At 57.1% G+C, this 57,671-nt stretch carries 51 protein-coding genes and 1 other annotated feature (1 of these 52 running past the window's edge); of the genes, 6 read left to right on the plus strand and 45 right to left on the minus strand.

The window, feature by feature from the left end; translation table 11 throughout:
* A partial coding sequence (locus tag ACFPPD_RS23320) for a hypothetical protein (protein WP_378083559.1) occupies positions 1-731 on the plus strand: 731 nt, incomplete at its 5' end.
* 333 nt (positions 732-1,064) lie between these two features.
* Here ACFPPD_RS23320 and dnaJ read toward each other — a convergent pair.
* The 5 genes from dnaJ to ACFPPD_RS23345 form a co-directional block, all read right to left on the minus strand.
* The gene (gene dnaJ / locus ACFPPD_RS23325) at positions 1,065-2,186 is read right to left on the minus strand and encodes a molecular chaperone DnaJ (protein WP_209743724.1); all 1,122 of its coding nucleotides are present in this window, start codon (positions 2,184-2,186) and stop codon (positions 1,065-1,067) included.
* Positions 2,187-2,267: 81 nt separating this feature from the next.
* Positions 2,268-4,106 (minus strand): molecular chaperone DnaK, encoded by a 1,839-nt coding sequence (dnaK, locus tag ACFPPD_RS23330; RefSeq protein WP_209743727.1) that lies wholly within the window; start codon positions 4,104-4,106, stop codon positions 2,268-2,270.
* A 29-nt stretch (positions 4,107-4,135) separates the two neighbouring features.
* Positions 4,136-4,729 (minus strand): nucleotide exchange factor GrpE, encoded by a 594-nt coding sequence (gene grpE, locus ACFPPD_RS23335; RefSeq protein ID WP_378083561.1) that lies wholly within the window; start codon positions 4,727-4,729, stop codon positions 4,136-4,138.
* 51 nt (positions 4,730-4,780) lie between these two features.
* Positions 4,781-5,806 (minus strand): heat-inducible transcriptional repressor HrcA, encoded by a 1,026-nt coding sequence (hrcA, locus tag ACFPPD_RS23340; protein WP_209743730.1) that lies wholly within the window; start codon positions 5,804-5,806, stop codon positions 4,781-4,783.
* Between the two features lie 150 nt (positions 5,807-5,956).
* Entirely contained in the window at positions 5,957-6,463 is a 507-nt protein-coding gene (locus ACFPPD_RS23345) for an N-acetyltransferase (RefSeq protein WP_209743733.1), read from the minus strand.
* A gap of 194 nt (positions 6,464-6,657) precedes the next feature.
* Here ACFPPD_RS23345 and ACFPPD_RS23350 point away from each other — a divergent pair, with 194 nt between their 5' ends.
* Positions 6,658-7,200, plus strand: a complete 543-nt coding sequence (locus ACFPPD_RS23350) for a DUF1572 family protein (protein WP_209743736.1) — start codon at positions 6,658-6,660, stop codon at positions 7,198-7,200.
* A 165-nt stretch (positions 7,201-7,365) separates the two neighbouring features.
* Here the strand turns inward: ACFPPD_RS23350 and hemW are convergent, their stop codons facing one another.
* From hemW to gpr, 7 genes are all read right to left on the minus strand, one after another.
* Complete coding sequence (gene hemW / locus ACFPPD_RS23355) at positions 7,366-8,553, minus strand: radical SAM family heme chaperone HemW (protein WP_378083565.1); 1,188 nt, start codon at positions 8,551-8,553, stop codon at positions 7,366-7,368.
* 81 nt (positions 8,554-8,634) lie between these two features.
* Positions 8,635-10,452 carry a translation elongation factor 4 gene (gene lepA / locus ACFPPD_RS23360; protein WP_209743739.1) on the minus strand — a complete coding sequence of 606 codons (1,818 nt, stop codon included), beginning with the start codon at positions 10,450-10,452 and terminating at the stop codon, positions 8,635-8,637.
* Positions 10,453-10,579: 127 nt separating this feature from the next.
* Positions 10,580-12,520 (minus strand): endonuclease MutS2, encoded by a 1,941-nt coding sequence (locus ACFPPD_RS23365; protein WP_209743742.1) that lies wholly within the window; start codon positions 12,518-12,520, stop codon positions 10,580-10,582.
* A 461-nt stretch (positions 12,521-12,981) separates the two neighbouring features.
* Positions 12,982-13,392 carry a hypothetical protein gene (locus ACFPPD_RS23370; RefSeq protein WP_209743745.1) on the minus strand — a complete coding sequence of 137 codons (411 nt, stop codon included), beginning with the start codon at positions 13,390-13,392 and terminating at the stop codon, positions 12,982-12,984.
* 2 nt (positions 13,393-13,394) lie between these two features.
* Positions 13,395-14,663: a stage II sporulation protein P gene (locus ACFPPD_RS23375; protein WP_209743748.1), complete on the minus strand. Its 1,269-nt coding sequence runs from the start codon at positions 14,661-14,663 to the stop codon at positions 13,395-13,397.
* A 165-nt stretch (positions 14,664-14,828) separates the two neighbouring features.
* Positions 14,829-15,353 (minus strand): cysteine hydrolase family protein, encoded by a 525-nt coding sequence (locus tag ACFPPD_RS23380; RefSeq protein WP_209743750.1) that lies wholly within the window; start codon positions 15,351-15,353, stop codon positions 14,829-14,831.
* A gap of 93 nt (positions 15,354-15,446) precedes the next feature.
* Entirely contained in the window at positions 15,447-16,451 is a 1,005-nt protein-coding gene (gene gpr, locus ACFPPD_RS23385; RefSeq protein ID WP_209743753.1) for a GPR endopeptidase, read from the minus strand.
* Between the two features lie 128 nt (positions 16,452-16,579).
* On the opposite strand from gpr, the gene rpsT reads away from it, so the two are divergent.
* Entirely contained in the window at positions 16,580-16,852 is a 273-nt protein-coding gene (gene rpsT / locus ACFPPD_RS23390; protein ID WP_209743756.1) for a 30S ribosomal protein S20, read from the plus strand.
* A 116-nt stretch (positions 16,853-16,968) separates the two neighbouring features.
* On the opposite strand, the gene holA is transcribed toward rpsT, so the two are convergent.
* The 7 genes from holA to ACFPPD_RS23425 form a co-directional block, all read right to left on the minus strand.
* A complete protein-coding gene (gene holA, locus ACFPPD_RS23395; RefSeq protein ID WP_209743759.1) occupies positions 16,969-18,000 on the minus strand; it encodes a DNA polymerase III subunit delta in 1,032 nt (343 codons plus the stop codon).
* A gap of 252 nt (positions 18,001-18,252) precedes the next feature.
* A complete protein-coding gene (locus ACFPPD_RS23400; protein ID WP_417286515.1) occupies positions 18,253-19,230 on the minus strand; it encodes an anti-sigma factor family protein in 978 nt (325 codons plus the stop codon).
* Positions 19,227-19,775, minus strand: coding sequence for an RNA polymerase sigma factor (locus ACFPPD_RS23405; RefSeq protein WP_209743764.1), 549 nt, complete (start codon positions 19,773-19,775; stop codon positions 19,227-19,229). Before ACFPPD_RS23405 ends, ACFPPD_RS23400 begins: the two co-directional genes overlap by 4 nt.
* Before the next feature lie 153 nt (positions 19,776-19,928).
* A complete protein-coding gene (locus ACFPPD_RS23410) occupies positions 19,929-22,469 on the minus strand; it encodes a ComEC/Rec2 family competence protein (RefSeq protein WP_209743767.1) in 2,541 nt (846 codons plus the stop codon).
* Between the two features lie 162 nt (positions 22,470-22,631).
* The gene (locus ACFPPD_RS23415) at positions 22,632-23,150 is read right to left on the minus strand and encodes a deoxycytidylate deaminase (protein ID WP_209743769.1); all 519 of its coding nucleotides are present in this window, start codon (positions 23,148-23,150) and stop codon (positions 22,632-22,634) included.
* Positions 23,151-23,183: 33 nt separating this feature from the next.
* Complete coding sequence (locus ACFPPD_RS23420; protein ID WP_209743772.1) at positions 23,184-24,470, minus strand: homocysteine synthase; 1,287 nt, start codon at positions 24,468-24,470, stop codon at positions 23,184-23,186.
* A gap of 85 nt (positions 24,471-24,555) precedes the next feature.
* Positions 24,556-25,119 carry a ComEA family DNA-binding protein gene (locus ACFPPD_RS23425; protein WP_209743775.1) on the minus strand — a complete coding sequence of 188 codons (564 nt, stop codon included), beginning with the start codon at positions 25,117-25,119 and terminating at the stop codon, positions 24,556-24,558.
* Positions 25,120-25,230: 111 nt separating this feature from the next.
* Here ACFPPD_RS23425 and comER point away from each other — a divergent pair, with 111 nt between their 5' ends.
* On the plus strand, positions 25,231-26,064 hold the full coding sequence (comER, locus tag ACFPPD_RS23430) for a late competence protein ComER (protein ID WP_209743778.1): 834 nt from the start codon (positions 25,231-25,233) through the stop codon (positions 26,062-26,064).
* A 244-nt stretch (positions 26,065-26,308) separates the two neighbouring features.
* Here the strand turns inward: comER and ACFPPD_RS23435 are convergent, their stop codons facing one another.
* From ACFPPD_RS23435 to spoVAC, 17 genes are all read right to left on the minus strand, one after another.
* Positions 26,309-26,983: a hypothetical protein gene (locus ACFPPD_RS23435; protein ID WP_209743781.1), complete on the minus strand. Its 675-nt coding sequence runs from the start codon at positions 26,981-26,983 to the stop codon at positions 26,309-26,311.
* Positions 26,984-27,133: 150 nt separating this feature from the next.
* Entirely contained in the window at positions 27,134-29,575 is a 2,442-nt protein-coding gene (gene leuS, locus ACFPPD_RS23440; RefSeq protein ID WP_209743785.1) for a leucine--tRNA ligase, read from the minus strand.
* An 84-nt stretch (positions 29,576-29,659) separates the two neighbouring features.
* Positions 29,660-29,907: a binding site (T-box leader), on the minus strand.
* 165 nt (positions 29,908-30,072) lie between these two features.
* Complete coding sequence (locus tag ACFPPD_RS23445) at positions 30,073-30,867, minus strand: class I SAM-dependent DNA methyltransferase (RefSeq protein WP_209743787.1); 795 nt, start codon at positions 30,865-30,867, stop codon at positions 30,073-30,075.
* Positions 30,868-30,904: 37 nt separating this feature from the next.
* Positions 30,905-31,831 (minus strand): CvfB family protein, encoded by a 927-nt coding sequence (locus ACFPPD_RS23450; RefSeq protein WP_209743789.1) that lies wholly within the window; start codon positions 31,829-31,831, stop codon positions 30,905-30,907.
* Positions 31,828-32,172, minus strand: coding sequence for a ribosome silencing factor (gene rsfS / locus ACFPPD_RS23455; RefSeq protein WP_209743791.1), 345 nt, complete (start codon positions 32,170-32,172; stop codon positions 31,828-31,830). Before rsfS ends, ACFPPD_RS23450 begins: the two co-directional genes overlap by 4 nt.
* Positions 32,173-32,210: 38 nt before the next feature.
* Complete coding sequence (yqeK, locus tag ACFPPD_RS23460) at positions 32,211-32,780, minus strand: bis(5'-nucleosyl)-tetraphosphatase (symmetrical) YqeK (protein ID WP_209743793.1); 570 nt, start codon at positions 32,778-32,780, stop codon at positions 32,211-32,213.
* Positions 32,770-33,357 (minus strand): nicotinate-nucleotide adenylyltransferase, encoded by a 588-nt coding sequence (locus tag ACFPPD_RS23465; RefSeq protein WP_209743795.1) that lies wholly within the window; start codon positions 33,355-33,357, stop codon positions 32,770-32,772. Before ACFPPD_RS23465 ends, yqeK begins: the two co-directional genes overlap by 11 nt.
* Positions 33,358-33,381: 24 nt before the next feature.
* Positions 33,382-33,675, minus strand: a complete 294-nt coding sequence (gene yhbY, locus ACFPPD_RS23470; protein WP_209743797.1) for a ribosome assembly RNA-binding protein YhbY — start codon at positions 33,673-33,675, stop codon at positions 33,382-33,384.
* A gap of 220 nt (positions 33,676-33,895) precedes the next feature.
* Entirely contained in the window at positions 33,896-34,765 is an 870-nt protein-coding gene (gene aroE, locus ACFPPD_RS23475; RefSeq protein WP_209743799.1) for a shikimate dehydrogenase, read from the minus strand.
* A 38-nt stretch (positions 34,766-34,803) separates the two neighbouring features.
* Positions 34,804-35,928 (minus strand): ribosome biogenesis GTPase YqeH, encoded by a 1,125-nt coding sequence (gene yqeH / locus ACFPPD_RS23480; RefSeq protein ID WP_209743802.1) that lies wholly within the window; start codon positions 35,926-35,928, stop codon positions 34,804-34,806.
* A 1-nt stretch (position 35,929) separates the two neighbouring features.
* Positions 35,930-36,472 carry a YqeG family HAD IIIA-type phosphatase gene (locus ACFPPD_RS23485; protein ID WP_209743805.1) on the minus strand — a complete coding sequence of 181 codons (543 nt, stop codon included), beginning with the start codon at positions 36,470-36,472 and terminating at the stop codon, positions 35,930-35,932.
* Between the two features lie 164 nt (positions 36,473-36,636).
* On the minus strand, positions 36,637-38,856 hold the full coding sequence (locus tag ACFPPD_RS23490) for a transglutaminase TgpA family protein (RefSeq protein ID WP_209743808.1): 2,220 nt from the start codon (positions 38,854-38,856) through the stop codon (positions 36,637-36,639).
* Positions 38,853-40,094: a DUF58 domain-containing protein gene (locus ACFPPD_RS23495; RefSeq protein WP_209743811.1), complete on the minus strand. Its 1,242-nt coding sequence runs from the start codon at positions 40,092-40,094 to the stop codon at positions 38,853-38,855. Before ACFPPD_RS23495 ends, ACFPPD_RS23490 begins: the two co-directional genes overlap by 4 nt.
* A gap of 2 nt (positions 40,095-40,096) precedes the next feature.
* Positions 40,097-41,050: an AAA family ATPase gene (locus tag ACFPPD_RS23500; RefSeq protein WP_209743814.1), complete on the minus strand. Its 954-nt coding sequence runs from the start codon at positions 41,048-41,050 to the stop codon at positions 40,097-40,099.
* 170 nt (positions 41,051-41,220) lie between these two features.
* Positions 41,221-41,571, minus strand: a complete 351-nt coding sequence (gene spoVAE / locus ACFPPD_RS23505; RefSeq protein WP_209744338.1) for a stage V sporulation protein AE — start codon at positions 41,569-41,571, stop codon at positions 41,221-41,223.
* Between the two features lie 22 nt (positions 41,572-41,593).
* A complete protein-coding gene (gene spoVAD, locus ACFPPD_RS23510) occupies positions 41,594-42,613 on the minus strand; it encodes a stage V sporulation protein AD (protein ID WP_209744341.1) in 1,020 nt (339 codons plus the stop codon).
* Complete coding sequence (gene spoVAC, locus ACFPPD_RS23515) at positions 42,600-43,112, minus strand: stage V sporulation protein AC (protein ID WP_209743817.1); 513 nt, start codon at positions 43,110-43,112, stop codon at positions 42,600-42,602. Before spoVAC ends, spoVAD begins: the two co-directional genes overlap by 14 nt.
* Positions 43,113-43,284: 172 nt before the next feature.
* Here spoVAC and sigK point away from each other — a divergent pair, with 172 nt between their 5' ends.
* Positions 43,285-43,986 carry an RNA polymerase sporulation sigma factor SigK gene (gene sigK / locus ACFPPD_RS23520; protein ID WP_209743820.1) on the plus strand — a complete coding sequence of 234 codons (702 nt, stop codon included), beginning with the start codon at positions 43,285-43,287 and terminating at the stop codon, positions 43,984-43,986.
* Between the two features lie 103 nt (positions 43,987-44,089).
* Here sigK and ACFPPD_RS23525 read toward each other — a convergent pair whose 3' ends face one another.
* The 8 genes from ACFPPD_RS23525 to ACFPPD_RS23560 form a co-directional block, all read right to left on the minus strand.
* Positions 44,090-46,144, minus strand: coding sequence for a CBM35 domain-containing protein (locus ACFPPD_RS23525; RefSeq protein WP_209743823.1), 2,055 nt, complete (start codon positions 46,142-46,144; stop codon positions 44,090-44,092).
* A gap of 211 nt (positions 46,145-46,355) precedes the next feature.
* Positions 46,356-48,260: a glycoside hydrolase family 127 protein gene (locus ACFPPD_RS23530; RefSeq protein ID WP_209743826.1), complete on the minus strand. Its 1,905-nt coding sequence runs from the start codon at positions 48,258-48,260 to the stop codon at positions 46,356-46,358.
* Positions 48,261-48,268: 8 nt separating this feature from the next.
* Positions 48,269-49,096, minus strand: a complete 828-nt coding sequence (locus ACFPPD_RS23535; protein WP_378083579.1) for a carbohydrate ABC transporter permease — start codon at positions 49,094-49,096, stop codon at positions 48,269-48,271.
* 12 nt (positions 49,097-49,108) lie between these two features.
* Entirely contained in the window at positions 49,109-49,990 is an 882-nt protein-coding gene (locus ACFPPD_RS23540) for a carbohydrate ABC transporter permease (protein WP_209743829.1), read from the minus strand.
* A gap of 72 nt (positions 49,991-50,062) precedes the next feature.
* Complete coding sequence (locus ACFPPD_RS23545; RefSeq protein WP_209743832.1) at positions 50,063-51,433, minus strand: ABC transporter substrate-binding protein; 1,371 nt, start codon at positions 51,431-51,433, stop codon at positions 50,063-50,065.
* 108 nt (positions 51,434-51,541) lie between these two features.
* Positions 51,542-52,945, minus strand: coding sequence for an ABC transporter substrate-binding protein (locus tag ACFPPD_RS23550; RefSeq protein WP_209743836.1), 1,404 nt, complete (start codon positions 52,943-52,945; stop codon positions 51,542-51,544).
* Positions 52,946-54,793, minus strand: coding sequence for a cache domain-containing sensor histidine kinase (locus tag ACFPPD_RS23555; RefSeq protein ID WP_378083583.1), 1,848 nt, complete (start codon positions 54,791-54,793; stop codon positions 52,946-52,948).
* 4 nt (positions 54,794-54,797) lie between these two features.
* On the minus strand, positions 54,798-56,348 hold the full coding sequence (locus tag ACFPPD_RS23560; protein ID WP_209743839.1) for a response regulator transcription factor: 1,551 nt from the start codon (positions 56,346-56,348) through the stop codon (positions 54,798-54,800).
* A gap of 203 nt (positions 56,349-56,551) precedes the next feature.
* On the opposite strand from ACFPPD_RS23560, the gene ACFPPD_RS23565 reads away from it, so the two are divergent.
* Positions 56,552-57,226 carry a 3'-5' exonuclease gene (locus ACFPPD_RS23565; RefSeq protein WP_378083586.1) on the plus strand — a complete coding sequence of 225 codons (675 nt, stop codon included), beginning with the start codon at positions 56,552-56,554 and terminating at the stop codon, positions 57,224-57,226.
* A 55-nt stretch (positions 57,227-57,281) separates the two neighbouring features.
* On the opposite strand, the gene ACFPPD_RS23570 is transcribed toward ACFPPD_RS23565, so the two are convergent.
* Positions 57,282-57,671: the end of an urease accessory protein UreD gene (locus ACFPPD_RS23570; RefSeq protein ID WP_209743842.1), read on the minus strand. Its footprint extends 558 nt past the window's final position; 390 of the gene's 948 nt are visible here — the last part of the coding sequence; its start codon lies off the right edge, out of view; its stop codon occupies positions 57,282-57,284.

Here is a 57,671-nt window from a genome sequence, read left to right on the forward strand (position 1 = left end):
TCATCGCCGGCACGATCATGGAAGGAAGCCCGACTCCTTTGTCCCGCTGGTTTCAAGCGATGTTCCTGATCTCCCGGCCTTCCGGTATCAGTTCCTCCCGCCTGTCCGATGTGATTCAGGTCACCTATAAGACCGCATGGCTCATCGCAAGAAAAATCCGCCATGCCATGCAACAAGCCGATAAAGGCGACCCGCTCACGGGAATCGTGCGGGTAGACCCTATCTTTTACGGCTATTCTTACTATAGCGATGCCCGGCAGCCGCTGTTGATCGGCGCATCCCTCGATGAGCATGACCAGCCTCAGCACGTCAAAATCAAACAACCGGATCCCAGTCATGTGAATAACGAGTCGAGGTGGATTGAAAAGTCTGGCGTCCAAGCGTTCGTAAACCATCATACGGATGGAGCGGCCGTGACCGTTTTTGCGCGTGGCAAGCTTCACCCTGCTTCGAACCCCATCATGCGGAATGTGACCGAGTGGCTGAACGATACGTTTCACGGCATCGGCGCTAAACATTTACAGGCTTATTTGGACGAGTTTTGTTTCCGGTTGAACTTAAAACTCCGCAATGTCCCCGTCTTCAGCCAACTGCTCCATTGGTGCGCTGGGACGCCAACCTTGACTTACAAAGATCTAACCCGCAGCAAACCGGTTCTCGTCGTTCCTTGGGTGGTCTGGGGAAGCAAAGCGAAGTGGAAAGGTCAATATCTCAGTCTATGGAACGCCTGATGCAAGGGATGCTTGCTTTTTAATTGCCGAAAACCCTTTCCATTCTAATATGAAACGGCAAAATCGAACGTGATATCCGGGAATCCGTTCTCCATTCTCCAGTGGAATCCGTTCTCCATTCTCCAGTCATAGCATTCAAAAATCCGCTGATAGGCACTCCTTCTGAGGCAAGGGGATAATAGTACGATTGTTCCAAAATGACACGGAAATTAGGTTAAGTCTAGATGAGTAGATGTCCATAAAACTTATACTTTCTGTCCTGAAGCAAAAACCGCCCGGCAAGCGCCGGGCGGTTCGGATAGGCATTGCGTATTCCCGAATTTCCATGGACGATCAGTCGCCGAGAATCGCTCTTTTCATCCGTTCAAAGATCGACTTGCTTTGCTCGTGCGTCGATTCGCCGCTCCTGGAAGCGAAGTCGCGAAGCAGATCGCGTTGCTCCTCGCTCAGATGGGTCGGGGTGACGACCGTCACTTTCACCAACTGATCGCCTTGCCCGTGACCGCGAAGCTTCGGCACGCCTTTTCCTTTGAGGGAAAAGTACTTGCCGGTCTGGGTACCCGCGGGAATCTTCAGCTTCACCTTCTCGGTCAGCGTCGGAATTTCGATCTCGTCCCCGAGAGCGGCCTGCGTGAACGTGAGAGGAATCTCGCAAAGGATGTTGTCGCCTTCGCGATCGAAGAAGTCGTGCGATTTCACTCTGAGCACGATATACAAGTCGCCGGCAGGTCCGCCGCGAACGCCGCCTTCTCCTTCGCCGCTTACGCGGAGCTGCGCTCCGTCATCGACGCCGGCCGGGATTTTGACGTGGATTTTGCGTTGTTTTTTGACTTGCCCGCTACCCGAGCACGAATTGCAGCGCTCCTTGATAATTTTGCCTTTGCCGCCGCAAGTCGTGCAGGCGCGACGGTTGACTATACGGCCGAAAGGCGTGTTCTGCGCCACTTCCTGCTGTCCGGACCCGCGGCAAGTCGAGCACGTTTCCGGCTTCGTTCCGGGTTTCGCGCCGTTGCCGTGGCACGTGTCGCAAGTCTCGGTACGGGGAATCGTAATGTCGGTTTCCTTGCCGAACACCGCTTCCTTGAATTCGATCTGCATCGTGTATTGCAAGTCGTTCCCGCGTTGCGGCGCGTTCGGATCCCTGCGTCCGCCGCCGCCGAAGAACATATCGAAAATATCGCCGAAGCCGCCGCCGAAATCCGCTCCTCCTCCGCCGCCGCCGAAGCCCGCGTTCGGATCCTGGTGGCCGAATTGGTCGTATCTCGCCCGTTGCCCGTCGTCGCTAAGGACGTCGTACGCTTCTTTCACTTCTTTGAATTTCGCTTCCGCATCCGGCGCTTTGTTCACGTCCGGATGGTATTGCCTGGCCAGCTTTCGGTAGGCCTTCTTGACGTCGTCCGCGGAGGCGTTCTTCTGCAGCTCCAGCACGTCGTAATAATCCCGTTTGTCCGCCAATTCCCCACCTCCTCATGAATGAAAGTCAAAGCGGTTCCGCGCGGAGCGGGAATCGCTTTGACTTTCGGATTTATCCGTTCGTTAGTTCTTCTTGTCTTCGTCCACGACTTCGTATTCCGCGTCGACGACGTTGTCGTTCTTCGGAGCCGCGCCCGCGTCTTCCGCTTCCGGAGCGCCTTGCGCTTGGCCCGCTTGTTCGTAGAGCTTCACCGAAAGCTGCTGGATGATTTCGGTCAGCTCTTCCGTCGCTTTCGTGATGTTCTCGAGGTTGTCGGAAGCGACCGCCGCGGACAATTGTTCTTTCGCCGCGTTCGCTTTGTCGATCTCGCCCGCGTCGACTTTGTCGCCGAGGTCCTTGATCGTTTTGTCGACTTGATAAATGAGTTGATCCGCGCTGTTCTTGGCTTCGACGAGCTCGCGGCGTGCTTTGTCTTCTTCCGCGTGAAGCTCCGCTTCGCGTTGCATGCGCTCGACTTCTTCCTTGCTCAAGCCGCCGGAGGAAGTGATCGTGATTTTCTGGCTCTTGCCCGTGCCTTTGTCGAGAGCGGACACGTTCACGATGCCGTTGGCGTCGATGTCGAACGTGACTTCGATTTGCGGCACGCCGCGAGGCGCCGCCGGAATGTCGCTCAAGATGAAGCGGCCGAGCGTTTTGTTGTCCTTCGCCATCGCGCGTTCGCCTTGCAGCACATGGATTTCCACTTGCGTCTGCATGTCGGCGTACGTGGAGTACACTTGGGACTTGCTCGTCGGGATCGTCGTGTTGCGATCGATCATTTTCGTCAGGACGCCGCCTGCCGTTTCGATGCCGAGGGAGAGCGGCGTGACGTCGAGCAAGACGACGTCTTTGACTTCGCCCGTCAAGACGCCCGCTTGAACGGCGGCGCCGAGAGCGACGACCTCGTCCGGGTTAACGCCTTTGTGAGGGTCTTTGCCCGTCAGCTTCTTGATCGCTTCGACGACGGCCGGAATGCGCGTGGAACCGCCGACCAGGACGACTTTGTCGATGTCCGCGGAAGAGAGGCCGGAATCGGCCAACGCTTGGCGCGTAGGACCCATCGTGCGCTCGACGAGGCTTGCCGTCAGATCGTCGAATTTGGAACGGCTCAGATTGAGCTCGAGATGCTGAGGCACGCCGTCGACGACGGTGATGAACGGCAAGGAAATCGTCGTGGAGACGACGCCGGACAATTCTTTCTTCGCTTTCTCCGCGGCGTCTTTCAAACGTTGAACGGCGGCTTTGTCTTTCAGCAGGTCGATGCCGTGTTCTTTTTTGAATTCGCCAGCGAGCCATTCCATGACCACTTGGTCAAAGTCGTCGCCGCCGAGGTGGTTGTCGCCGCTCGTCGCTTTGACTTCGAAGAAGCCGTCGCCGAGTTCGAGGATGCTGACGTCGAACGTGCCGCCGCCGAGGTCGAATACGAGAATCGTTTGGTCTTCTTGTTTCTCGAAGCCGTAAGCGAGCGCCGCCGCCGTCGGTTCGTTCACGATGCGGAGCACTTCGAGACCCGCGATGCTGCCCGCGTCTTTCGTCGCTTGGCGCTGGCTATCGTTAAAGTATGCCGGAACCGTGATAACGGCTTGCGTGACCGGTTGGCCTAAGTAAGCTTCCGCGTCGGATTTCAGCTTCTGCAGGATGATCGCGGAAATTTCCGGAGCGGAGTACGCTTTATCGTCGATCGTTTCCTTGTGGCTCGTGCCCATGTGACGCTTGATGGAGATGACCGTACGGTCGGGATTCGTGATCGCTTGGCGTTTCGCCGTTTCGCCGACGACGCGCTCGCCGTCTTTCTTGAAGCCGACGACCGAAGGGGTCGTGCGGTTGCCTTCCGCGTTCGGGATAACGACGGCTTCGCCGCCCTCCATGACCGCTACGCAAGAGTTCGTTGTTCCAAGGTCGATACCGATTACTTTACTCATGACTGTATGTTCCTCCCTTATATAAGTGCTTAGCCGCTGACTTTAACCATGGCCGGGCGAATGACTTTGTCTTTCAACCAGTAGCCTTTTTGAACGGCTTCGACGACGATGCCTTCTTCGTATTCTTCGCTTTCCACTTGCATGATCGCTTGGTGATGCTCCGGATCGAACGGCTGGCCTACCGCGTCCATCTCTTTCAACCCTTCGGCTTCCAGCACCTGGAACAGCTGGCGGTAGATCATGTCGACGCCTTTGGCGAACGAACCGCCGTCCGCGGCTTCGGCGCTCGTCTGCAGCGCGCGCTGGAAGTTGTCCAGCACCGGCAGCATTTGGGTAATCAGCTTCAGCGAAGCGTACTGCGACTGTTCTTCCTTCTCCTTCAATGTACGCCGACGGAAATTGTCGAAGTCGGCTTGCCCCCGCAAATAACGGCTATGATAATCATCCGCTTGGCGTTGAAGCTCGGCGATCTGCGCGGACGCGTCGGCCGTCGTTTGCTCGCCTTGCTCCGCGTCGGCGGTTGCTGTCGCTTCGTTCGCCTCGGAACCCGCTTCGTTCGGCTCCATCGTTTCCTCGCGTTGCTCTTCCATGTTTTCCTGCTCCTTCGTCTCGTTCGAGCTCATGTCGGATTCACCTCCTTACCGTGCCACCCATGATCGGGGGCTATACCCCTCTTACTTATGCCAACGGGACATCATGACGGCGATATCCTGGGACAAATAATTCAACAAACCGATGACTTTGCCGTATTCCATCCTCGTCGGACCGAGAATGCCGATCGTGCCGAGCGACTGTCCTTCGTGCGTGTACGTCGCCGTAATCAAGCTGCATTGGTTGATCGCTTCGAGCCCGTTTTCCGTGCCGATCTTCACTTGGATGCCGCCGGGGCTTTGCCCGAACAATTGCATGAGCAATTGCGTTTCCTCGAGCATGCCGAGAATCGTCTTCGCCTTGTCGACGTCCTTGAACTCGGGCTGGGTCAGCATGTTGGACGCGCCGCTCAAGTATACCTTCGGTTCGTGCTCCTCGGTAATCGTCTGCTCGAGCATGGAGATGATACCTTCGCATTGTTCCGCGTGGCGGTTAAGCTCCTTGGCGACTTCGCTGTGAAGCACCGACTTGACCTTGTAGAACGGAACGCCCGCCAGCTTGTCGTTCAGCAGGTTCACGATGTTCCTCAGATCGTCCATCTCGACGCCTTCCGGTATGGAGATCGTACGATGCTCGACGTGGCCGGTATTCGCGACGATGATCGCCACGGCCGACGCGTCGTTGATCGGCAGCAATTGGAAGTGCTTCAGCGTCGTGCTGAACATCTCCGGCCCGAGCACGATCGACGTGTAATTCGTCAATTGGGACAGTATCGTCGCCGCATGCTCGATGACGCCTTCCCAGTGGGTCATTTTCTCCGCGAAAAAGGTACGAAGCTTCCTCGCGTCCTGGTCGCCGACGCCATCCAGCGTGACAAGATGATCGACGTAGTAACGGTAGCCTTTAATGGAAGGGACGCGGCCCGCGGACGTATGCGGCTGTTCGAGCAAGCCGAGCTCCTCGAGATCCGCCATCTCGTTGCGGATCGTCGCCGGACTGAACGTGACGTCGCCGCGCTTCGAAATACTGCGAGAACCGACAGGTTCGGCCGAACGGATATAATCGTCGACGATGGCGTTCAATATCATGCGTTGCCGTTCGCTCAGCATCCGAATTCCTCCTAAGAAATAGCTTGCCGCCGACTCGCGATTCCGCTTGTCGTTAGCACTCATAATCGTTGAGTGCTAATGGATAATACAAAAATACCAAATCGAGCGCGGTGGTGTCAAGGACGTTCCGACTCGATTCGGCAGGTTGGGTTAAATTTGGGCGAAGCTGACTTTTTCTTCCGCCGCGGACGGCTCGATGCCGGTCAGACGGACGACGGCGATCTCGTCGCAGGCATGCTGCTTCGGGCAATTGACGCAATCGGTCCACACTTTTTCCGGGAAAATTTCCTTCTCTACGATATTGAAGCCATTCTTCAGGAAGAAGGACGCTTCTAGCGTCAGCGCCATGACCTTCGGAATGCCTTGCGCTTCCGCTTCCGCCATGAGCACGTCGACGAGACGGCTGCCGACGCCTTGGCCTTTGTAGCCGTCGACGATGCCCAGAGAACGGATCTCCACCAGATCGCTGCCGAGGCGGCACAGGGAACCGCAACCGATCAATCGCGCGCCGTCCTGCGCGACGACGAACGTGTCGATGTTCCGGGAGAGAGCTTCGCGCGAACGCGGGAGCATAATCCCCTTGGCTGCATAGCCTTGTATAAGTTCGTAAAGCGCTTCGACATCGTCCTGAAGCGCTTTGCGGCAAGCGATCGTCATTCTCCATTCCTTCTCTCATCCAACATTTTGTATGAATAAATATACAACAAAACGAATGATGTCTCAAGAGTCATTTCAGCCTGGCCGATAACGTTCGTTAATCGCGCCGATTCGAAAGTTCGACCGCGACAGCGCATGTCGTTCGCGTACAATAGAAGGGGAATCATTCGGAATCTTAAAGGAGACAAAATACGATGACCGATTACGCTTCAGACCTCGCGTCCCATGCGCTCGCGACTTCCATTGCCACGTTCAGGAGCCAGAAGTCGCTCGGCGACCGCGCCCTCGCCCAGCTCGACGATGCCGCGGTCGGCTGGACCCCCGAACCGGAAAACAACAGCGTCGCCGTTATCGTCAAGCACGTGTCCGGTAACATGATCTCCCGCTGGACGGATTTTCTGACGTCGGACGGGGAGAAGCCTTGGCGCGAACGCGACGGCGAATTCGTCGACGACGTCGGGTCGCTCGAGCGGCTTAAGGAGTTATGGGAGCTCGGGTGGTCCGCGCTGTTCGGGGCGCTGGAGGCGCTCCGGCCGGACGACCTGTTGCGCACGGTGTACATTCGCGGGCAGGCGCATACGGCGCTTGAAGCGATCAACCGGCAAATCTCGCACTACGGATACCATGTCGGACAAATCGTTTACGTCGCCAAAGCGTATAAATCTGCTGGGTGGAATACGCTAAGCATCGCGAAAGGCCAATCGCGGTCGTTTAATGAAGAGATGAAACGATCGTAGGGGGCTACGAAAATGCATCTCCTTCCGGCTGCTTGTTGCAATCTGGATCTCTGAATGGATAACCCACGACAAGGTGAGATCCAGATTGCAAAGGCAGACGCTTCGCTCCTACAGGAGATGCTTTTTCTCCGCCCCGATGATCGTTAACGGTCATTATAACTTCTTTTAGATAAACGCCCCGAACACCTCGTTGCCGAGAAGGATACCTTGTGCGGTCAACTTGTAGCCCGCCTCGGGTAAGACGACCCGCTCTAACAGCCCTTGCCGTACGAGCTTCTCTAGCGCCGGGCCGAACGTCGCCTCCAGCGAAGCGCCGCCGAACTGGCGGGCAAACGCCTCCGAGGCGACGCCCTCCTCCAGTCTCAAGCCGACCATCATGAAGTCTCCCATCGCTTCCTCCGTGATGACCCCGTTTGTTTCGAGCCGGGGCAACCTCTCGTTCGCAGCGTCAATGTAGGGCTGAACGCCCTTAATGTTGATGTGGCGCATGCCAAGAGCATAACCGTGGGCGCCGGCGCCGAGGCCATAGTACGGTTCGTTATGCCAATAGGTCGTGTTATGGCGGCTTTCGAAGCCCGGCCTCGCGAAATTGCTGATCTCGTAGTGCCGGTAACCGGCGCCGCCTAGACGTTCCATCAGATGCTCGTACATCGCGAGCTCCTCTTCTTCTTCGGGCAGCGGCAGCTCGTCGCGTTGATAGAGTCGGTGGAACAGCGTATTCTCTTCGACTTTCAGACCGTACAACGAGTAATGCGGCAAATCCAATTCCAACGCCGTCGTCACGCTGTCCTGGAGCTGCTGCAACGATTGGTTCGGCAAGCCGAACATCAGGTCGATGGACAAGTTCGTAAATCCTGCCGCTTTCGCGTTGGCGATGCTCTGAATGACGTCCTGCGCCGCGTGAATGCGGCCGATTCGCTCGAGCAGGCCGTTATCGAAAGTTTGCGCGCCGAAGCTGATGCGATTCACGCCTCCCGCCCGCATCGCGGCAAGCTTCTCCAAGTCCGTCGTACCCGGATTCGCCTCCATCGTAAATTCGACGTCCCCCGCCAGCGGAAAGTATCTGTTCACGGATGCCAGGAACCGCTCCATCTGTGCGGGATTCAGTACGGTCGGCGTGCCTCCCCCGACGAAGACGGTATCGATGACCGTAGGCGGCAGGTCGAGAACGGTCAGCTTCATTTCGTTCTCCAGCGCGTCCAAATACGCGTCGATCGGTTGCCCGGCCGCCACGTAAGAGTTGAAATCGCAATAAAAGCACTTGTTCGTGCAAAACGGGATATGAATATAAAGGGCGCGCGGCGTCCACGTATGGAGCGGCGGAATCGCGGCCGATTCTACTTTCGCGTTCACTTGAAAACCTCCTCGATCGCGAACGGACCGCCCCTTGCCGGCGGCAAGAACGCGGTCCGTATGGGCGAGTCGTCGCTTGGGTTAATCGTTGTCCAGCTTCAGGACGGCCATGAACGCTTCTTGAGGCACTTCGACGTTGCCGACTTGCTTCATGCGCTTTTTGCCTTCCTTCTGCTTGTCGAGCAATTTCCGTTTCCGGGAAATATCGCCGCCGTAACATTTGGCAAGAACGTTTTTGCGCATCGCCTTGATCGATTCGCGGGCGACGATCTTCTGGCCGATGGCCGCTTGGATCGGAACCTCGAACATCTGGCGCGGAATTAAATCTTTCAGCTTCTCGCAGATGACCCGTCCGCGGTTGTACGCGCGGTCCCTGTGAACGATAAATGAAAGGGCGTCGACCTTCTCCGCGTTAAGCAGAATATCCATCTTCACGAGCGTCGATTGGCGATAGCCGATCAGCTCGTAATCGAACGAAGCATAGCCTTTCGTGCTGGACTTCAGCTGGTCGAAGAAGTCGTATACGATCTCGGCCAACGGAATGTTGTATTTCAGCGTCACGCGGTTCGTGTCCAAATACTGCATGTCGATGAACTCGCCGCGTTTGCCTTGGCACAGGTCCATGATCGCGCCGACGTAGTCGTTCGGCACGATGATCGAAGCTTTGACGTACGGCTCTTCGACGAAATCGATTTTCGCGGAATCCGGATAGTCCGCCGGATTGGAAATCTCGAGCACTTCGCCGTTCGTCTGCGTCACCCGGTAAATAACGCTCGGAGCGGTCGTGATGAGCGGAATGTTGAATTCGCGTTCGATCCGCTCTTGGATGATCTCCATGTGCAGCATGCCGAGGAAGCCGCAACGGTAGCCGAAGCCGAGCGCTTGGGACGATTCGGGCTCGTAACGAAGCGAAGCGTCGTTCAGCTCCAGCTTCTCGAGCGCGTCGCGCAGATCGTTGTAGTCCGTCGACTCGATCGGATACAGGCCGCAGAAGACCATCGGATTGATGCTCCGATAGCCGGGAAGCGCCGTTGGCGTCGAATTCTTGGCGTCGGTAATCGTATCTCCGACCCGCGTATCCTTCACGTTCTTGATCGAAGCGCTGACGAAACCGACGTCGCCCGGTCCCAATTCGACGACGGCGGTCGGACGCGGCATGAACGTGCCGACTTCGACGACGTCGAACGTCGCTCCGGTCGCCATGAACTTCATCTTCGTGCCGGCTTTGATCGTGCCGTCGATGATCCGGATGTAGCAAACGACGCCTTTGTAAGCATCGTAGTGGGAATCGAAAATAAGCGCTTTAAGCGGCTTTTCGCGGTCGCCCTCCGGAGCGGGGATTTTCTGCACGACCTGCTCGAGAATTTCCTTGATGCCGATGCCGTTCTTGGCGGACGCGAGCACGGCGTCGCTCGTGTCGAGGCCGATGACGTCCTCGACTTCCTTCTTGACCCGCTCGGGCTCCGCGCTCGGCAAGTCGATCTTGTTGATGACCGGCACGATCTCGAGGTTGTTGTCCAGCGCCAAGTACACGTTCGCGAGCGTCTGCGCTTCGATGCCTTGAGCGGCGTCGACGACGAGCAACGCGCCTTCGCACGCCGCGAGGCTGCGCGATACTTCGTACGTGAAGTCGACATGTCCGGGCGTGTCGATGAGATGCAGCAAATACGTCTCTCCGTCGTCCGCTTTGTATAGAAGCCTTACGGCTTGAAGCTTGATCGTAATGCCGCGTTCCCGTTCCAAGTCCATCGAATCCAGCACTTGGTCTTGCATTTCGCGGGAGGTCAGCGTCCCCGTATATTCCAAAATGCGGTCGGCCAGCGTCGACTTGCCGTGGTCGATGTGCGCGATAATGCAAAAATTGCGAATGTGGCTTTGTTTAATAGTCAATTGTGCCATTTTCCGATGAGTACCTCCAGCCGATTCCCCTAACGTCAGGTGACGATCACTTCATTATACCAACGGATGTCCCCCGCATCAATGATCGCCGACAATTCGGGCCCGGAGTCGCTTCTCCGCGCGACCGTCACTTCTCTTCCGGTTTCTCGATCGACAGCCCCTCTACGTGGCGTTTGCCCATCAAATGGCGCTTCTTACGGTTCTCGACCGTATCGAACACGATCGACATGTCGTAATCGTCGCCGGGATACAGATGCTTCTTGTCGATGTATTTGCGAATCCGCTTATGGTTGATCTTGAGCTTCTCCTTCTGCACCTGCACGATCAGGTCGCCCTTCTCGTCCGCCAACCGATAGACGACGCCGGGCTTGCGCAAGTAGGGGACGAACACGACGTCGCCGACGGACCAATCGCCCGGCCGGACCGTCTCCGGCTTCGCCGGTCTCGGCCCGCGGTTCGCGTAGCGTTGATCCTTCGGCCTGTAGCCCGCCCTCGGCTGTTCCGCCTCTCGCTTCGGCACTTGCGGGTTCGCGCCTCCGCCCTTGAGCGCCTCGGCGATCGTCCTCGCCCGGTCGATGATGGACGGTCCGATGCCGAGCTTGGCGGCGATGACGAACGCGTAGCTGTTGCCCGCCTCCCCCATGTCGAGACGGTACAGCGGACTGAGCGTCTCCTCGTCGAACGCCATGCGCGCGTTGCGGAAGCCGTCCGTGACTCGGGCGTATTCTTTGATCTCGTTGAAATGCGTCGTCGCCATGAGCGTCGATCCGCGGCGGTACAGCTCTTCCAATACGGCGATCGACAAGCCGACGCCCTCTCCCGGATCGGTGCCGGTCGCGAGTTCGTCCAGCAGGACGAGCGTCGAGGAACCGGCGTGCGCCAAAATATCGATGACGTTGCGAAGGTGCGACGAGAACGTGCTGAGCGAGGAGTCGAGGCTTTGCCCGTCGCCGATGTCGACCTCGACCGTCCGGAACACGCCGAGCTTGCTGCCTTCCGCCGCGGGAACGAGCAGGCCGGACTGCGCCATGAGCGTGAGCAAGCCGACCGTTTTAAGCGACACCGTTTTGCCCCCCGTGTTCGGTCCCGTTACGAGGAGCGCCCGGTACCCGTCTCCCAGGCGGATATCGAGAGGTACCGGCGTCACCGGAAGCAGCGGGTGCCTCGCCTGCCGCAAATCGATGAAACCGACGTCGTTCAGCTCCGGAGACGAACCCCCGATCGACAATCCCCACTTCGCTTTCGCGAACAGGAAGTCGTAGTGGCCGACCGCTTCGACGTTCACCCCGAGCTCATGGGCGTACGATTCGGCTTCGCCGGTCAGCAAAGCGAGGATGCGGGATTCTTCCCGCGTTTCTTCCGCCCTCAGCTCGCTCAGTTCGTATTGCAGCCCTGCCGACTCGGACGGTTCCACGAAAACCGTCTGCCCGCTGGACGATTCGCCCTGCACCGTTCCCGGCAACCGCTTGCGATACTCCTTCTTCACGGGAAGCACGTACCTCCCGTTCCTCTGGCTGACGACGCGTTCCTGCAAAATATCCGAGTACCGCGATAGCATCGCTTCCAGCCGCTTCTGCAGCTTCTCCTCCGCCGCTCGCAGCTTCTTGCGGATCTTATGCAGCTCGGAGCTGGCCGTATCGACGATCCGCCCCCTATCGACGCAAGCTTCGATCGCTTCCCGCAGCGGCTTCAGGTCGTGCATCGCCGAGCCGTAGGCGGCCACGACGGGCGCGTCTCCCCGCTTGGACGCCATGTACTGGCGGAGCTGCTCGCAGCTTCTGGCGAATTGGGCCAAGAAACCGAAGTCTTGCTCGGACATGACGTATCCCGTGCCAAGCAGCGTCATCAACGACTCCATTCCTTCCAGGGAAGGAAGAGGCGGATGGCCGCCTTTGGCGAGCAACCGGGCCGCTTCTATCGTCTCGGACAGCCTCCTTTCGATGACGGCCCTATTCGTCAACGGCTTGAGCCCTTCGGCGTGGCGAACGCCCAAATACGTTCCCGCGTACCCTTTCACGAGCTCGATGACCCGGTCGAATTCCAGTTTATTCATCGCTTGTTCTCTCATTTTCGTTTAGCCTCCGATTCGTTCTTGTCGTTCGTTTTTTGTAGCGGAACGCAAAAAAGGCAGCGAACCGTGCGCCATCGGCGCAAGCTCGCTGCCTATCTGAAGAAACTTCCGAAGAGATCGCGTCCGGGAGGGTAGGACTGCCACTAAAGCGCGCGGCGCAACCCTCGGATGGACGCAAAAAAACCGTACCCTGAATGAGCACGGTCGATCTCCCCGAAACTTCGTTCGAAAGGGGCGGTCTTTACCGGTTCTTCACTGGTTATTCAGTCCGCTTGCGGCAGCCGAAGAAATAAGCCTCGGATGGGCTTGATTTCGGTCTTGCCGTTATGCGGATATTCGAATAATTCAGTTCAGAACCCATACCAACATAAATTCGTTCCCCTTAGAACTTTGATGTCTCTAATCATACGGATGTCGGCTTCTCCCGTCAAGCCCATTGCCCGCCGATCCTAGGCTCTTTAACCGAGCACCTTGTCGAACAGCGATACGACGGCTTTAATGCCGTTGCGGGACAAGTCGTGCAGCACTTCGCCCGTCTTGCCCGACACCCGGTCGACGATCGGCTCGCGGTCGTTCCGGGGGATCGCCACGGATTCGTCCCCGTCGTCGACGAGCGCGGTACCGTCGTCCCAGTCGTCCGTCCGGTCCGATGCCGTCCCGGAAGATCGGCTTCCGCCTGCTTTCCCTGTCACCGGCAACGTCCAATCGTCCGTCTCCCCGGCATCCGACTGCCCGACCGCGGCCGTCCCTTCCGTAGGAAACGGCCCGTTCACTTCCCGAATGCCTTTGTTCGACAGTTCCATGCCGTACAAGATCGCGAACCCGACGATTCCGGCGAACACGAGCAGCTTAAACGTATCTTTTCGCAAGCTTACCCCTTCTTCCCGCTTGGATTCGCCGGAGCGTCCGCCTTCGTCGCGTCCTGCTCCTCCCAATAAATTTGAGAGATCGCCTTGGCCAGCACGTCCGCCGTCCGGTAACTTTCCTGGAGCGTATTGTCGACGCCGCCGATTTCGATCAGCACGCTGTCCGGAGCGACGGATTGGTTGTATTCCCCGTTGCCGTTCGCCGCGGTTTTGCCCCATACGCCTCTGGACAAGCCGGGGTAGTCCTTCTCCAGCAGTTCGTGAATCCGGTTCGCGAAGCTTTCGTTCTCCCGCCAGTCCGGATTTTTGTGGCCGATGATGAAATACACTTGAGCGTAGTCTTTGTCGCCGATCGTCGCCGTCGTTTTATTGCGCCGTTGAGAGTCGCGGTGGATATCGAAGAAAAATTGGAGCCTGTCGTTGGCGGCCAACGCTTCCTTGACGGTTTTGAGCGAATATTTATACGAATAATTCCAATTATACCCTTCCACCGTCGTCGGGTAGTCCTTCGACGACTGGGAGGCGCCGACGCCCCTCGCCTCCAGTTGCTTGGCGAGCCTCTTTCCGACGAGCGTCACATTGATCTTGTCGGAGTTCGGATCCTTTTGGCTACTCTTCAGTTCCGGGTACCATGATTCCCGATTGTGGGAATGGTAGATAAACACGACTTTATCGCCTTGCGTCGTCCGGGGACCTTCCGCGTCCGGCTTGTCCGGTTCCGCTTGTCCCTTGTCCGGCTCCGGCGCGTCGTCCGCATGGCCTTCCGACGGTTCCGGTTCGTCTATGCCCGTTTCGCCCGATTGCCCGGGATCGTCCGGTTGCAGCTCCTGCGTCCCGAGCGGACCGCTATCTTCGGGCGCTTCGTCCCCGCCCGAGCCGGGCCGCAACAACACCGATCGATCCCTGTCCATGAGCGGCATCTCGCTCGCGAGCAAGCTCCTCGGATCGTCCGGATTCACGTTCGTCATAAACCTCAGCAGAAACGCCGCCATCCGGCCTGCTTGAAGAGGGGATTTCTCCGGCGATTCCATATGGGGCAGTTCCATGCCGAGCAACGATTCGAACAGCCGGGCCGATAACGAAGCGGCAAGTCCTTGCATCGATTGCACGGGCGACGTCGAGAGCGACTTTTGCAGCATGCCGCCGAGTCCCAGAAACACGAACAATAAGGTGGAACAGGCGCTGAGCATCAAGTAGGCGCGCCCGGTCACGAGCATCCTTCGCCAATTCGTCCGGCGCGAATGCCCGTCCGGTCGATATCCGTCTTGTTTCATTCTCGTCCTCCCCGGAGCCTTCTGCTTGCGAAAGCTTCCTTCTCTTCGTTTGCCTTGCGTGTTCTATCCTATGAGCGCGAGCCATTTGATAGAACCGCGGGCAAACGAAATGATAGAATCGGGAATGAATACGAGCGACCTTGCCCTGCGTTCGGCGAAAAGGCGTTAAGCCAAATCGCCTTCCGAGATCGCGACGAATCGGCCGTTCCAGACGTTCTCGTGATGGCTAATGATCTGTTCCGCGGAAAGCACCTTGCTGTTTAATGTGCTATGCGAGCCCTTGAACAGCCTATTCCGTTGAAAGCCGAGACTGTAAGCCGCCCGCAACGTCGTATCCATGCAAAATTCGGTTTGCGCTCCCGTCAAAACGAGCCTCTCGATGCCGTGCTCTCGTAAATACGCCTCCAATCCGGTTTGATAGAACGCATCCCATTTCGTTTTCCGGAAAACGGGGTCGCCTTCCTCTCTATCCATGCCGCGGTGGATTTGCCAATCTTCGCCGCCTTCGTATAATTCATCCCGTTCGTCTTGCTCCGTATGTTGGACGAATACGACGGGCATCCCCTTCGCGCGCGCTTGCCCGATCAGCTTGTTCACCCGTTCGACCAACCGGTCCTTGTCGTAAAGATGATTTTCCGGTAGACGAAAAAAAACTTCCTGCATATCGATGACGATCAACGCTTCTTTCATCTCTCTCGCTCCTTCGGTTCGTATATTCCGAGTATACCAGACACGAAAAGATGCCGAAAATCCCCGGCCGCATCGACCGGGGGATTCGTCGCGTCAGTGCGTGTATGCCGCCACGTTGTCGGTGTCGACGGCTTCATGCAGGGCGGCGTTCAAGCCGCTCGCGATAATATTCGCGATGTCCTCCATGAATTTGTCGATGTCCTTCGGCGTGACGAGCAGATCGTGACCGAGCGGATTGAGCACTTCCTTGACGAGCTGCAGCCTTTCCGTTTCGTCCATCTTCCCGAACTCTCCGAACAGGGGATCCGTATTCGGCGTGTGCTTCTTCATGTGCCCGAACACGAGATCCATCGTGTTGTTCACGATCGTGGACGCGTACACGACGGTCGGCACGCCGATGCCGATGCAAGGAATGCCGAGAATGTCCTTCGTCAGTCCTTTTCGCTTATTGCCGATGCCCGAGCCGGGATGAATGCCCGTGTCCGCGATCTGGATCGTCGTGTTCACCCGCTCCAACGATTTCGCGGCGAGCGCGTCGACGGCGATGATCAAGTCGGGCTTCGCCTGCGCCACGATGCCCTGGACGATGTCGCTCGACTCGATGCCCGTCGTCCCTAGCACTCCGGGAGCGACGGCGCTCACCGGCCGGTAGCCCGGGCTCACCTGGTCGGGCATCAGCTCGAAGAAATGCCGCGTCACCATCACGTTGTCTACGACGATCGGGCCGAGCGCGTCAGGCGTGACGTTCCAATTGCCGAGCCCGACGACGAGCACGCTTTGCTTCGGACCGAAGCCGATGCGCGACAGGAACGCTTCGAACTCCTTGGCGAACGTCGTCGCGACTTGATCTTGCAGTTCGGTATCACCTTGCCTCAGTTCCGGCACTTCGAGCGTGACGTAATGCCCGATCATTTTACCGATCTGCCGCGCCGCTTGGTCGTCCTTGATCTCCATCCGGGTGACGGAAATGCCGTCGGCGCTGTCCGTCTCCGTCCAGAGGCCGGGAATCCCCGCTTCGCCTGCGGCTTGAGCCGCGATATCCCGGGCCTCCAAAGCGAGGTCCGTACGCACGTTATACATTGACAAATCAAGATCCATAGGGTGTATTGACGCCCCTTTCGGCTGCGGATTCAAGTGGGAAATCGGCTTGCTTTTTACCCCCCTGCATGATAGAATGTTACAAGTTGTGTGGAGAAATACTTCTGTTTTTGCTGGAGGTGAAAAGAATGCCAAACATCAAATCCGCGATCAAACGCACGAAAACGAACGAAGCTCGTCGCCTGCGCAACGCATCCGCTAAGTCCGCTCTGCGTACTGCGGTGAAACAAGCCGACGTAGCGGTTCTGGGAACGGACGTAAACGCCGCGAAAGCTGCTTACGGCGTCGCCCAGAAGAAATTGGACAAAGCGGCAACGAAAGGCCTCATTCACAAAAATGCGGCTGCTCGCAAAAAATCCCGCCTGGCCAAAAAAATCAACGCATTGTCCGCACAAGGCTAAGCCTTGCGCCTGACGCATATGCGGCCGTCCCGCCTTCCGGCGCGACAGCCGAAAAAGCCATCCTCCAGGATGGCTTTTTTTGCGTCTCTTTATCCGTTCTCGCGGCGTCGGGCCGCTTAGCTTGCGCCCCGAGAGCCGGTCTTCAGCAGGAATAGCTCCAAGCCGAGCGACTTGTCGACGCGTCCGGACTTCATTGCGTAATCCAAGTCGGCCAACTCGGACAGTAATGTCGCCAAACGCCGTTGGCTGAATTTTCTCGCCTGCTCGCCCGTGATTTTCACCGCGTAGGGGTGCAGCCCGATCTGGGACGCCATCTGTTGCGGAGAATAACCCTGGGAGCTCAGCTCCTTCACGTAGAGCATATTGCGGAATTGCCGGACGAGCAACGCCAGCAGCTTGATCGGTTCCTCGCGTTGCTTCAGCAGATCGTAATACAGCGTAATGGCCGCTTCCGTCCGCAGCGCGGCAAGCTCTTCCGTCAGCTTGAACACGTTCTGTTCGGTCGCCATCGGCACGAGCGACTTCACGGCGTCCAGCGTAACCGCTCCTCCCGCGCCCGCATGCAGGCACAGCTTATCCGTCTCCGCGGCCAGCGCGTGCATGTCGGTGCCGACGCGGCGCAGCAGCTCCTCCGCGACCGGAGCTCCCATCGAACGACCTTGGCCGGTCGCGCGCTTGAGGAGCCATTGCTGAAGTTCATCGGCATGGAGAGGCGAGAAGCTGACGGTTCCATCGCCCGACTTAACCGATTTCACGAGTTTCTTGCGTTCGTCGAGCTTCTCGTGGGGCACCATAAAGACGAGCACCGTCGACTCGAGCGGTTGAGCCATGTACGCTTGCAGCCGTTCGGGTCTATGCTCGACGCGCGAAGATTCCTTGCCCGAGGCGAACAGCACGCTATCCCGGACGAGAATGAGCTTGCTCGGCACGAGGAACGGCAGCGTCTCCGCTTCGTCGACGATCTGGTCGACCGGCGTCTCTGCCGTATCGAACCGAACGATCCCCATGTCCCGGTGCTCCGGTTGGACGAGCGATTCTTGAAGCCGCTCGACGAATTCGTTCATTAAATACGATTCGGTTCCGAATATAACGTATACCGGTGCGATCCGGCCTTGTTTCAGTTCGCGAAATGCCTGTTTGGCGTCCATGCGGCGGATCTTCCTTTGTTCCGAATTGGTGTGGCGTCTTAGCCATTGTACACTAAAAAACGAAGGGATCCCACCTCTTGCGAGGCGCGATCCCTTCGTTCTCGGACATCTATATCAACGTTCGTGAGCCGGCCCATGGTGCCGAGCGCGAACGAGCGTGACGAGCGTCCAATAATGACCGCGGCGAACGGTCGTCAGCATCTTCCTTATACTATACGCGCCGCCGTGAAAAGGGTGCATGAGCGGGTCGGATTATCGCTTCGATTCCATCGCGGAAGCGACGTCGAATTGCCATTGTTCCGCCGTGCCGTCTGGGGCAGTATAAGTGAAGTACAGCGCGGTACCATCCGCGTTCCAGCTCAGCATGCCGATCTCGCCTTCACGTATAGCGGATACGTAATTCGGATTCACGTCGTCGCTCGCCGCGTACACTTTGAACGTGCCCTCTCCGGCGACCGCGACCGCTTTCCATTTGCCGTCGGGAGATTCGACCCTCTCCCCCGGAAACGATTCGCCGTTGATCGAATAGGCCGGAGTGCTGCCGAACGATTGCGGTGCGTCCGGCGCGACCGTTACGTTATTGCTGTTCTTCGACGTTACGGATATGTCGTCCCGGTTCTCCGCCGACTTTTCGTTCGCGTCTTCGCTCGCGGCAGGCGCGGAGCTCGGAGTGGCGATTTGTTCCGTGAACATGACGTCTTTCTTGTCGGCTTCGCCGCTTTTTTCCATTTTCGAGCTTTCTTCGCCGGCGAGACTCTTTTGCGACGAAGGCGCGGCCGCTTCCATCCTAGCCCCCGCTTCGGGGCTGGGCGCGGCCGCGTCGTCGTTCGAGCTGCCGCTCGGCTTCAGGAAGCCGTCGGGATTGCCGAACAGCAGGAATCCGACGACGATGCCCGCGGCGACGACGCCGGCGAGCCGTCCGAATACTTTCCTCGCGGGACGCTCGGATCTCGATACGGACTTGGGAACATTCGCGGGCGGTTCGTTCCCGACCATTGCGCCTTCCGCCTGAAGCCGCTCCAGCTCCGGCATAATCGCGTCGACGAGGCTGAACTTCGGCACGACGCGCGGGAGCTGCTCCAGCTCGTTCGATAATTTCTGCAATCTCGACAGCATGGCGGCGCAATCCGGGCATCGGTCGGCATGATTCTTCATGAGCGACGTTTCCTGTTCGTCCAAATCGCCGTCAATGTAGCGCTGCATGAGTTCCATCACCTCTTCGCAATTCATCCCCGGACACCGCCTTTCTGATAATCGTGAAGTAGGACCTGCAATTGCTGCCGGGCTCTAAATAAGTAGGATTTCACCGTATTGAGCGGCAAATTCAACGAATCGGCGATTTCGTTATACGAGAAGTCCTGCAAATAGCGCAGGACGACGACCGTCCGATGATGCTCGGGCAGCTTGCCGATCGCCTCGCGGATTTCCTCCGCGGCGTACGCGGAAAGAACCTCGGTTTCGACGTCGTCGTGCGCCTGGAACACCATTTCGTGCTCGTCTATGGACACGGAAGGCTTCTTGCGCCGGAACTTGTCGATGCAAATGTTCGTGACGATCCTTTGCACCCAAGTGCGGAACTGGGCCTTCTCCTCGTAAGATCCGATTTTCGTGTAAATGCGAATGAGCGCGTCCTGGGATGCGTCCAACGCGTCCTGTTCGTTGTTCAACAAATAATAAGCGGTCCGGTAAACTTGGTTCTCAATTTCGCGGAGTAGCGATACGAGAGCTTCCCGGTCGCCCGCTTGTGCGGCTTTGATCAGAGCCGGCTCCACCACAGAAGATCCTCCTCCCCTGCACCTTCACAGACGTTATCGTCCTTCGGAAGGTTGCGCTTCCCCGGAGGGAAATTAAGGTATTTGCGTTGCTTCTACTTTCAGTCTAGCAAAAACGGACGAATAGGGACATTGTTTTATGTTGGAACGATGAAGTCAATCCCCCGCTACGAGCATCCTGCGTTCCATCGCACCGTCCGGTGAGATCCGATACCGGATCTCTCCGTTCAGGTCCGTTCTCCATATTCGGCTGCCCATCGACTCTATGCGCTCGAGCACTTCCCCGTTAGGGTGGCCGTACGTATTCGTCGCGCCGACCGAAATAACCGTCTCCCGAGGCTGCCAATACGCTAGCCATTGCGGCGTGCTCGACGTCCGGCTGCCGTGATGACCCGCTTTCAGCACGTCGATCGGCTCTCTATTCCCGTCGCCGCTCTCGAGTTCCGCCTCGACGACTTCCCTCTCCCCGTCTGCCTCCAAATCCCCGGTCAGCAGAAACGTCCTGCCGAATATCGTCATTAGCAACGTGACGCTCCGTTCGTTTTGGTTATTTTCGATTGCCGCGGCTCCATGACCCGACTGCTCCTCGCTCGGATAAAGCACGCGTATCGCCGTCGATCGGTCGGGTTCCCACGTCATCGGCGCATGGACGGCGTAACTCGGTATACGTTTCTTCTCCGCCAACCGGAACAACTCAAGCGCTTGGGGCGAATCTTTGATCGTACCGTTATAAAACAGAGAGCCGACCGATACGTTCTCTAGTACCGCTTTGGCGCCGCCGATGTGGTCGGCGTCCAGATGAGTGAGCACGAGCGCGTCGAGGCGTCCGATTCCTCTTCTCTGCAGCAACGGGACGAGCAGTTTCCGGCCTACCTCGTAAGGGTCCGAACGAATGCGCCACTCTTCGCCCGGCTTACGGAAATTCACCGTACCTCCGGCATCTACCATGATCGTTTTGCCGGTGCCGGTCCGGATCAGTATGGCATCCCCTTGTCCGACGTTCAGGAACGATACGGTCGCCCGACTCTCTAACCGATCCGGCTGAACGCCCCAGGTCAGCCAGCAAGCGACGGCGCACGAGTAGGCAAGGAACGACAACATCGCCTTTCGCCTCTTCGGCTTTTCCGCCGAGGGGTCGATCGTAGGCAGCGGAACCGTGTTTTCCTCCGTTGCGCCTTCCGCGAGTCGACTCCGCCACCATTCCCGCTCCTCCGATCGTTTCTTTGCGCGCTGGACGATCCAGGTGCCGGTTCCCATTAACGCGTACGCGGAGGCGACCCAGAGCAGCGAAGGCTGCGGCCACGCCGTTCGCAAGCCATCGATACGATTCAACCCATCGACGATCGCGAAAGTCAGCCCGTTGCCGAGCGTCGCGAGCTTCGCCGGAATGATGCCCAGCGGAAGCCATATTCCTCCGAGTACGACGGAAGCCATGCCGAGAGGCATGACGACGAAACTGATAAACGGCACGAGAACGAAATTCGCCGGAAGAGACAGCAAATGCACCGCGTGAAAATAGTAAACGGTCACGGGAAAAGAAACGATTTGGGCGGTGAGCGCGACGGCGACGGGACCACGGAGCCATGGCCGCGATATCGGCAACGCGGACGTCATCGTCGGCGCGAACAGGATCAATCCGGCGGTCACGAGGAAGGACAGTTGGAAGCTCACGTCTTCGATATAGCTCGGTTTCCAAACGAGCATCGCCATCGCCGCGGCCATCAGCAGATGCAGGCCGTCCTTGAGCGCGTTTCGGCGCGCGAGCCATAGGGCGATCATCGCCATCAAGCAAGCGCGAACCGCCGACGGAGAAGCGCCCGTTACGAGCATGTAGACCGGCATCGCCGCGATCGCGACGCCGAGCGCCTTTTCCCGGGTCAGTCTTAACAGGGCTCCTCCTTGCAGCAGCAAATACACGATGACGCCGACGTGCAAGCCGGAGATCGCCAGCACGTGCGTCAAGCCGAGCTTGGCGAAGCCGTCGTATTGTTCAGGATCGAGATCGGACCGAAGGCCGACGACGAGTCCCTTCATATAGCCGGCGTCTCCGCCGGGATATAGCCCGTCCATGACGGCGCCGATCCGGTCGCGGAAGTCGTCAAGCAGGCGCCCCGGCCGATACCGCCAAGCAATATCCGATCCCGTCACGGCGACGGCATCCGCTCCTTTGGCGTTCATCTGTCGCTTGATGCCTTGCCGCATCAAGTAATCCCGGTAATCGAAATCGCCGAAATTCCCCGCCGTTCCCGGTCGCGTCATCGTCCCGCTAACCGATACGACGTCGCCTCTTCGCCAAGCCGACGCGATCTTCTGCTCCTCTTGCTTGGCCAGCTTGACCCGAACGATGACCGTCTCGGATTTAGCGACGCCAGCATTCGATAGCGCCGCCCGCAACCGGAAAGACGCCAGATCCCCGTCTACCTCCGCCGGAGAGAGAATCGTCCCTTTCATGACGATCGTTTCCTTAAGATCGGCTAAGGTAGACCGTCCGCCGCCATCGGCAAGTTGCATCGAGGCGGCGGCGTTCTCGCCGATACCGTCCCGGGCGTCGATCGCCAATCGCTCCCCGAACGCCAATGCCGCCGCGACGCCGCACAGCAAAACCAATCTCGGACTTGCCGAACGAGAGACGGCAAGCCCTGACAGGATCAATAACAAGGCCAATAGGGCAAAGTAGGCTAATGACCCTTGCCACAAAGAAGGCACCGCCGTTCCGGCAATCCAACAGCTCGCGACGGCGACTAACGGTCTCCGGTCTATCGCTTCCGCCTCCTTTCGTTTGCCCTCGAGAACGAAAAAAACCTCTTCCCCGGGCGATTGCCCGGCGAAGAGGTTCTTCCTCTTGCTTGCCGTATGACGTTAAGAGCCGTCTTGGACTTCCGTATCCGCCGGCGGAACGTAGTTGGATAGCTGCCTGAACAGCAGTCCTCTCTGTTCCATGAGCGCCGCGACTTTGCCGTAATCCTTCGGATATGGCCGATAGTACACGATTTCGGATATGCCGCTATTCGCGAGCATGTTCGCGCAGGTCCAGCATGGCTGGTCCGTTACGTACACGACCGATCCTTCCCTGTCGACGCGGTCCGTGAACAAGAGCAGGTTCTGCTCGGCGTGAATCGTCCGGATGCAACGCTGCTTCTTGATCATGCCGCCGTCCTTCGCGCCCGCGGGCGCCGGTTCGAATTCCTCCACCATCATGCATCCGGCCTCGGAACAATCCTGAACCCCCATGGGGGCCCCGTTGTAAGCCGTGCCGAGCAGCTTTTTCCCTTGAACGAGCACCGTGCCGACATGCCTTCTCGGACATCTGGACCTCGTCGACACCATAAAGGCGATATCCATGAAATACGTATCCCAGTCCTTGCGAAGAACCGTCATCTTCCGTTCCCTCCGGTCAGGCCTTAAAGCCGCTTACTGCTGGCTCGCCGCCAGCGCTTGATCCAAGTCTTTCAAAATGTCTTTGATGCCTTCCGTGCCGACCGACAACCGGATCATGCCCGGTTGCACGCCCGCCGCGACTTGTTCATCCTCGCTCAGCTGTTGGTGAGTCGTGCTCGCAGGGTGAATGATCAGCGATTTGGAATCGCCTACGTTCGCGAGGTGCGAGAACAGCTTCACGTTGTTAATGACCTTCTTGCCCGCTTCGACGCCGCCTTTAATACCGAACGTCAAGATCGCGCCTTGGCCGTTAGGCAAGTACCTTTGTCCGAGCTCGTAGGACGGGTGGCTTTCCAACCCGGCGTAGCTGACCCATTCGACGGCGGAGTGGGTTTCCAGGAACTTCGCGACGGCGAGGGCGTTGCTGCTATGTCGCTCCATCCGAAGGTGTAGCGTCTCGAGCCCTTGCAGAAACATGAAGGAGTTGAACGGCGCAAGCGCGGAACCCATGTCGCGCAGCAATTGTACCCGCATTTTGATAATATAGGCAACCGGACCGACCGCATCCGCATAGACGACGCCGTGGTAGCTCGGATCCGGCTCGGTAAGACCCGGGAACTTGCCGCTTGCCTTCCAATCGAACTTGCCTCCGTCGACGACGATGCCGCCGATGGAAGTGCCATGTCCGCCGATGAACTTCGTCGCGGAGTGAAGCACGATATCCGCGCCATGTTCAAGAGGGCGGCACAGCAGAGGCGTCGCGAACGTACTGTCGATGATCAGCGGAATGCCGTTCTCGTGCGCGATCGAGGCAACCGCGGCGATATCTAAAATGTCGCCTTTCGGGTTGCCGATCGTCTCGGCGAACACCGCTTTCGTCTTCGGCGTGATCGCCGCGCGGAAGTTCTCCGGATTCGACGGATCGACGAACTTCACGTTGATGCCGAGCTTAGGCAGGGTAATGGCGAACAGGTTGTACGTGCCTCCGTACAGGCTGGCGGAGGACACGATCTCGTCGCCCGCTCCCGCGATGTTAAGAATCGAGTATGTAATAGCCGCTTGTCCGGAACTGACCGCAAGAGCGGCTGCTCCGCCTTCGAGCGCGGCGACCCGCTGCTCGAACACGTCGGACGTCGGATTCATGATGCGGGTATAAATATTGCCGAATTCCTTCAGCGCGAACAAGTTCGCGGCATGATCGGTATCGCGGAAACCGTAGGAAGTCGTTTGGTAAATCGGTACGGCGCGAGACATCGTCGTGGGGTCGATTTGTTGCCCGCCATGGACGGCAAGCGTTTCCAAGGAATACTCGTTACTCATGCAAGGAACCTCCCGATATAGGAAAATAATAGCTACCAACCTATTCTCTCATATTTGAAGTCATAATCATAGTAGTTTAGTCGGATTATTCGACCGTTACTCGTTGCGCGACTTTCTCGTATATTTTCGGACCTATGCCTTTTATGTCACGTAACTCCTCGACGTTTCGGAATTCTCCTCTCTTCTCGCGATAGTCTATGATGGCTTTCGCTTTGGAGGGTCCGATACCCGGCAAGCTTTCCAGTTGCGCTTGAGACGCCGCGTTCAAGTTCAGCAAGCCGGTACCGTTGTCCGCGCTTGCCGGCGGCGCTTGGCCGGTCGCCGACGGTTGAGCGGTAGTCGAAGGGGGCTCTTCCCGAGGCTGCCCGGAGGGGACGGTTGCGTTCGGTTGCTTGCTTGCGGCAGGGCTCGCTTTCGATGCCTCTCGGGAAGGGGCAGACGCGTCCGTGTCGCGCGAATAAAGCGATCTGCCCTCCTCGGGCGAAGATAAGGCGTCAAGCGCGTTCGCCAGCTCGCCGTTCGCGGGTTTCCAACCCGGAACGTCCGTACGGGATTGGCCTTTTATGTATGCATACACAAGCAAACCGAGCGCGAGCAGCATAATGAATAGAGAAATAAACCGGCTCGGATGCATCGTTCTTTCTTTCATCGCGTCGAATCGACTCCTTTTAGATGGATTCAATTGTAAAAATGCGTCATGACAGCCAAGCTTTCGTACATACAATGGGTGTAAGTAATACGCCTTCGGGAGGGACAAAGGATGAAGATCGGCTTTATCGGCGCCGGCAGTATGGGAAGCCTGTTAGTGGGAGCGTTCGTTCGCGCGGGCGCCCTGCGGCCCGACCAGATCACCGTTAGCTCCCGCACTTCCAGCAAGGCGAGTCTTCTCGCGGATCAATTTCCCGGCCTGCGAGCCGCCCTGTCCAACGTCGAGGCGGCCCAAGGAGCCGATTATTTGTTTTTGTGCGTGAAACCGATGGACTTCCGAAGGGTGCTCGACGAAATCTCTAGCGTCTTGAAACCCGAACAAATCGTCATATCCATTACGAGCCCGGTCCGCATCTCCTCATTGGAAGAGCTGTTACCGTGCAAAGTGGCCAAAATCGTCCCGAGCGTCGTGAACGCGATCGGCAGCGGCGCTTCCTTGTTCATGTGGGGCACCCGTCTGTCGGAGACAGATAAATCCGCGTTATGGCAGCTGTTCTCCTCGATCAGCCGACCGATCGTCATCCAAGAGGAAGAAGTACGCGTGGCCTCCGACCTGTCCAGCTGCGGACCGGCTTTCATGGCCTACCTTCTCGAGCAATTCATCGACGCCAGCGTCATGTCGACGGGCATCGAACGGGAAACCGCATCCGCTCTGGCTTGCGAAATGATGCTCGGCACCGCCAGGCTCATGCTCGAGCTCCCCTGTTCTCCCGGCGAGCTCCAAGCGAAAGTGTCCGTACCCGGCGGCATCACCGCCGCGGCGCTCGAATCGCTGCGCAAGTCGACCCGCGGCGCGTTCCTCCAAGTTCTGTACACGACCCACGAGAAATTCGCCGAAGACCTCGACCGGGTCGACTCCTCACTATTTCCGAGGGAGCGGACTTAGGGGGACGGAACTTTTGTACTAAAGGCGGTCTCTGGCCGCCTCTTTGTTGTTTAATTCGGTTTCACCTGACTACAGACTCACAACCTCCCCACTCCCTCCTCGCAATATGGTTTCACCTGACTACAGCCTAACAACCTCCCCACTCCCTCCTCGCAATTCGGTTTCACCTGACTACAGACTCACAACAACCCCGCTCCCTCCTCGCAATTCGGTTTCACCTGACTACAGACTCCCACCTCCAAAACTAACTTCTTTGAAGTAACAATTCCTTTGCGACCGGCGTCACTTCGAAAGAATGAAGTCTGTTCTTTCCGCTTCCCAGCGAAACAATGAGTTTCTTATCGAGAAGTTGCGATGTCACCCGCTTCGCCAAGTCGTATTTGCAACCTAAGCAGTATTTCACGTCATCGAGCTTAAATGGACGTCGTAAACGAACTGCATACCGAACCACCTCCCGCTCGTACACGGATAGCTCCTCCATGAACCGGCTGCCGCGAATGCTCATGCGTTGTCCGACGATCTCGTAGAACGCGCGCCTGCACATGTCGGGCTGCTTGTCCAATTGGTCGCGGCTGAATGGATAATACGTCATCCACCCTAGCGCGACCGAGCGTATTTTCGTCTTCTCGAAGTCGAAGCGGTCCCTCGTGATCAACTCGGCGTGCGTGACGAAACCGTCCGATTCGAAGGCGATCGCTATCGGCTCGTAGTAGACGTCGATGTACATCTTCGCGCCATTCGAACCCACCATTTCGTGCTCCAGCACGATCCCTTCGAACGACTGTAAAGCCGGCCATATGACGACCTCTAGCAACTTTTTCGTGCCTTCGCGATTTTTGTTTAACATCGCCAAACGCTGCCCGGAAGCATTTCGCAACTGCTCCTCTATCAATATCGCATACGCCTTTTCGAACGACATCTCATCCCCTCTTCCAAGTTCAAAATGAAAACAAAAAGCCGCCAATCCCCGCAAAGGGGATTAGCGGCGTGTGCTTCACGCGCATGGTGGGTGTGTATAAGATTCTTGATAGTAACTACGCTAGTGATGCCAGTTATTCCGATGTCCCGATCAGTTCGCGACAATGTTGACGAGCTTGCCTTTGACGGCGATCACTTTGCGCACCGTTTTGCCGGCGAGCAGTTCCTTGACCTTCTCCGACTCGTTCGCCAGCGCTTGCATGCCCGCTTCGTCGAGATCGGCCGGAACGTTCAGGCGATCGGCGATTTTGCCGTTCACTTGAACGACGATTTCCACTTCGGAATCGACCGTCAGCGCGACGTCGAACGCGGGCCAAACGGCGTATGACAGCGAACCGGCCTCATTGCCGAGCTTTTCCCACAGCTCTTCCGCGATATGCGGCGCGAGCGGCGAAATCATCTGCACGAAATCGCTCATCGCTTGCTTCGGCAACGTTTCCGTCTTGTACGCTTCGTTAACGAAAATCATCAATTGGCTGATCGAAGTATTGAAGCGCAAGCCCTCGTAGTCGTCGCCGACTTTCTTGAGGCTCTTGTGCCAAGTGCGGCGGAATGCTTCGTCTCCGGGTACGTCCTGGATTTTGGCGTTCAATTCGCCGGTCTCCTCGTTCACGAAAAGCCTCCATACGCGGGCCAGGAACTTGAACACGCCTTCGACGCCGTTCGTGTTCCAAGGCTTCGTCGCTTCCAACGGCCCCATGAACATCTCGTACAAGCGTAACGTATCCGCGCCGAACTCGCCGACGATATCGTCCGGGTTGATGACGTTGCCGCGGGATTTGGACATTTTCTCGTTGTTCGTGCCAAGAATCATGCCTTGGTTCACGAGCTTGTGGAACGGCTCCTTCGTGTTCACGACGCCGATGTCGTACAGCACCTTATGCCAGAACCGCGCGTACAGCAAGTGCAATACCGCATGCTCCGCGCCGCCGATGTACAAGTCGACCGGCAACCATTCCTTCTGCTTCTCCGGCGAGCAGATCGCGTCCGCGTTCTTCGGATCGATGAAGCGCAAGTAGTACCAGCAGCTGCCGGCCCATTGCGGCATCGTGTTCGTCTCGCGGCGCGCTTTTTTGCCGTTGCGCGGATCGACGACGTTCACCCATTCCGTCACGTTCGCCAGCGGAGATTCGCCGGTGCCGGAAGGCTGGATCGCGTCCACGTCCGGCAGCAGAAGCGGAAGATCCTCTTCGGCGACCGTGTCCATCGTGCCGTCCTCGTAATGAAGCACCGGAATCGGCTCGCCCCAGTAACGTTGGCGGCTGAACAGCCAGTCGCGCAGACGGTAAGTCACTTTGCCTTTGCCCTTGCCGATCTTCTCGAGGCGCTCGATCATCGCGGCGATCGCTTCCTTCGTGCCGAGGCCGTTCAGGAAGTCCGAGTTGACCAGCTTGCCGTCGCCCGTATAAGCGGCCGCTTCGACGTCGCCGCCCTCGACGACCTCCAAGATCGGCAGTCCGAATTTCTTCGCGAACTCCCAGTCGCGCTCGTCGTGGCCAGGTACGGCCATGATGGCGCCCGTGCCGTAACCGCCGAGCACGTAATCGGCGATCCATATCGGCACCTTCTTGCCGTTCACCGGGTTGATCGCGTATGCTCCCGTGAACACGCCGCTCTTATCCTTCGCGAGGTCGGTGCGCTCCAGGTCGCTCTTGCGCGCGGCTTGCTCGACGTAAGCTTCGACCGCCGCCCGCTGCTCCGCGGAAGCGATCGCGCCGACGAGCTCGTGCTCGGGCGCCAGAACGCAATACGTCGCGCCGAACAGCGTATCGGGACGCGTCGTGAACACCTTCAGCGCGGCGTCGTGGCCGTCGATCGCGAACGCGACTTCGGCTCCGGACGATTTGCCGATCCAGTTGCGCTGCATATCCTTGATGCTTTCCGACCAGTCCAGCTCTTCCAGATCTTCGAGCAGTCTTTCGGCGTACTCGGTAATCTTGAGCATCCATTGGCGCATCGGCTTGCGGATGACCGGATGGCCGCCGCGTTCGCTGAGCCCGTCGATGACTTCCTCGTTCGCGAGCACCGTTCCGAGAGCCGGGCACCAGTTCACGGGCACTTCGGCGACGTAGGCCAAGCCTTTTTTGTACAACTGAATGAAAATCCATTGCGTCCACTTGTAATAGTCCGGGTCCGTCGTGCTGAACTCCCTTTCCCAATCGTACGAGAAGCCGAGCGACTTGATCTGGCGGCGGAAGTTGTCGATGTTCTCGAACGTGATTTCCCGCGGGTGCCGTCCGGTTTGCAACGCATACTGCTCGGCCGGCAAGCCGAAAGCGTCCCATCCCATCGGATGAAGCACGTTAAAGCCTTTCATCCGCTTGTAGCGGCTTACGATATCGGTTGCCGTATAACCTTCCGGATGGCCGACGTGCAAGCCCGCCCCGGACGGATATGGGAACATGTCGAGCGCGTAAAACTTCGGTTTGCCCGCGTCTTCGGTCGTGCGGAACGTCTTGCTCTCGTCCCAAATCTTCTGCCATTTCGGTTCGATCTTCGACGGCTGGTAGCCGTTCGCGTTGTCGTGAGACATGGTCGATAACTCCCTTAAGTTCGATTGTCGCATGCTATCCATCCAGAAAAAACCAACAAAAAAACTCCCGCCGCTAGCGTTATCGCTAGGGACGAGAGTTCGGATTCCCGTGGTACCACCCTAGTTGACGGACGTCCTGCTTGGATCGCCGCCCACTCTAACCCCGTAACGAGAGGTAACGCCCGGCTTGAAGGATGATTCCGCTTGCGCGAAAAATCCGTTCGGCCCGGTAGCTCCGAGGCGAGTTCGTCGTATGCGTCAACCGGCTTGCACCTTCCGCCGGCTCTCTGGGTGACGCCGCAGCGACTACTGCTCCTCTTCTCAGCCAAAGTATGCCATGATTATAGCCATCCGCGCGAACGATGTCAAGTTGCCGCGCAAGCTCTGCCGCGCAAGCTCGCGAGGCGCCGCGAAATAACGGAAATGCCAAAAGGCCGCCATCGAAGTCTCGCGAAGACTTCGATAACGGCCCTTCTATCGCCGGAAACCCGGCTATATTATTTCGGCTTGCGGGCGACGAAGAACAAGCGTTCCGATTCGGCCGTCGGCGCGTCCCACGTAAAGTCGGCAACGCGGTGAAGCAGCTCGAACCCCGTCTCCGCCAATTGCTCCGCGATCCAATCCGGATCGTACGCCCGTTGGACATGGGACTCTTCGAATCTGCTGTACAACGATCCGGTGCCGCTTTCGGACGTAGCCTGCTCTTGGATGAAGAACGTGAGCGAATGTTCGATCTCCGTCCGATCCGGGTCGTAGTCGCACGTCCACAAATACGCGACGTCTCTCTCGTCGTATACGAACGGTTGCTCCTCGGCATACCGCTCCAACTGCTTCGGCGAATGGACGTCGAACAGAAACAATCCGCCCGGCTCCAACCCTTCGTAGGTCGCGCGGATGGCCGCCGTCACGTCCCGCCTCTCCGTCAAGTAGTTCAAGCAGTCGCAGAAACAGATGACCGCGTCCGCCGGCTGGGGCAAATCCCAATCCCTCATATCCTGCTGCAGCCAGCGAATCGTGCCCGGCTCGTCGCGATACCCGCCTCTCGCGGACGGCTCGTCCCACTTGCTTCGGGCGACGGAAAGCATCTCCGAAGAGATGTCGATGCCGAAGACGCCGAAGCCCGAACGGGCGAGCGGAATCGCGAGATTGCCGGTTCCGCAGCCGAGATCGACGATCGTCTTCGGCATGCCGTACCGGTCGAAGCATTTCCTGGCGAAATTCATCCATTCGGAATAAGGCATTTCTTCCATCAAGCGATCGTAGACGGCCGCGAACTGCCGATAGGTACGCATGTCGTTCTCCCCAATTCCCACTCGATCTGAAACGTCGTTACTGCGGCCGATCTCCGGCTTCTTCCGCGCTTCCGGACTCGATCAGACGCGTCCAGTTGCCTTCCTGCCGGATCCGCCCTTCTTTCATCAGCTTGCCGAGCGCTCTCTTGAAAGCGGACTTGCTAAGCTGGAACCGGCGCTGGATATCCTCCGCGCTCGTCTGGTCGGAGTAGGGCATCGCCCCGCCCGGACGTTCCTTCAGGAACGCCAAAATGCGATCGGCGTCTTCCAGCCTGCCGACTTCTTTCGTCGCTTTCACGCTCATGGACACGCGCCCGTCTTCCCTGACTTGCGTCACGCGCGCCTTGAATTTCTGGCCGATTCGGAGCGGATGGGTCATGGACGCGTTGTTCACGTAACCGAGCGCCCCGAAGCCGAGAACGCCTCCGTCGACGAGCGTGAACACGCCGTCCTTGAACACGTCCGTCACCCAGCCTTCGCGCCATTCGTTCATCCAAGAGGTCGGAGCGCGGAAGACGAGCGGAGCGAAATCGTCGATCTTCGCGAGTCTCGCCAGCATGCGCCCTTCTTTGTCCTGCTTCATGACGACGTGAAGCTCGTCGCCGGTTTGCGGCCACGCGTTCTTCCGTTCCGGCGGGAACTGTTTAAGAGGCAACAAAAGTTGCCTGCCGATGCCCATCTCCAAGAAAAAGCCGAAGCTCGGGTGGAAATCGGCGACCGCGAGCCGCGCCATTCCCCCGAGCGTAATGAGAGGCTTCCGCAGCGTCGCGGTCAGCCGTTCCTTGTCGTCGTGGAAGAGAAACACTTCCGCGTCCGAGCCGACCTCCGGACGGGTGCCTACCGCTTCTCCGTAAGGAAGATGCACTTCGGGTCCGTCCCCGTCCCCGAAGCCGAGAAACCATCCGTATGGGGATACTTCCCTGAGCACCCGTAACCGTTGCAAGGTTCCAGCGATCAAATTCATACGATTTCCACTGCCTTCGCGTCGGACCAGAGACGCTCGAGATGGTAAAACTCCCTCTCGTCCTTATGGAAGACGTGAGCGACGACGTCGCCCATGTCCACGAGAACCCAACGCGCCGTATCCGCGCCCTCGAGCCTGACTTTCGCGCCCGCGATTTCCGCGGTTTTGCGAATTTCGGTCGCGATCGAAAGCACTTGCGTATCCGAGTTGCCGTGGCAGATGACGAAATAATCCGCGATCAAGGAAATGCCTTGCAGGTTCAAAGCCACGACGTCGTGCGCTTTCTTTTCTTCCGCCGCGCCGATTACCGTTTTCAACAATTTGTCCGAGTTTAATGCCATGTCTCAGCCTCCGTATTCTCATTAGGTCGATGCTATGTTTAAGCTTGCTTCATTTGCAGGATCAGGTCGTTCCTCGCCGCTACCGTCAACGGGAAAATCCGTTTCCCGCGCTTCACGAGCACTTCGATGGTCGAACCGAACGCCGCGACCAGAGCCTCCTCGAGGCTGCTCTCCGCGAGCATCCGTATGTCGTCGACGCCCGGAAAGTCTCTGCCCGGCTCGATATAGTCCGCCAGACAGACGATTTTGTCCAGCAGCGTCATCCCTTCCCTGCCGGACGTATGGTAGCGGATCGCGTCCAGCACTTCCTCGTCCTCGATGCCGTGCTCGGACGCCACCGCCCAAGCCCCGACGTGGGCATGCCACAGCTCTTTGTCGTAGACGAGCAGTTCCGGGGGCAGTGAGCGTTCCCTGATAATCGTTTCCATGCGATCGGTCGCCCACGCTTTGGAATAGTCGTGCAGCAGGGCGGCCAGCTCGGCTTTCGCGGGATGCCCGCCGTACCGGGCCGCCAGGCCGATCGCCGCGTCGACTACGCCCAACGTATGTTTCCAGCGTTTGTCCGGCATTTGCGCGCGGGTCGCTGCCCTCAGCTTGTCAAGATTCATAAAGGCCATTCCTTTGAATGTATTCGCGAACCGGTTCGGGGAGCATGTAGCGGACGGAGCGTCCTTCCTTCAGCTTGCGCCGGATGTCCGTGGAGGAGATGCCCATCGGCGGCATTCCCGCACGCAGCAACTTCCTGCGGATGAAGGTCGGGAGCGACGAGTCGTCCGAAGGCCGATCCGGCCGTTCCAGCCCTATGAACGAAATGCGTTCCGCCAGCTCGTCGATACGCCGCCAATGGGGCAGATCTTGGATCATATCGGAGCCGACGATCCAATAGAACAGGATGCCGGGATCGCGCTCCTGCAACGCCGAGACGGTCTCGATCGTGTAAGAGGTACCTTCCTTCTTCAGCTCGATGTCCTCCACGCGGAGCGTTCCGTTGCCCGCGATCGCTTCCTCGAGCATCCGGCGCCGGCTTTCGGCGTCCGTGCCGGGCTGCGGCTTGTGGGGAGGCACGAGCGTGGGAATCAGCCACACTTCGTCGAGCTTCGCCGCTTCGCGCGCGGCTTCCGCGGCCATCAGATGGCCGTTGTGGACGGGATCGAAGGTACCGCCGAGCAGACCGATTTTGCGCATGCGTTTCCGCCTTTCCGCTCTAAGTTAACGAGGCAAGACGATTTCCTTGTGATCGGTCGATTCTTTGTACAGGACGATCGTCTTTCCGATAACCTGGACAAGCTCGCAGCGCGATTTCTCGGCGAGCTCTTCGCCGATTTCGCGCGGGTCGTCGGAGTTGTTGTTGAGCACGGAGATTTTGATGAGCTCGCGCGTTTCGATCGCTTCCTCGATGTGGCGGACGAGCTGGTCGTTCGTGCCGCCTTTGCCGACTTGGAAAATCGGGGTCAAGTGGTGGGCGAGCGAACGAAGGTGACGTTTTTGTTTGCCTGTTAACATGTTATTCCTGCTTTCATATGTGGGGATTCCGACGACTCGTGAATGAGGACTGCGAAAAAGGGTTGGCACTCCGCCGCTGGTTAAAATCGAGTGGCTGGATCGGATGAGGCGGTGGCCACTCGATTTTAAAGGCGGACGTAAACTCTGCGTACCAATCCCTTTTTCTCCGTCCTTTTCGAGTTATCGTAAAAGTTTTTACATCAATAAGCCTTCCCGTGCCTCACCGACCGAAAGAATCCAACACCGCTTCGCGCATCGCCGCCACGGGAGCGGTGGTACCGGTCCAGTATTCGAACGCGTAGGCGCCTTGGTAGACGAACATGCCGAGACCGCCGTGGGCGCGGCAGCCGCGCTCTTCCGCTCGGCGAAGGAATGCGGTCTTGAGCGGATTGTAGATCAAATCGCTGGCGACGGCTCCCGGCTTCAACCAGTTCGGGTCTATCGGCACGCCGTCCGCGTTAGGGGACATGCCGACGGAGGTCGTGTTGACGACGACGTCCGCTTCGGCGCATGCCGCTTGAAGCCGGGACCACGCAATCGCCGAGATCCGGTATGCCGGCGGGAACGCCGAAGCGAGCTCCGCCGCGCGTGCTTCCGTACGATTCGCCAGGAGAATCGCCGCCGGCTTCTCTTGGGCCAGCGCCCATAGAATGCCCCGGGACGCGCCGCCGGCTCCGAGAACGACGATCGTCTTCCCGGACAAATCCGGCTCTGCTTCTTCCTTCAAGGACCGAACGTAACCGATCCCGTCGGTGTTATAGCCGACGAGACGCCCGTTATCGTTGACGATCGTGTTGACCGCGCCGATCGCGCGGGCGCCTTCGCTGATCTCGTCCAGGAATGCCATGACCTCGACCTTATGCGGAATCGTCACGTTAAGACCCCGGAATCCGAGACCGCGAACGCCGGCGATCGACTCGCCCAACCGGTCCGGCGTCACGTGAAAAGCGGCGTAGGCGCCGTTGATGCCCGTTTCACGGAACGCCCGGTTCAGCATGACCGGAGATTTGGAATGGCGTACGGGATCCCCGATGACGCCGTACAGCACGGTGTGGCTATCTAATTGATACGGATCGGAATGCCGTTCCATTCGTCGTGATTCCCCTCTCCCGAAGAGGCGCGTTGCGGTTACAGCAGACTTTCGCGGAGCATGACTTTAATGCCGCGGGGAGCATGCACGTCCACGGTCGCGCCTTGTTTGCCGTTCGTCTGGATCCAACCGAGCCCGGAAATGAATATATCCGATTGGGCGTTCGGCGGAATGCGGAGCCGGTGTCTCGTCCATGGCGGCATCGACGCCAGGTCTTCGAGACTCGGCGGGCTGAGCATCGCGCCCTTGTGATCCGCGTACAACTCGTCCGCCCGCTCGAGCTTCGTGCGGTGGACGTTCAGGCTGCCGGCTAAGTAGAAGGTAAACGACTGGCGCTCCCCTTCGACGAAGTCGAACCGGGCCAATCCGCCGATGAACAGCGACTGCTTGTCGTTCAGTTGATAGGTTAGCGGCTTTAACGGCTTATCCGGAAGCAGCGCGGCCAGATCCTTGCGGGGAACGATCTCGGACATCCGCCATTCGTACACGATTCCCGGCGTATCGATGATGTTCTTCCCGTCGTCGAGAGGAATGTGCACCGCGTCGAGCGTGGTGCCCGGATAGCGCGATACGGTAAGCTCCCGCTTCAGATCGCTATAATCGGAGATGAGCCTGTTAATGAGCGTGCTCTTGCCGACGTTGGTCGCGCCGACGACGTACACGTCCCGGTCGCCCCGATAGGCGGTAACCGCCTCCACGACGCGGTCGAAGCCGATGTTCCGGCGCGCGCTGCAGAGCACGACGTCCGCGACTTTGAGCCCTTCCTCGCGAGCCTGCTTCTGCACCCAGTTGCGCAGACGGTTCCAGTTCGTTACCGGAGGCAGCAAGTCGATCTTGTTGACGACGAGCAGAACCGGATTGTTGCCGACGAATCGCTGCAATCCCGATATTAGGCTCCCTTGAAAATCGAACAAATCGACGATATGCACGACCAAGCTGTCCGTCGAAGCGACGCTTCCGAGCAGCTTCAGGAACTCGTCCTGGTCGACCGTCACCGACGACGCTTCATTATAATTCTTGATCCGGAAGCAGCGCTGGCATACTGCGACTTCCTTGCCGATGGACGATTCGGGCACGTAGCCCGGTCTCGTCTGAGACTCGCTCTGCAGCGGAATGCCGCAGCCGGCGCAACGGGGAACGTTAGCTTCCGTCGTTCTCGTCATGTTAGCGTCCTCCCTTGTCCGGCTCGTTCGGTTTAACCGGCCATAGCCCTTGTTTGCGCAGACTCCGAAGCGCGACCTTCTCGATGCGGCGGTTGATGCGGGTCGCCCAGCCTTCCTCGCCCAGGGCGATCGGAGTGACGAGAATCGTGTGGAGTCCGGCCCTGCGGCCGCCCAGCACGTCCGTCATCATCTGGTCTCCGACGACGACCGCGTCATCCGCCGGTAAATCCATAATCGCCAAAGCCCGGCGGAAAGCCGCTCCCCCGGGTTTGCGAGCCATCGGAATGAACGGAATGCCGAGCGGCTCCGCGAATTTGCCGACGCGTGTTTCGTTATTATTGGAAAGAATCACGACCTTGAACCCCAAGTCCTTGACCGTATCGAGCCATTGGGCGAGCTCGGGGGTCGCGAGCGGCGTCTTGGCGCTGACGAGGGTGTTGTCGAGATCGGTAATGATCCCGCGGATTCCCTTCTTCCGCAATTCGTCGATATCGATATCGAACACGGTGTTCACGATCTGATCGGGCAGCAAACGCTTGAACATCTAGCTTGATAACTCCTGTCTATCACCGACTTCTCGGCTAATCTTCCTCAAAATATACCATACCCCATCCGGCCTTGCAAAAATAAACGGGAAAGCCCGAACGCGTCGGCTCTCCCGTCTTTTAACTTATCCTTCTGACGCGAACGCGCGGAGGCGACGTCCGGCTAGAAGCCTTTGCGGATTCTTTCCGCCGCGGCGGCGAATTCGAGGAACTGGGCGCTATCGCCGGAATCTTGCCCGTAACGTGCTTTCTCGAAACTGACGATCGCCCCGTCGAAGTCCGGTCGGAGAGAACCGAACCGCTCTCCCCATCGGGTGAACGTTTCCCGGATCGTCTCGTGCGGTTCCCTACGCAGCCCTTTACGTTGAAGGAAAGAAAGCAATCTCTCCATCTCGCGGGCGACGCGTTGGCTCGGCGAGTGGCCTCGCGTCCGTAACCGATCCCACAGCAAATGCGCGCGGCGGCTACGGTACACGAAAACGGCGGCGATGGCAAGAACGAGCGAGACGCCGATCGCGCCTCCGACGACGAGCCAATTGTCTCCGTTAGCCGCGACTTCGGTATCGACCGGCGTCGCGTCGGCTTCCGTGCTCGTATCCGGCTCGGCCGTTTCCCCTTCGGGAAGCGGCTGCGGCACGCTGAATCCGGAAGTCGGCTCGAACGGAATCCAGCCGTAGCCTTCGAAATAAACCTCAGCCCAGGAATGCGCGTCCGCGTTGCGGACGGTATACGTTCCCGGCCTCGCGGGATCCCTCTCCTCGAACGGGTCAGCAAAACGCGCTCTTTCCGCCGCTTCAGGATCGTATCCGGTCGAGTAGCCTTTAACCCAGCGCGTCGGGAGACCGATCGAGCGGGCCATGACGACGAACGAGGTCGAGAAGTAATCGCAATACCCTTCCTGGATCTCGAACAGGAACGAGTCGACGAAATCGCCGCCGGTCCGGTTCGTCTGCTTGCTCAAATCCGGCGTGTTCGTGTAAGGGAAAGTCGTCTTCAAGTATTCTTCGAGCATTTTCGCTTTGTCGTATTCGTTCGCGGCGGCGGCAGTCTTCTCCGCCGCCAGGTCGCGAACGCGCTGCGGCAACGAATCCGGCAACTGCAAGTACGGCGAGAAGTCGTGCTCCGAAGAAGGTGCTGGCGCTTGCCGAAGCCCCTGCTCGTCCAGCACCGTCACTTCCGATACGAGCGTATAGCTTTCGACGCGGGAAGATTTGCTCCATCTCGCTTCCGCTTCTGCCGCGTTCCATTTCAACCCGGCGTTATTGTCGCTTTTGAGCTCGGAGACGGACGAGATCGGCCCCGCCCCGAACAGCACGGGCAGCTTATCCTTGCGTTCGATCTTGACCGTCTGGACGACTTCTTTCGTCTTCGCCTCGGGATTGCGCTTAGGGTCGAGCGGCAGCTTCACTTGTCCGCCAACGGGAATCTGCATCAGATTCGGCTGCTTCGTGTCGGTCCACCCCTTGCCGTTGTATACCGTTTTGGTCTCCCCGCGCCAGTAGCTGGCTTGGGTCGTCGTGATCGTCATGACGGGCGAGTAGTCGAATTGGAAGCTTCCTCCGATCTTCCGGTCGTCGCGGCTATAGCCCGACAGGGAAGAGCCTTTGCTGCTGCTTTGGATGTTGATTTTCTGGACGCCGCCTTCTCCCGGCAACGCGGTCACTTCTTTGCCTTGCGCCTCGGACCAGATCGTATAGGGATCCTCGAGGATGACCGGCGCGCGAGGCATGAAGATGCCGGCGAGGAGCACGAGCGTAATGATCAGCACCGCGGGAAACGCGATATCGAACGGACGCTCCGCGAGCGCCTCCCAACTGTCCGGATGACGCGCTTGCAACTGCCTGAGATGTAGAACGACGAGCCACGCGAGGCCCGCGACGACGATCCAAGCGATATTGTGCCAGAGCTCGAGCGGATAGAACGAATCGATCGCCGCCATCAAACCGACGGACAGGACGATAACGAGCACCGCGCCCGTCCTTCTCGAGCCGACCCAAGACAACGCGTGGACGAGCGCCAGCGTGCCGATGCCGAGCTCGAAGAACGGATGCAATTGATCGGCATGGAAGGTCATAAACCGTTCGATCTCGGTCCACGATCGCCAACTGAGCGGCCAACCGCCCCATGCCACGTCCATTTTCCATAGAATAAGACCGGTCAATGAAACGACTTGCGCAAGCAGCCGCGCGCCGAACAGACGGGTAAATAGCAATTCCGTCACCGCCGCGACGCCCAGCATGCCATACACGATCGCGTACGTCTCGTCCCACCAGGAATCCGAGAAGCATTGAATCAATTGAATGACGACGACGATGGCGAACAACCGATGTATGCGTTCAAGGAAGAAGCTACTCCAAAATCGGGCGTTCCACAGCTTCTTCAAGCGGACGCACCCCCTAACGCTTGGGGCAGCTTATCCAACTGCGAAACGGAGCTGAACTCCCATTGCTTCGCCTGGCATAGCGCCTGCCATTGGAGGAGCTTCGCCGACTCTTCCGGCATGGCGTGTTTCGCGTCGATATGGACGATGCTCGGAATCATCCGCTTGCCTTCCAGCGCCTGCATCGCCGCTACGGTCCGATCGTCCTTCGACGGGCCGATGACGACGACGTGAATGCCGGGCTCGTAACGCTCGGCGACTTGGACGAGCACTTCGCCAAGCGACTGCTTGCCGTCCGCTTCCACGTCTACAAGGTGCTGGAATACCTCGTCGCGCGTCACGTACGAACGGCCTTCGCCGAACCAGCGCGACGAAGCCCCCGACGACGCGAATCCGATCGGCATTCCTTTCGCGATCGTCAACTCGAGCAGAGAAGCGGCGACCGATACCGCAAGCTCGAAATGATCCGCGGAGCCGTAGCTCGCTTCGTTGCGGTCCAGGACGAACAGGACGCGCGGAAGCGCTTCGCGTTCGAATTCCTTGGATTTCCACTGTCCCGTCTTGGCGGTGGCGTTCCAGTGGATCCGCGAAAGCCGGTCGCCGTGGATGTACTCCCGGACGCCGTCGATCTGCGTCGTCTCCCTCGCCCACAGCGAGTTGAACGTATGCTGGAACACGCCGCGCTGCGAGCGCCGGAACAAGCGCCAGTCTTTCAGCGGTACGGTGCGCGGAAGCACCTGGATTTTCATCGGTTGGGAGAACGAACCGCGATGCTCGAACAATCCGAAGATGTCGCGGGTGGAGCAGTCCGTTCCTTGGAATTCGTAACGCCCCCTGCGCAGCGGAGCGGTCTCGAATTTCACTTCCCCACGCCTGCGGTAATCCGGCACGAAAGACATCTCGTACAGCTGGGCGTCTCCTCCCGTCGAGCGGACGAGTCTCTCCCGTACGATGACGTAAGGCAGCGGCCAGAAGCCGGGGATGGCCATCCGGAGCTTCACCTGCAGCCGCGTTCCCGCGGTCAGGAGGGCGCCGACGCCGTTGCCTGCGTCCGTCTGGCGAATACCTTGCACGCCGCCGATGCCGCTCCATCTGCCGAGCATTAAATAAAGAGCGAGCGAGTTGAGGATCATGAACAGCATGAGCGACGTTTTGCCGCCTTGGAACAGCAAGTAGAAAAGCGACGCTCCGTACAATACGGCGCTTGGCCACCAAGCGCGCGGAATACGAGGCCGAGCCATGATCAACGCTCCATGCCGACCGGTACCGGCAGCACCCGAAGCACGTCTTGCAACACTTGGGACGTCGTCACGCCTTGCATCCTTGCTTCGGAACGCAAGTGCAAACGGTGTCCGAGAACGAGAGCGGACATCGCTTTAACGTCGTCCGGAAGCACGAAGGAGCGATGATTCAGGAACGCGAACGCTTTGGCGGCCGACGCCAACGCGACCGCGGCCCGCGGACTCGCTCCCAGCAACACGGAGCCGTGCTGGCGCGTGCCTCGCACGAGCGCGATCAAATAATCGGCGACCGTCTGCTCCAGGTGGATGCCTTCGGCGAGCTGCTGCATCTGGGCGATATCGTCGACGGTCGCGACCGGCTTGAGAGATTCCGCCGCCCGGCTTGCGCCCGGTTCCAGCACAAGTCTTTTTTCCGATATTTCGTCGGGATAGCCGAGCTTTATCTTCATCAAGAAACGGTCGAGTTGAGCTTCCGGCAAGCTATAAGTGCCTTCGAATTCGATCGGGTTCTGCGTCGCGAACAACATGAAAGGATGAGGAAGCCTGTGCGTTTCCCCGTCGACGGACACCCGCCGCTCTTCCATCGCTTCCAATAATGCGGATTGCGTCTTCGTCGTCGCGCGGTTAATCTCGTCTGCCAGCAACAGGTTCGCCATGACCGGCCCCGGCCGGAACACGAACTCTTCGAGCTTCGGATGGTAAATGGAAACGCCGGTAATATCGGTCGGCAGCAAGTCGGGGTTGCATTGTATGCGGTGGAACACGCCGCCGATCGACATGGCCAGCGCCTTTACGAGCTGGGTTTTGCCCGTGCCCGGCACGTCCTCTATCAATACGTGGCCGCCGGCGATCAGCGCGGTCAGCATTAAAGCGATTTCATCCTTTTTGCCATAAATGCATGATTCCATGTTGCGTCTAATTTGATCTAACAGCTGCATCGCGGCTTGTTGGTCCATTTTCTTTCCTCCCACGGAATCGCTTCGATGAATTTATTATAATCACACCTCATTATACCGGAATTTGGATGCAGTCGTAAATTTTAGTTTCTTCCAAAAATGCAAATAAAAACAGCCAAACCCGAAGGGGCTTGGCTGCAAGGCGGTTAGCGGCGATAAAGAATTTCGGTTTATCCTTTCGGGCGAGCGACGAGAGACGCCAGGAAAGAAAAGACGATAGCGGCCGAAATGCCCGCGCTCGTAATGCTGAAAATGCCCGTAATGACGCCGATCCAGCCGTCCTTCTGCAGCTCGCTCAGCGCGCCGTGCACGAGGGCGTTGCCGAAGCTCGTAATCGGCACGGTCCCTCCCGCGCCCGCGAAATCGACGATCGGATCGTACCATCCGACCGCGTCCAACACCGCCCCGGTCACGACGAGAAGCGCCATCGTATGCGCGGGGGTGAGCTTCGCGACGTCGAACAACAATTGCCCGACGACGCATATGCCGCCGCCGACGACGAATGCCCATACGTACATCATCATGAAATGAGCCTCCTTACCCTCACTGAACGTTAGCGTTCGATTCTATGGCGACGGCGTTCGCGATGCAGGGAATCGTTTCGCCCTGCTGGTAGGACAGCGGGCTTAGCAGCGCCCCCGTCGCGACGACGAGCATGCGGCGCAATTCGCCTTTATGCATTTTCTTGAGCAAATGGCCGTAAGTAACGGTCGCGGAACAGCCGCAGCCGCTTCCTCCCGCCTGCACCTTCTGCTTCTTGATATCGAAGATCATCAGCCCGCAATCTTGAAAATTCGTCTTCTCCATCGGAACGCCGTTGCGCCGCAACATCTCGGACGCAAGCGGATGGCCGACGCTGGCGAGATCGCCCGTTACGATAAGATCGTAATAACCCGGATCCCTTCCCGTGTCCTCGAAATGGCCCTGAATCGTATCGACGGCGGCCGGGGCCATCGCCGCCCCCATATTGAACGGATCGGTAATGCCGAGATCCATGATCTTGCCCATCGTCGTCGCCGTTACGACAGGCCCTTCACCCGACTTCGCGACGATGGCCGCCCCTGCTCCGGTGACCGTATACTGGGCGGTCGGCGGCTTCTGCGAGCCGTATTCCGTCGGATAGCGGAATTGCTTCTCCGCCGTGCAGTTATGGCTGCAAGTCCCCGCCAGTACGTAATCGCCGGCGCCGGAGCCGACGATTAGCGAAGCGAGGGCGAGCGATTCCATCGACGTCGAGCAGGCTCCGAACACGCCGATGTACGGCGCTCCGATCGTGCGAGCGGCGAACGAATTGCTGATGATCTGATTCATCAGATCCCCGCCGACGTAGAAATTCAGCTTATCCTTGGACAGTTTTGCGTTCTGGATGGCGATATCGGCGGCCTGTTCAAGCAATAACCGCTCCGATTTCTCCCAGCTCGGCTGCCCGATCTCGAGATCGGGGTGCACCAGGTCGAAATCCGAAGCGAGCGGACCTTGTCCTTCGTCCGGACCTACGACCGTTCCCGTAGCGACGATGACCGGCGGTTTGGGAAATACCCAACTGCGCTTACCCTGTAGTATCATGCCACGCTCCGATCCCGAACACCCAGTAGACGATGCCGACGACGAAAGCGGCCACGACGCCGAAGACGATCACGGAGCCGGCAAGCTTGAACATGCTCGCGCCCACCCCCAGCACGAGTCCTTCGCTTCGGTGTTCGATCGCCGCCGAAGCCATCGAATTGGCGAATCCCGTCACCGGCACCGCCGAGCCCGCTCCCGCCCACTGGGCGATTTTGTCGTAGACGCCCAAGCTCGTCAGAATGACCGACAGCAAAATGAGCACCGCGACCGTCGGATTGCCCGCTTCCCGGGAAGTCATGTCGAAGGCCGCCATGAAAAACCGCGTCAAGCCTTGTCCGATCGCGCAAATGATACCCCCGACGAGAAACGCCTTCAAACAGTTGGTCCATATGGACCGGGACGGCTCGCGCGCTTTCGCGAAAGCTTTGTACTCCTTGGCCGACATGGACACGGGCTTGTAGCTCTTGGAGCCCCGCCCCGCGCTTTTGACCGCCATGGTCTCACCTCCAGAAATATGAATCGGCTTGTCGGGTTATTATTTCCCGGCCTTCCCCGTCGTCATTCAACCGGTCATTTTCGCCCCTGACAGGCACGGATGGGCGCGAACCCACATAGAATGGTAATGCTTCTCATGCGCAAGCGAACCCACTTCCGGAGGTGGCCTTCCCGTGCCCGGTATTTTCGCTTCGATCGCCCTGTTTATCAAACAGCTCAGCCTGCTCGTCTCCTACGTCAAAAACAATGCGTTTCCCCAGCCCTTGACCGACGAGGAAGAGGCCTTGCACCTCCATCGGCTCGCGGAGGGCAATCCCGTCTCCCGCAATCTGCTCATCGAGCATAACCTGCGGCTGGTCGCCCATATCGTCAAGAAATTCGACAACACCGGCGAAGACTTGGAGGATCTTATTTCCATCGGCACGATCGGCCTCATCAAAGCGATCGAGAGCTTCCAGCCGAACAAAGGCACGAAGCTCGCCACGTTCGCCGCCCGCTGCATCGAGAACGAGATCCTCATGCATTTGCGTTCGCTCAAGAAAACGAAGAAGGATGTCTCCCTGCACGACCCGATCGGAACGGACAAGGAAGGCAACGAAATCACGCTGCAGGATATCCTCGGCACGGAGCCCGACGAGGTCGTCGAGAAGGTGCAGCTCAAAATCGAGAAAAGCAAAATCTACCGCAATTTGGACATTCTGGACGAACGAGAGCAAGAGGTCATTCGCGGCCGGTTCGGCCTGGATGGCGGAGGAGACGAGCGAACGCAACGCGAGATCGCTCGGGAACTTGGGATCAGCCGGAGTTATGTGTCGCGGATTGAGAAAAGAGCATTAATGAAGCTCTATCATGAATTTTATAAGTCGAAGCGTTGAAACGAAAATTTTGATGTATTGTTTAGCGTTCGGATAATAGATTGCGAAAAAAAAGCGCCCCGTGCTGCGATTTCGCAGCTTCGGGGCGCTCTTCATATTCCCTTTAGTTCAACGCGATACTGTCGAGTTCGGCATACCCGGTGTTTCCTTTGGCCAGCCTGATGATGTTGTCGCCGGCCGTCAGGTTCACGTTCACGTTCACGCTTCCGAATTGCCCCCATCCTGCCGTAGCCGGATAGGTTACGGAGGACCAAGCTCCGCCGTTGTAGGCTAAATTGTGCGTCGCATTCGCGCCCGTGCCGTTGGCGTATCGAATCGTCATCGTATAAGCTTTAGCGGTAGGCACTTTCACGTAAAAATCGACGTAACTGTCGCTATAATCGATTTGCCCGACGTATTTCCCTCCGGATGCGCCCGCGCCGGTCGAGATATTAGCGTGGCTTACGGCCGCATTTTCAGCCTCGTATACGTTGGTCGCCTGACCGAATGGCGTTATATAGATCCTGTAGCCGTCATTATTATATAGACCGGTAATCGGCACGGTGATCTGATTGTTCGCGATCGTATAATCCGCTTCGATCAGGGTACTCGTCGTGTTGACGGCCGTGCTCCGATTTACGAACGGCGTCCATTCAACGCGCACGCGGACCTTGCTGCCGTTCGTCCCGAAGAACGAAGGGAAGTTCTTGATGACGGCATTAACGGAACCGTCCGTTACTCCGCCGAAAAGCACGCTGGCATATTGCCTCGTCGCGTCTACGTTCGCGAAACCGTCGAGCGCGAGGATATCGTTTACGTTCGGGGGCGTAACGGAAACCATGTTCCCCGTCATGTCGCCGTACCATTTATAGAACCACCATCCGCCGTTTCTTAGCGTGGAGCTGGACAGTATGCTTCCCAATCTGCCCGGATTCGGAACGTCCCAATAGCTTTGCATGGCCGTGTCGACTTTTAGCCGTTCGAACTTCGCGATCAATGGAGAGACTACGCCGGGCTTTCCTTCATCGTTAATCCAAGCGGCGCCGCTATATTCATTGATCGAGATCGGTCTCGCCGCGATTCCGAGCGAAGTTTCGATGGCTCGATAGTCATTATGATTGGCCGTGAAATTCTCGCCGCCGAGCTGATGCCATCCGCTGATATCCGGAACTGTGTTTTGAGCCTTTTGGTAGGACATAAAGTCCAGCATGGCATTATGGCCGTACCCTGCAAACTCGGGACCGATCGCTTTGGCCGTAGAGTCGAGCTGCTTCAGCTTCGTATAGGTTTGGCTAAAAAATTCTCGGAACGTCAGGTTTCCGCTCGCGTTCGATGAAGCGTAACCGCCGTTGTAAATCGTAGAATGGTTGACCGTCGCGTTTTCCGCTTCGTTCCTGACGGGATTGCCGCCCGTAATATCGATATAATCGATCTCGGCGTATCCGGCGGCTCCCTTCGTAAACCTGATCGTGTTGTTGCCCGCGTTCAAATTGACGTTAACCGTAAGCGACGCCGCGCTGCCCGACGCGAACCAGCCTCCGCTATTCGGATAAGTGATCGTCGTGGCGCTGCCGCCGTTCACGCTCATACTGTGCGTGGATGAGGCGCCAGTGCCATTCGCGTACCGGATCGTTACGGAATAGGCTTTGGTCGTGGGCACGTTGACGGTGAATTGCACATAGCTGTCGCTATAGTCGATCCCGCCTACGTATTTGCCTTTCCAGGTGCCGTCCGGCTCGTTCCATAATTCGTATCCGTAAACATTCGTTAGTCCGGCTGCATTCACTGCATTCACCGTGGTCGTCAGCTTATTGAACCAATCCGTCAAATTCGAGTAGTCATACCATCCGGTAAACCAGTCGGCCAGACGAATCGATACTTGGCTGCCCGTGCCGGCTAACTTTTGCGCTACCGGGATCGCGGCTCCCCACGGCTGTTGGTATCCGACGACCGCGGGATTGTTGTACGCTTTGGCGCGCAACGGGATGATCATATTATTATCCGGTTGATTTTCGATAACGCCGTATAACGAACCCGCCGCGCCATGCGTTACCGGCCCGATCACGCTGGACAAATCTACCGTTAATGGGGTAGCCGCATAAGCCGGAACGACCGAAATCGCGCTGCTTACAATCATCATCATGAAACATAGCAGTACGGCTTTCTTTGCTTTTTCCACATCATTACCTCCTAGATTAAATGATTCGTTTTTACTGCGATTTCGCGATACGCGTCTATTGAAATAGATCCGCCAAGATCTATCGGCCCATCGCACCACCCCCTTGAAAGCGCTTTAATTCTCGCATAAAGAAAAGGAGGCGACATAGGGTTCTGTCCTCCTCCCGTAAATTCTCATGATGTCTATGAAACCTTGTACCGTCGGTTCGAATTCAACTTTCCCGAATCCACACCAGCATCTCCCCGGGCGCGCGATTATTCCAGAAAGCGTACGGAACAGCTTGAACCCGCGTCCGCACGGTTTTACGTCTGACGGGAACGTATAATTCGTCTTGCCACTCCGTCAAATCCGCTCGCTCGGCGTCTCCGCTTATGACTACGGCACCTCCCAGCACGTCTGCCCTGAATTCCGCCGTCAGATTGGCATCCGGGTTCAGACGGATATCCGTCAAATGACCGCCGTTGTCCGCTTCTTCCAGACAATAGATCATCGGGCCGAATTGAAGCGCGACTCGTCCGGCATTCTCATGCACGCGAGGATCAGCCTCCATTCGCTCGACGGTCATCGGCCAATGCAGAATAACGACATCCCCGTCAGCCCACATCCGGCTTAGCCGGGCATATCCTCTCTCGGCCACTTGATCCAACCTCACGTCCTCCCCGTTGACGGAGATGCGGGGTTCTCTGCACCAGGATGGAATCCGGAACGATAACGTATGCTCGGTCGCCTGCTCCAACCCGATTCGGACATGAATAAGGCCGTTCCATGGATAATCGGTTTCGGTGCGCAAAGTCGCCGTCCTTCCCTTGACTAGGAACTTCGCCTCGTTGGCCGCATACAGATGCATCGCGATTTCCGACTCGGTCTGGTTAAACACGTAATCTTGCAACGAAGCAAGAAGACGCGCGATGTTCGGCGGGCAGCAAGCGCATCCGAACCAAGGTACCCGCTCGGTTTTTACGTGCTGCATGTCGTAACGGTATTTGGCGACATCCGGATGAACCTCCAACGGGTTGACATAGAAATACCGCGTACCGTCCAAGGAAATGCCGCTGATCGCGCCGTTATATAACACCCGCTCCATGACATCGGCGTATCTGCTATCCTGCTCGAGCCTCAGCATCCGGAATGCCCACATCATGAGTCCGATGGAAGCGCACGTCTCCGTATAAGCCGTATCGTTCGGCAAGTCGTAATCGACGGTGAACCGTTCGGCATGCCCTTGCGAGCCGATCCCCCCGGTGATGTACATACGCTTGGTCGTCACGTGGCGCCATAGTTTTTGCAGCGCTTTCGTCAGAGTCGCGTCGTCCGTAAGCAGCGCCAGGTCCGCCATAGCGGAATACAAGTATACGGCGCGAACGGCGTGGCCTTCGGCCTTTTCCTGTTCTCTGACGGGCGCATGAGCCTGATGGTAGTCCAAATCGAACCAACGGTCTTTATGACCGTTGCCGAAGCCCGGATCCTCGCGCAAGAAGCTCGGTTGCTTGCCCCGCTCCTCAACGAAATGCCGGCTTAACGCCAAAAAGCGCTCCTCGTTCGTGACGCGATAAAGCTTGACGAGCGCGAGCTCGATTTCCTCGTGGCCGCAATACAGATTCGTACGCTCCGAATTCGGCCCCATCGCGCGATCGATGTGATCCGCATACTTGCTCATGATATCGAGCAAGGACGCTTTGCCCGTCGCCTCGTAATAAGCGACCGCGGCTTCGATTAAATGCCCGGCGCAATACAATTCGTGTCCGAAGGCGAAATCCGTCCACCGCCCGTCCGGAGCCGCAACCGTGTAATACGTATTCAAATAGCCGTCCGGCTGCTGAGCTCGGCCGATCAGCGCGATGACCGAGTCGATCGCCGATTCCAGCCCGGCATCCGGAAATTCACGCAAGCCGAAGCTCGCCGCTTCGATCCATTTGGCCACGTCGCTATCCTGAAAGACCATGCCGTGGAACTTGCCGTCCGACTCGCCTGCCGCAATTCGAAAATTCTCGACCGCATGGCTCGGTTCGGCGCCTATGATCTCGTCGTTCAATGCCTTCCATTGATAGGCAATGCCTTGGCGCACCGTCTGTTCGATGCGCGGAAGCCAAAACTTGTCGGTTATGCGTACGTTCATGCCGTCGGTTATTCCCCTTTCAGTCCGGAGAGCGTGATTCCGCGTACGAACACGTCTTGAGCGAGCAAGAAAACGATAATGAGCGGAAGCACGCTGATCGTCGTAGCCGCCATAAGCGCCGCCCAGTCGGTCGCGTATAAGCCTTGCATCGTGCTGAGTCCCAGCGTGAGCGTCATATTTTTCATAGAAGATAGATAGACGAGCGGATTAAGAAAATCGTTCCACGTGCCGATCATGATGAAAATGCCCAATGTGACCATGGCGGGCTTGGAAAGAGGGACGAAAATGCGCCAATAGATGCCGAACGGCGTGCAGCCGTCGATTTTGGCCGCCTCTTCAAGCGCACCGGGAATCGTCGTGAAAAATTGGCGCATGAGAAACGTCCCGAACGCGGATACGAGCGCCGGCAAAATCAACGCCCCGTGCGTATCCATCAAACCGTAATATTTCATCAGGAAGAAGGTCGGGATCATCGTCACTTGGCCGGGAACGATCAAAGTTGCCAAATACAGGCCGAATAATCCGTCCCGGAAACGAAACCGCAGTCTAGCGAATACGTAACCGGCCATTGAGCTCGTGAGCAATTGGAAAACCGTCACGATTGCCGTAATTTTCAAAGTGTTCAAGAAGAAGTCGAAGAAAGGAAACCTCGTCGTCATCGTGACGTAATTCTCGAACTTTAGCTTTTCTCCGAAAAACTTCGGCGGGTACGTAAACACCTCGCTAATGTCTTTTAACGAGGTCGTAACCGACCACGCGAACGGAAAAATCATGATCGCGGCTCCCAAAATCAACAGAAGATGGGTGGCCGTCTTGGATACGAGTATGGCTTTCAATGCGGACACCCCTTAATAGATGCTGAGTTTTTTCTGACGCCAAAATTGGATGAACGTCACGATAAGCACAAGGAAGAACAAGACGTAAGCGATCGCGCTGGCATAACCCATTTGGAAATATTGGAACGCGTTCTCGAACACGTAAGAAACGAGCACTGAAGTCGATCTCGCCGGTCCGCCTTGCGTCATCAAATAGACGGTATCGAATACTTGGAAGGAGTTGATGACCGAAATAACGGTTATGAAAAACGTAGTCGGCGACAGCAACGGAACCGTAATATGCCAAAACTTCGATAGACTGCTTGCTCCGTCGATATCCGCAGCCTCGTAATAGCTTTCCGAAATCGATTGAAGTCCCGCCAAAAAGATCAGCATGCTGAAGCCGAGGTTTTTCCATATGCTCGCAAGGATGACTGCAGGCATGGCCCAGTCCGGGCTCGTCAGCCATAGCGGTCCCTTGATGCCCAGCATCCCGAGCGCGTAGTTAAGCAAGCCGAATTGCGGGTTGTAGATCCACTGCCACAATATCGCGACTGCGACGAAGGAAGAGATGACGGGGAAAAAGAAAGCGGCACGGTAAAAGCGAACGAAGCGTATCTTCTGATTCAAGGCGATCGCCAGAAGCAGGGAAACGGCAATCCCGATCGGCACGCTGACCGCGGTAAAATACAACGTGTTCCAAAACACCTGATGAAACACTTCGTCGTGAACGAGCTCTTTGTAGTTGTCGAATCCGACGAATCCGATGTCGGTCGACAAGTCCCAATCGGTAAAACTGATGGCGAAGGTCGCCAATACAGGGAGCAATAAGAACATCAGAAATCCGACTACGTTCGGAAGCAACATGAGAAACGCCCATATGCCGTCCCGGTAAAACATCGATTTTATTTTCATACGCCCGCACCCCTCAGAAGCAATGGACCGGGAGGGCAATGCCCTCCCAGCTTAAGCATTCGTACGTATTCCTTATTTCAGCTTCGTGAAATCTTCATTGACCATTTTCTCGATGCTCGCGGACGTATCGTCGGCCGATTGCTTGCCGAAGAAGAACTTATCGAGCTCCGCGTTCGTATCGTTCTGCATTTGCTGGCTTGCAAGCATGGAGTAAGGATATACGGCGGACTCCGTGAAATAGGGAATCAAGTCTTTGAAGCTGTCCGGATGGACGCCCGGCGTCAGCCACTTCGAGATGCCTTCCTCGGAAAAGAGCGATTTACGGTTAGGCAACCACAGACCGGCTTTCACGTTCATCAATTGGTACTCTTCGGAGGAGAGGAATTTCACGAGCTTCCAAGCTTCTTCCGCGTGCTTCGTGTTCGCCCATGCGGAGTGCAAATGCGCTTGACCGTGGGTGACGGCGTTTTGGAACTTCGGAAGGACGGCCATGCCGACCGGGAAATCCATATGGGAAATTTCCTGCAGTGCCCAAGAACCGTCGACCAGCATCGCGATTTTTCCGGTTTGCAGCATTTGCGCCGCGCTCATTCCGCTATTTTGCAGCAGCTTCGCTTCCGGGCTTGCGCCTTCGACTTCGCGAAGATCCTTGATTTTTTGCAGCACTTCCTTCACTTCCGGCGTGTTCGCCGCGGATGCCGTGTAATCGCCGTTAAACCAGTTTCCGCCGTTGCTGATGATTTCGGCGGTCGTCATATAGTAGTTTTCAAGCCCGTACACGCCGTACTGGCCGCTTTCTTTGTCCGTCAGTTTCTTCGACAGCTCGACGAATTGATCCCAGCCGAGCGCTTCGCCCGGTTTGGACGGCGGGTAAGGAATGCCGGCTTTGTCGAAGATCGCTTTGTTGTAGTAAAGCACCGGCGCAACGATACAAGATTCGATGCCGTAATACTTGCCGTCCACCGTGCTCAGGTCGACAGCGGATTGCACGAGGTCGCCTGCTTCGAAGTCCGTGCTCACGTAATTCGAAATATCGAGCAAATAATCCCGTTTGACGAAATCGCGGTAATAATCGCTTTGGATAAAGAATACATCCGGCGCTTCGTTGCCGAGCATCATCGCTTGCATCTTTTGAATGTAAGCCGTGCCTCCCGGTATCGTCGTATACTCGACCTTGATGTTCGGATTTTGCTCTTCGAAGATTTTGAGACCCGCTTTAACGCTTTCCGACTCCAGCGGGCTCACTTCCCAGCCCATGAATTTCAGCGTGACGACTTCATCCGAAGCTTTCTCCGATGCCGGCGCGCTTGCCTCGCCCGAAGCCGCTTGGCCGCTCGACGCCGGGCTTTCTTTGCTTTCGTTGTCCCCCGAATTGCCTCCGCAAGCGGTTACAAGCAATGCCAAAATCAAAGTGCAAATACCGAGCAAATACTTTCTCCTCATGCAAAACCCTCCATCGTTTCTTTGTAGTGGAGGAACGAACCCGCTTTGAAATAAGCGCTTTCATTCCATGGCTCCACTATATCGAATCGATGAAGGGCATGAATTGCATCATTTTTGGTTAATAGAATCTTTCTTGGGGAAATAGGCGCCGACTTTGCCGGCGACTTCGTTCAGCGCATCCTTGGCCGGCTTCTCGCCGAGCCACACGGGCGTGAGATGCTCCGTAACGATCGGAAACAGCTCGGACTGATTGCGCAAATAGAACCCGACGCTCGGCTTGCCGTATTGAATAAGCTGGTTCATCATCGCGTCCTTGAAGCCCGGAGGGTGAGCTTTCGGATTGGCATCGACCCATTTGGCCACGAGCGCCGGGTCCGTATACCACTTTTTCAACACCGGCATCCATAAGCCGTCCGCGTATAATTCAAGCGCGCGATCCGGATCGGACAACCACTTGAACAGAAGCCACGCCTCCTCGGGATGACGCGAGGACTTGAACAGAACGGTCGCCCCGCTAACGCCTACCGTGACGCTTTGTTTCAGCGTCGGCAGAACGCCGATATCGTAATCGACGCCGGCTTTACCAAGGTCCAAGTTGATCCATTGCCCGTCGACGGTCATCGCCGTCAGTCCGGCTTGGAGCGCAATACTCATCGAGGGCATCGATTTGGTCTCCAGCGGCGACGGCGCCACATGATATTTGTTGACCAGGTCGGCGAGCTTCTGAATCGCTTCCGACGCTTCATTGCTGTTCAACGTAAACTCGCCGCCGTCCTCGCTAACCCAATCTCCGCCGTTGCTAAAGACGAAATTGTTCAGCGGGTCCGACCATGTTTCGAACATGACCCCGTAACGTACGATGTTATTGCGATCGAACTGCGGATCGGCGGCGTTTCGGCCGTACTTATCGAGCGTCAGCCGCTGAGCGGCTTGCACGAACTGCGGCCACGTCCAAGCGTTGATCGCCTTTGACGGAGGGGCCTCTACCCCGGCTTCCTGGAACAAGTCTCTCCGGTAGAATAACCCGAAGCACTCTCCGGCGGTACCGACTCCCCATGCGTAATCGTCGGACGACGTGTACCATAAGTAGTCCAGAAAATCCGATTTATCGAGCTCCGGATCCCGTTCCAGCAGGTCATATATATTCCGGAATATTTGCTGGCTGGCGAATAATTCGCCCAATTCCGACGTCATGTAGCCGAGATCGGGCTCTTCGTTCGAGGAGACCATCGCTTTCAGCTTCGTATTGTAATCCGAGTTGGGGAGCTGAATCGTTTTCACTTCGATCCAAGGATATTGCGCGCTGAACTTCCGCATCGTGTTTTCAATGGCTTTGCGTTCTTCGAAAGAGCCCCAGTAAGTAAATCTAAGCGTCACTTTCTCTTTCGTTTCCGCTGGAGGCGCAGGCTCGTCGCGTTGAACCCCGGCGATGATGATAACAATGCCCAAGACGAATGCAATAACTGCCGCCAATGCTGAGACTGTAAGCAACAACCGTCGCTTGGATGCCATTTATACGACCTTCCTCTCGGGACTTGTAAAGGGGAGTCTGACGGAAACGGTCGTTCCTTTTCCTGCTTCCGAATCCACGGAGAGCCCGTAAGCTTCGCCGAACATGATTTTAATGCGGCGATCGACGTTCGCCACCCCGATGTGTCCGGTTTGCCGCTGAACGGACGTTAGCTTGCCTTCTTCCATGCCGATGCCGTTGTCCTCGATATCGCATACCATGCTTTCGCCGGCGATCCGGCAACGGATGCGCAGAAAGCCATGCCGTTTCAAACCGCGAAAGCCGTGAACGAACACGTTTTCAACCAACGGCTGCAGAAAAAATTTGGGCACAAGCTCGTTCGTCAACCCCGGATCGATCTCGTAGCTGACCGTGAAGGCTCCTTCGAATCTTTTGGACATGATCGTAATATAGCTTTGCAAGTACCCGAAATCTTCTTGGAAGGAAACGAGCGCGGCTTCCGTCTTCACGACGTATTTCATCATATTGGACAAGCTGACGACGATGTCGCTGATCTCGGTCTCGCCTTTCTCGAGCGACATCAGGCTCACCATGTTCAGCGTGTTATACATGAAATGCGGATCCAGCTGCAAGTTCAAAGCTTTGATTTCCGCTTCTTTTTCGCGAATTTCAATCTCGTATTTCTCCCGGATCAGCTTATGGATATTATCGCTCATATCGTTGAACTTCTTCATCAGCACTCTGAATTCGTAGCTGCCTCTTTCTTCGAACGCGGTAACCGACTTGCCTTCCCCGGCATTCACGATCCCCCTGATCATCGTTCGAATCGGCTGCGTAATGATTCGGCTCAAAAATACGGATAGTACCGCGAATAAGAGGAGAATCACGCATACGGATAACACCATGCTGCGCAAGAAGTCGTTCAAGAACGGACCGAACAGCAGCTTGGACGGAATGACCGCAATGGAAGTCCAGCCCGTAATGTTGGATCGCGCAAAGCCGATGACCCGTTCCTCGCCATCGACGTTTACCGTAGTCACTCCGCTATCCGATTCGCCGATGACGTTAGCCAAATCTTGCTCGATCGGCTTCTCGAGCAATCCTTTGTCCGGATGCGAGACGATTTTACCTTGCTCGTCCGCGACGATGTACGTGCTTCCTTGAATCGGAATACTCCCGTGAAAAACCGTGTCGAACAGCGACTCCTTGAAGTTGACGACGAGCACGGGCTTGCTCGATAAGGAGTCGAAAGGCGTGAATTTACCTTCGATATTCGAACCGTTGATAAGCGCGACGGCGGAAAATAAGTGCCGATAGTCGTACTCCATTCCTTGCAAATAATCGACTTGATACATTTCTCCGAAATCGTATGTCGGCACCCATTCCAGCCGACCCTCGCCGGCTACGGCGGCAAGATTCAAAGAAGTATTAACGAACGAGCCTCGCGGTATGAAGTTTTTCGCATGCTCGCTGTTCGCCGATGATGCGGTACCGAACGTAAAAAAATCGGTGACGATTTGCACGGAATAGATGTCCTGGGATTGCGAGAAGTATTTGTCCAAAATCGTCTTGATCTTCGCGTCGGCGACCAGTATCCCGGTACGGTCGGTACGGTCCAGCGAAGAGAAGATATGATAGAAATCCGAATCCTCCATGAAGCCGTAGATCATCTCGCGAATTCGAGAGAGCTTGGCATCCAAAATATCGTTATTCTTGTTCACGATCGTGAACACGTCTTTTTGCGCAAGGTTCATCGTGTTGTTTTTACTCAGCCGGTATTGGTTGAGGCTGATCGTGAGCACGGGCACGGTCAACAAGAGCAAAAAAGCGACGAGGATCTTCGAGTTGAGGCGGCTGTTCAACAACACCCGGACGAGTGATTTAATCATCGGATCACCTTGAACCGGACAGCCTGCGGAAGGCAGCCGGGGATACGCCGGTCTCGCGCTTGAACATCCGGATAAAATACGCGGAATTGCTAAAGCCGACCTCATGCGCGATGTCCTCGATCAGTTCCGAGGAATTTAGCAGCATCTCCTTCGCTTTTCCGACGCGAATGCCAAGCAAATAATCCGAGAAACGGGTTCCTGTTTTCATCTTGAAATAGTTGCTGAAATAAGAAGCATTGAAGCTGAATTTCGCGGATACGCGCTCTAAGGACAAGTCTTCGTTGAAGTGCATCCGCATATATTCCTGGCAACGTTTGATGATTGTTCCGTGGGTATCGCCGAGCAGTTGCTGCACTCCGTCCGCGACTTCATTTATCCAATCCATGGTCCGGCTTCTAAGCTCCATCCAATCTTTTGCAGACGCCATGGATTGCCGTGCTTTTTCGGACAGCCTATGTTTCTCGCTTTCTTGAATGAGGCTATCCAGCTTGTTCAGCACCTGGATCAAATTGTTCGCGCATTCGGTTTTAAAATGTTCGGGCGATAACCGTCGTCGCTTGAGTTCGTCCGTGATCCAATGGTGAATATCTTCGGATACTAGCTGTCGATTGCCCGAACGGATTCCTTCGGCAATTCGCGCAGCGGAAAAAGATACGTTATGGGAATTCGGATCTACGAACTCATGAATCGCCGAATAGCGGATCAACGGTTGATTCGTTTCATAAAAAGCGAGCGATGCCGCGAGCTGGGCTTCTTGATAAGCTTTCTCCGCATTTTCGAACAGATTAGGGTGCACATCGCTAACTCCCGAGCTTAGCGCGAGCTCTGCCGAGTTGACGACATCGTCCACGATGGCGCGAATTTTGCCGTAGCTTTCCGAGGCCCTGACCGAGTAGTAGGGAGAGAGCCAGAGCATCCCTACGAAACGCCGCGAAATCGAGGATGAATGAAAGACCGCCTGCGAAGCGAGGACGGAAAAGCGCCGTTCCAGCTCGTTCTCCAGCTCGCCCTTCGCGAAAGGAGCGGCAGCCTCCGGGAAATCCAATGTCAACGCGAGACCGGGTCCGTCTTTGACAACCGTCTTTTTCAACTCTGCGTATTCTTCCGGGTTCATCTTCCCTTCGAACAGCTTCCTCCACAAAGTTCCCCGAAAAAGCGATTCCGTCAAGCGTCTTTGCTTGTCCTCCTCCCATTTCGCCTCCAGCTTCTCGATCACCCGATGAATCGCTTCCTGCCCGATCGGTTTGATTAAATATTCCAGCACGTTGCAGCGTATCGCTTCTTGCGCGTATTCGAACTGTCCGTAACCGCTGAGCAAAATGAGTTTCAATTGAGGATTGTACCGATGGACCCGATCGATCAGTTCCATGCCGTCCATATTGGGCATCCGTATATCCGTAATCAATGCGTCGACGGGGCGTTGTCGAATCGCCTGCCATGCGGATTCCCCGTCCGTGCGCGCTACGATCTCATACTTCGGCCTCATTTTGCTGATGATCGCGCTAAGGGCGCGAACCTGCGGCATTTCATCGTCTACGATAAGCAGGGTAGGCACAACAACAATCCCCCTCCATTATAGAAAGCGCTCTCATTTTTTAATTGTAATTATACTCTAGTAAGATATTTGTGTTATTAAACGATTTTTTGATTTTATCACTATTTTTGTTCGAAAGCATTGGAATCGATTACGCACTGACAAATAGCAGAAGGAGGTCTATAATAACAAAGGTACGCAATTTATTATCGGATGTTCTTGAGGTGCATGAAGTGACCATTATCGTATACGATCTGGAAATGACGGTTCGCCGGAAAAAAGGCCAGATCGCGGAAATCATCGAAATAGGCGCGGCCAAGGTAGATATCGCAAGCGGCGTGCCGCAAGTAATCGATACGTTCCAAGCGTTCGTCAAACCGTCGGTCGTTCCTCAGCTTTCCGCCGACACGACTTCTTTTACCGGAATTACCCAAGATAACGTTAACGGAGCGGAGACGCTCGGCAACGTCGTTCGGGATTATTCCGAATGGATGGGCAAGGATGAATATTTCCTATGCGCGTGGGGCCCCGACGATCTGCGCCAACTCGTGCAGGAATGCAGGCAGCACGGCATCGCGACGGATTGGATCGTCAATCATAACAATTTGCAAAAAATGCTTTCGAAAATATACAAGCTGGAGAAACATCAGCAGATGGGCCTTAAGCCCGCTCTCGAGCTGCTCGAAATTCCGTTCTCGGGCACGCATCACCGGGCGCTGGACGATGCCATCAACACGGCACGCATTCTCGTGAAGCTGTTCGACCAGTTCCAATTCAAGCGCAATAAATTGAGCGACGAAGCGAAGATCGAAAGCGAAGTCGTCTATAAAACCGACCATTACGAGAACCTTCCGTTCGCCGGTCTGGCGGGCTTGTTCCCGGAGCCGTCGGAAGAATAGCAAAACCGGCCGGAGCCCAAGCTCCGGCCGGTTTTTTCAGTCCGAGAATAAAGAGTTATTCGCCGCCCATCCAAGCTTCCTTGAGCAAACGCAACGGCGGTTGACCGAGCGCCAGCTTCCTCGCGCCGTCCCATGCGGCGAGAATCGCCCGTTGCAGTCGCCATGCCGCGTTTCCGGCAAGCTGCACGACGACGCCGTGTCTGGCCGTGCGCGCGACGCCCCAAGAGACGCCTTCCATCATGGCCGGCCTCTCGTCGATATACGCCCGAAGCCGCTCTTGGAAATCCGCTCCCAAAAGATCCGAGAACACCGAGAACGTCCCCATGTGCGTGAATTCCCCGAAGCAGCCCGCGCTGCGGATCGGCAACGTCTCCGGCTCCCAGACTTGGCGCTGGTAATGGATGAGCTCCCCGCCGTGCAGAACCTTAACCTTAAGCTCGTATTT

It is taken from the genome of Cohnella suwonensis, assembly GCF_042655365.1.
Classification (GTDB): domain Bacteria; phylum Bacillota; class Bacilli; order Paenibacillales; family Paenibacillaceae; genus Cohnella; species Cohnella suwonensis.

Bases quoted from the DNA above. Each gene is read 5' to 3' on its own strand.
- dnaK (WP_209743727.1), bottom strand. From the start codon at position 4,106: ATGAGTAAAGTAATCGGTATCGACCTTGGAACAACGAACTCTTGCGTA.
- grpE (WP_378083561.1), bottom strand. From the start codon at position 4,729: ATGAGCTCGAACGAGACGAAGGAGCAGGAAAACATGGAAGAGCAACGC.
- hrcA (WP_209743730.1), bottom strand. From the start codon at position 5,806: ATGCTGAGCGAACGGCAACGCATGATATTGAACGCCATCGTCGACGAT.
- ACFPPD_RS23345 (WP_209743733.1), bottom strand. From the start codon at position 6,463: ATGACGATCGCTTGCCGCAAAGCGCTTCAGGACGATGTCGAAGCGCTT.
- ACFPPD_RS23350 (WP_209743736.1), top strand. From the start codon at position 6,658: ATGACCGATTACGCTTCAGACCTCGCGTCCCATGCGCTCGCGACTTCC.
- lepA (WP_209743739.1), bottom strand. From the start codon at position 10,452: ATGGCACAATTGACTATTAAACAAAGCCACATTCGCAATTTTTGCATT.
- ACFPPD_RS23365 (WP_209743742.1), bottom strand. From the start codon at position 12,520: ATGAGAGAACAAGCGATGAATAAACTGGAATTCGACCGGGTCATCGAG.
- ACFPPD_RS23375 (WP_209743748.1), bottom strand. From the start codon at position 14,663: ATGAAACAAGACGGATATCGACCGGACGGGCATTCGCGCCGGACGAAT.
- ACFPPD_RS23380 (WP_209743750.1), bottom strand. From the start codon at position 15,353: ATGAAAGAAGCGTTGATCGTCATCGATATGCAGGAAGTTTTTTTTCGT.
- gpr (WP_209743753.1), bottom strand. From the start codon at position 16,451: ATGGATCTTGATTTGTCAATGTATAACGTGCGTACGGACCTCGCTTTG.
- rpsT (WP_209743756.1), top strand. From the start codon at position 16,580: ATGCCAAACATCAAATCCGCGATCAAACGCACGAAAACGAACGAAGCT.
- holA (WP_209743759.1), bottom strand. From the start codon at position 18,000: ATGGACGCCAAACAGGCATTTCGCGAACTGAAACAAGGCCGGATCGCA.
- ACFPPD_RS23400 (WP_417286515.1), bottom strand. From the start codon at position 19,230: ATGAATTGCGAAGAGGTGATGGAACTCATGCAGCGCTACATTGACGGC.
- ACFPPD_RS23415 (WP_209743769.1), bottom strand. From the start codon at position 23,150: ATGACGGTTCTTCGCAAGGACTGGGATACGTATTTCATGGATATCGCC.
- ACFPPD_RS23420 (WP_209743772.1), bottom strand. From the start codon at position 24,470: ATGAGTAACGAGTATTCCTTGGAAACGCTTGCCGTCCATGGCGGGCAA.
- ACFPPD_RS23425 (WP_209743775.1), bottom strand. From the start codon at position 25,119: ATGAAAGAAAGAACGATGCATCCGAGCCGGTTTATTTCTCTATTCATT.
- comER (WP_209743778.1), top strand. From the start codon at position 25,231: ATGAAGATCGGCTTTATCGGCGCCGGCAGTATGGGAAGCCTGTTAGTG.
- ACFPPD_RS23435 (WP_209743781.1), bottom strand. From the start codon at position 26,983: ATGTCGTTCGAAAAGGCGTATGCGATATTGATAGAGGAGCAGTTGCGA.
- leuS (WP_209743785.1), bottom strand. From the start codon at position 29,575: ATGTCTCACGACAACGCGAACGGCTACCAGCCGTCGAAGATCGAACCG.
- ACFPPD_RS23445 (WP_209743787.1), bottom strand. From the start codon at position 30,867: ATGCGTACCTATCGGCAGTTCGCGGCCGTCTACGATCGCTTGATGGAA.
- ACFPPD_RS23450 (WP_209743789.1), bottom strand. From the start codon at position 31,831: ATGAATTTGATCGCTGGAACCTTGCAACGGTTACGGGTGCTCAGGGAA.
- rsfS (WP_209743791.1), bottom strand. From the start codon at position 32,172: ATGGCATTAAACTCGGACAAATTGTTGAAAACGGTAATCGGCGCGGCG.
- yqeK (WP_209743793.1), bottom strand. From the start codon at position 32,780: ATGAATCTTGACAAGCTGAGGGCAGCGACCCGCGCGCAAATGCCGGAC.
- ACFPPD_RS23465 (WP_209743795.1), bottom strand. From the start codon at position 33,357: ATGCGCAAAATCGGTCTGCTCGGCGGTACCTTCGATCCCGTCCACAAC.
- yhbY (WP_209743797.1), bottom strand. From the start codon at position 33,675: ATGTTAACAGGCAAACAAAAACGTCACCTTCGTTCGCTCGCCCACCAC.
- aroE (WP_209743799.1), bottom strand. From the start codon at position 34,765: ATGGAACGGCATTCCGATCCGTATCAATTAGATAGCCACACCGTGCTG.
- yqeH (WP_209743802.1), bottom strand. From the start codon at position 35,928: ATGACGAGAACGACGGAAGCTAACGTTCCCCGTTGCGCCGGCTGCGGC.
- ACFPPD_RS23485 (WP_209743805.1), bottom strand. From the start codon at position 36,472: ATGTTCAAGCGTTTGCTGCCCGATCAGATCGTGAACACCGTGTTCGAT.
- ACFPPD_RS23495 (WP_209743811.1), bottom strand. From the start codon at position 40,094: ATGGCTCGGCCTCGTATTCCGCGCGCTTGGTGGCCAAGCGCCGTATTG.
- ACFPPD_RS23500 (WP_209743814.1), bottom strand. From the start codon at position 41,050: ATGGACCAACAAGCCGCGATGCAGCTGTTAGATCAAATTAGACGCAAC.
- spoVAE (WP_209744338.1), bottom strand. From the start codon at position 41,571: ATGATGTACGTATGGGCATTCGTCGTCGGCGGCGGCATATGCGTCGTC.
- spoVAC (WP_209743817.1), bottom strand. From the start codon at position 43,112: ATGGCGGTCAAAAGCGCGGGGCGGGGCTCCAAGAGCTACAAGCCCGTG.
- ACFPPD_RS23530 (WP_209743826.1), bottom strand. From the start codon at position 48,260: ATGAACGTACGCATAACCGACAAGTTTTGGCTTCCGCGCATCGAACAG.
- ACFPPD_RS23540 (WP_209743829.1), bottom strand. From the start codon at position 49,990: ATGAAAATAAAATCGATGTTTTACCGGGACGGCATATGGGCGTTTCTC.
- ACFPPD_RS23545 (WP_209743832.1), bottom strand. From the start codon at position 51,433: ATGAGGAGAAAGTATTTGCTCGGTATTTGCACTTTGATTTTGGCATTG.
- ACFPPD_RS23550 (WP_209743836.1), bottom strand. From the start codon at position 52,945: ATGGCATCCAAGCGACGGTTGTTGCTTACAGTCTCAGCATTGGCGGCA.
- ACFPPD_RS23555 (WP_378083583.1), bottom strand. From the start codon at position 54,793: ATGATTAAATCACTCGTCCGGGTGTTGTTGAACAGCCGCCTCAACTCG.